General features: G+C 64.7%; 39 protein-coding genes. 23 read left to right on the forward strand and 16 right to left on the reverse strand.

All coding sequences use genetic code 11. The features are described from left to right. From EOA23_RS05520 to add, 5 genes are all read right to left on the reverse strand, one after another. Positions 1 to 557: ABC transporter permease (locus EOA23_RS05520; RefSeq protein WP_145966402.1), on the reverse strand; the 557-nt coding region annotated here is incomplete at its 3' end. Positions 558 to 570: 13 nt separating this feature from the next. Next, entirely contained in the window at positions 571 to 1629 is a 1059-nt protein-coding gene (locus EOA23_RS05525) for an ABC transporter permease (RefSeq protein WP_127303190.1), read from the reverse strand. Beyond that, positions 1629 to 3203, reverse strand: coding sequence for an ABC transporter ATP-binding protein (locus EOA23_RS05530; protein WP_127303165.1), 1575 nt, complete (start codon positions 3201 to 3203; stop codon positions 1629 to 1631). Before EOA23_RS05530 ends, EOA23_RS05525 begins: the two co-directional genes overlap by 1 nt. Before the next feature lie 37 nt (positions 3204 to 3240). Continuing rightward, positions 3241 to 4365, reverse strand: a complete 1125-nt coding sequence (locus EOA23_RS05535; protein ID WP_127303166.1) for a BMP family ABC transporter substrate-binding protein — start codon at positions 4363 to 4365, stop codon at positions 3241 to 3243. 28 nt (positions 4366 to 4393) lie between these two features. Further along, entirely contained in the window at positions 4394 to 5425 is a 1032-nt protein-coding gene (add, locus tag EOA23_RS05540; protein ID WP_127303167.1) for an adenosine deaminase, read from the reverse strand. 289 nt (positions 5426 to 5714) lie between these two features. On the opposite strand from add, the gene EOA23_RS05545 reads away from it, so the two are divergent. The 13 genes from EOA23_RS05545 to EOA23_RS05605 all read left to right on the forward strand — a co-directional run bounded on the left by EOA23_RS05545 (position 5715) and on the right by EOA23_RS05605 (position 20346). Beyond that, a complete protein-coding gene (locus tag EOA23_RS05545; protein ID WP_189341510.1) occupies positions 5715 to 5993 on the forward strand; it encodes a hypothetical protein in 279 nt (92 codons plus the stop codon). Next, positions 5990 to 6700 carry a Rieske (2Fe-2S) protein gene (locus tag EOA23_RS05550; RefSeq protein WP_127303168.1) on the forward strand — a complete coding sequence of 237 codons (711 nt, stop codon included), beginning with the start codon at positions 5990 to 5992 and terminating at the stop codon, positions 6698 to 6700. The genes EOA23_RS05545 and EOA23_RS05550 overlap by 4 nt, the downstream gene beginning before the upstream one ends. Next, on the forward strand, positions 6700 to 7332 hold the full coding sequence (locus EOA23_RS05555) for a glutathione S-transferase family protein (RefSeq protein ID WP_127303169.1): 633 nt from the start codon (positions 6700 to 6702) through the stop codon (positions 7330 to 7332). Before EOA23_RS05550 ends, EOA23_RS05555 begins: the two co-directional genes overlap by 1 nt. Positions 7333 to 7365: 33 nt before the next feature. Beyond that, entirely contained in the window at positions 7366 to 9168 is a 1803-nt protein-coding gene (locus EOA23_RS05560; protein ID WP_127303170.1) for an adenine deaminase C-terminal domain-containing protein, read from the forward strand. Further along, positions 9169 to 10095 carry a LysR family transcriptional regulator gene (locus tag EOA23_RS05565; protein WP_126062438.1) on the forward strand — a complete coding sequence of 309 codons (927 nt, stop codon included), beginning with the start codon at positions 9169 to 9171 and terminating at the stop codon, positions 10093 to 10095. Positions 10096 to 10201: 106 nt separating this feature from the next. Beyond that, entirely contained in the window at positions 10202 to 10702 is a 501-nt protein-coding gene (locus EOA23_RS05570) for a thiamine pyrophosphate-binding protein (RefSeq protein WP_127303171.1), read from the forward strand. Further along, positions 10699 to 11307, forward strand: coding sequence for a thiamine pyrophosphate-dependent enzyme (locus EOA23_RS05575; protein ID WP_127303172.1), 609 nt, complete (start codon positions 10699 to 10701; stop codon positions 11305 to 11307). The genes EOA23_RS05570 and EOA23_RS05575 overlap by 4 nt, the downstream gene beginning before the upstream one ends. A 9-nt stretch (positions 11308 to 11316) precedes the next feature. Further along, positions 11317 to 12882, forward strand: a complete 1566-nt coding sequence (locus tag EOA23_RS05580; protein ID WP_127303173.1) for a GMC family oxidoreductase N-terminal domain-containing protein — start codon at positions 11317 to 11319, stop codon at positions 12880 to 12882. 48 nt (positions 12883 to 12930) lie between these two features. Next, positions 12931 to 14304, forward strand: coding sequence for an amidohydrolase (locus tag EOA23_RS05585; RefSeq protein WP_126062442.1), 1374 nt, complete (start codon positions 12931 to 12933; stop codon positions 14302 to 14304). 13 nt (positions 14305 to 14317) lie between these two features. Next, positions 14318 to 15181, forward strand: coding sequence for an aromatic ring-hydroxylating dioxygenase subunit alpha (locus EOA23_RS05590; RefSeq protein WP_127303174.1), 864 nt, complete (start codon positions 14318 to 14320; stop codon positions 15179 to 15181). 2 nt (positions 15182 to 15183) lie between these two features. Next, positions 15184 to 18324 carry a molybdopterin cofactor-binding domain-containing protein gene (locus tag EOA23_RS05595; protein ID WP_127303175.1) on the forward strand — a complete coding sequence of 1047 codons (3141 nt, stop codon included), beginning with the start codon at positions 15184 to 15186 and terminating at the stop codon, positions 18322 to 18324. Next, the gene (locus EOA23_RS05600; protein ID WP_189341511.1) at positions 18321 to 18824 is read left to right on the forward strand and encodes a (2Fe-2S)-binding protein; all 504 of its coding nucleotides are present in this window, start codon (positions 18321 to 18323) and stop codon (positions 18822 to 18824) included. Before EOA23_RS05595 ends, EOA23_RS05600 begins: the two co-directional genes overlap by 4 nt. Positions 18825 to 18840: 16 nt before the next feature. Beyond that, on the forward strand, positions 18841 to 20346 hold the full coding sequence (locus EOA23_RS05605; protein ID WP_127303176.1) for an aldehyde dehydrogenase family protein: 1506 nt from the start codon (positions 18841 to 18843) through the stop codon (positions 20344 to 20346). Between the two features lie 401 nt (positions 20347 to 20747). Here the strand turns inward: EOA23_RS05605 and EOA23_RS05615 are convergent, their stop codons facing one another. The 4 genes from EOA23_RS05615 to EOA23_RS05635 all read right to left on the reverse strand — a co-directional run bounded on the left by EOA23_RS05615 (position 20748) and on the right by EOA23_RS05635 (position 25018). Continuing rightward, positions 20748 to 21950: an MFS transporter gene (locus EOA23_RS05615; protein ID WP_210212471.1), complete on the reverse strand. Its 1203-nt coding sequence runs from the start codon at positions 21948 to 21950 to the stop codon at positions 20748 to 20750. A gap of 226 nt (positions 21951 to 22176) precedes the next feature. After that, a complete protein-coding gene (locus tag EOA23_RS05625; RefSeq protein ID WP_127303177.1) occupies positions 22177 to 22605 on the reverse strand; it encodes a DoxX family protein in 429 nt (142 codons plus the stop codon). A gap of 161 nt (positions 22606 to 22766) precedes the next feature. Continuing rightward, on the reverse strand, positions 22767 to 24644 hold the full coding sequence (locus EOA23_RS05630; protein ID WP_189341512.1) for an amidohydrolase: 1878 nt from the start codon (positions 24642 to 24644) through the stop codon (positions 22767 to 22769). Positions 24645 to 24742: 98 nt separating this feature from the next. Continuing rightward, the gene (locus EOA23_RS05635) at positions 24743 to 25018 is read right to left on the reverse strand and encodes a XapX domain-containing protein (RefSeq protein WP_126062449.1); all 276 of its coding nucleotides are present in this window, start codon (positions 25016 to 25018) and stop codon (positions 24743 to 24745) included. A gap of 211 nt (positions 25019 to 25229) precedes the next feature. Here EOA23_RS05635 and EOA23_RS05640 point away from each other — a divergent pair, with 211 nt between their 5' ends. Next, positions 25230 to 26786 carry a VOC family protein gene (locus EOA23_RS05640; protein ID WP_127303179.1) on the forward strand — a complete coding sequence of 519 codons (1557 nt, stop codon included), beginning with the start codon at positions 25230 to 25232 and terminating at the stop codon, positions 26784 to 26786. 11 nt (positions 26787 to 26797) lie between these two features. Here EOA23_RS05640 and EOA23_RS05645 read toward each other — a convergent pair whose 3' ends face one another. The 3 genes from EOA23_RS05645 to EOA23_RS05655 all read right to left on the reverse strand — a co-directional run bounded on the left by EOA23_RS05645 (position 26798) and on the right by EOA23_RS05655 (position 29320). Continuing rightward, entirely contained in the window at positions 26798 to 27313 is a 516-nt protein-coding gene (locus EOA23_RS05645; RefSeq protein ID WP_127303180.1) for a DNA starvation/stationary phase protection protein, read from the reverse strand. A 200-nt stretch (positions 27314 to 27513) separates the two neighbouring features. Continuing rightward, positions 27514 to 28230 carry a YoaK family protein gene (locus EOA23_RS05650; protein ID WP_126062451.1) on the reverse strand — a complete coding sequence of 239 codons (717 nt, stop codon included), beginning with the start codon at positions 28228 to 28230 and terminating at the stop codon, positions 27514 to 27516. Between the two features lie 112 nt (positions 28231 to 28342). Then, the gene (locus EOA23_RS05655; RefSeq protein ID WP_127303181.1) at positions 28343 to 29320 is read right to left on the reverse strand and encodes an alpha/beta hydrolase; all 978 of its coding nucleotides are present in this window, start codon (positions 29318 to 29320) and stop codon (positions 28343 to 28345) included. A 68-nt stretch (positions 29321 to 29388) separates the two neighbouring features. Between EOA23_RS05655 and EOA23_RS05660 the strand changes: the two genes are divergently transcribed. Further along, positions 29389 to 29703, forward strand: a complete 315-nt coding sequence (locus tag EOA23_RS05660) for a hypothetical protein (protein ID WP_127303182.1) — start codon at positions 29389 to 29391, stop codon at positions 29701 to 29703. Between the two features lie 209 nt (positions 29704 to 29912). Here the strand turns inward: EOA23_RS05660 and EOA23_RS05665 are convergent, their stop codons facing one another. Then, the gene (locus EOA23_RS05665) at positions 29913 to 30971 is read right to left on the reverse strand and encodes an AraC family transcriptional regulator (protein ID WP_245474003.1); all 1059 of its coding nucleotides are present in this window, start codon (positions 30969 to 30971) and stop codon (positions 29913 to 29915) included. Positions 30972 to 31045: 74 nt separating this feature from the next. Between EOA23_RS05665 and EOA23_RS05670 the strand changes: the two genes are divergently transcribed. Continuing rightward, positions 31046 to 31954 (forward strand): AraC family transcriptional regulator, encoded by a 909-nt coding sequence (locus tag EOA23_RS05670; protein ID WP_245474004.1) that lies wholly within the window; start codon positions 31046 to 31048, stop codon positions 31952 to 31954. A 15-nt stretch (positions 31955 to 31969) separates the two neighbouring features. Here the strand turns inward: EOA23_RS05670 and EOA23_RS05675 are convergent, their stop codons facing one another. Next, entirely contained in the window at positions 31970 to 32875 is a 906-nt protein-coding gene (locus EOA23_RS05675; RefSeq protein WP_127303184.1) for an AraC family transcriptional regulator, read from the reverse strand. Positions 32876 to 33025: 150 nt separating this feature from the next. Continuing rightward, entirely contained in the window at positions 33026 to 33928 is a 903-nt protein-coding gene (locus tag EOA23_RS05680) for an AraC family transcriptional regulator (RefSeq protein WP_127303185.1), read from the reverse strand. A 317-nt stretch (positions 33929 to 34245) separates the two neighbouring features. Between EOA23_RS05680 and EOA23_RS36865 the strand changes: the two genes are divergently transcribed. The 4 genes from EOA23_RS36865 to EOA23_RS36055 all read left to right on the forward strand — a co-directional run bounded on the left by EOA23_RS36865 (position 34246) and on the right by EOA23_RS36055 (position 37527). Then, complete coding sequence (locus EOA23_RS36865; protein ID WP_281058742.1) at positions 34246 to 34380, forward strand: hypothetical protein; 135 nt, start codon at positions 34246 to 34248, stop codon at positions 34378 to 34380. A gap of 467 nt (positions 34381 to 34847) precedes the next feature. Beyond that, the gene (locus EOA23_RS05685) at positions 34848 to 36569 is read left to right on the forward strand and encodes an acetolactate synthase catalytic subunit (RefSeq protein WP_127303186.1); all 1722 of its coding nucleotides are present in this window, start codon (positions 34848 to 34850) and stop codon (positions 36567 to 36569) included. Positions 36570 to 36637: 68 nt separating this feature from the next. After that, positions 36638 to 36979: an alpha/beta hydrolase gene (locus tag EOA23_RS36050; protein ID WP_210212472.1), complete on the forward strand. Its 342-nt coding sequence runs from the start codon at positions 36638 to 36640 to the stop codon at positions 36977 to 36979. 20 nt (positions 36980 to 36999) lie between these two features. Next, a complete protein-coding gene (locus tag EOA23_RS36055; protein WP_210212473.1) occupies positions 37000 to 37527 on the forward strand; it encodes an alpha/beta hydrolase in 528 nt (175 codons plus the stop codon). A gap of 415 nt (positions 37528 to 37942) precedes the next feature. Here EOA23_RS36055 and EOA23_RS05695 read toward each other — a convergent pair whose 3' ends face one another. Then, positions 37943 to 38803: a LysR family transcriptional regulator gene (locus EOA23_RS05695; protein ID WP_127303187.1), complete on the reverse strand. Its 861-nt coding sequence runs from the start codon at positions 38801 to 38803 to the stop codon at positions 37943 to 37945. Positions 38804 to 38941: 138 nt separating this feature from the next. On the opposite strand from EOA23_RS05695, the gene EOA23_RS05700 reads away from it, so the two are divergent. The 3 genes from EOA23_RS05700 to EOA23_RS05710 all read left to right on the forward strand — a co-directional run. After that, on the forward strand, positions 38942 to 39694 hold the full coding sequence (locus EOA23_RS05700) for an alpha/beta hydrolase (protein ID WP_127303188.1): 753 nt from the start codon (positions 38942 to 38944) through the stop codon (positions 39692 to 39694). A 185-nt stretch (positions 39695 to 39879) separates the two neighbouring features. After that, positions 39880 to 40704, forward strand: coding sequence for an oxidoreductase (locus EOA23_RS05705; RefSeq protein WP_127303189.1), 825 nt, complete (start codon positions 39880 to 39882; stop codon positions 40702 to 40704). Positions 40705 to 40754: 50 nt separating this feature from the next. Continuing rightward, positions 40755 to 41118, forward strand: a 364-nt coding sequence (locus tag EOA23_RS05710) for an alpha/beta fold hydrolase (protein ID WP_127303195.1), incomplete at its 3' end; no start/stop codon positions are given.

Below are 41118 nucleotides of genomic sequence, written 5' to 3' on the forward strand. Positions count from 1 at the left end.
ACGTGACCGCGGGTGCGGCGCTGTGCGGCGGCCGGGTTCTCGCCGACGGCGCGCATGTTGAGCCCGTGCCGTGTGTGGAACAGCAGGTAGTGCAGGCCCAGCGGCAGGACGATGTAGATGAGGTAGAGCAGCACGTTCTGCGAGAAGAGCGCCGGCCCGAGGATCGGGATGTCGCTCAGCAGCGGCACCTCGACACGCTCGAAGACCGCGGCCGATGGCGTGCCGGAGTAGCTGCGGCCGATGGTGTTGGCGAGCCCGGTGCCGATCAGCGTCAGCGCCAGGCCGCAGAGAACCTGGTTCGCCCGGATGGTCACCGTAGCGAAAGCGAAGACCATGCCGAACAGTGCTCCGACCACGAGCGCCGCGGCAAAGCCGAGCGCCGGCGAGGGAACGGCCGCGACGGTCGCTACGCCGGTGATCGCGCCCATCGCCATCAGCCCTTCGGCGCCGAGATTGACGACGCCGACGCGCTCGGCGAGCACCTCGCCCATGGCCGCGAGCGCCAGCACGCCGCCGGCGAGAAAGGTTGTGGCGAGAATTCCGGTCAAGAGGTCCAATGTCGGTCTCGCTCTATGCTCTCGTCGATCCGGCGCGGAGGATGCGGTAATGCGCGAGCTCGTCGCCGATCGCCGTCAGGAACAAGATCGCCCCGGTCATCGCCAGCACCGCGGAGGTGGTGATGCCTTGAGTCTGCAGGATGATGCCGGAGTTGAGGATGAAGGCCATGAGTATGCCGGTGAAGATGACGCCGACGCAGGAGTTGCGGGCGAGCACCGCGACCATGATGCCGAGATAACCGAAGTTGTTGGAAATTCCGCCCTGCAGGCGGTGCACCGTGCCGGCGAGCTCGAAGGCGCCGGCGACGCCGGCGATCAGGCCCGACAGCAGCATCACGGTGATGATGTGGCGCCGCACCGCGATGCCGGCATAGGCCGCGGCCGAAGGGTTCGAGCCGGACAGCCGCACCTCGTATCCCCAGCGGGAGAAGGCGAGGATCGCGGCGGCGGCCAGCGCCATCAGGATGGCGATCGGCAGGCCCCAGTGAATCAGCCCCCAGAATTCGGGCATCTCGACCGTGATCCGCGCGGTCGAGGAGTTGGACATGCCAACGCGATCGCGCCACGGGCCGGTGGAGACGTAGTAGACGAGCAGCGCCGCCACGAAGTTGAGCAGCAGCGTCGTGATCAGCTCGTTCACGCCGACGAAGGCGCGCGCCAGTGTGGGGACCAGGATCCAAACGACGCCGCCGAGCGCGCCAGCGGCAATGATCAGCGGCAGGATGAGCCAGGCAGGGCCGGGCACGAACAGTCCGACCGCGGTGGCTGCGAAGGCGCCGACGAGGAACTGTCCTTCGGCGCCGATGTTCCAGGCACCGATCTGCTGGCCGACCGCCACCGACAGGCCGGTGAGGATCAGCGGGATCACGAGCAGCCCGAAATCCTCCATCCCGAAGGTGGAGCTGAAGGTGGCGCTGACGAGCTGCGCGCCCAGCGCGAGCGGGTCTTCGCCTGCCACCAGCAGCGCGATGGATGCGGCCAGCACCACGATGGCAATGGCCAGCGCGCGCATGGCGAGCGCGATGCCAGGCTGGACGGATGGCAGCCGCTGGAGGCGCCGGCCCTGCAACATCACGCCGCCTCCTTCCGCACGGTGCGTCCGCCCATCAGCAGGCCGATCTGCTCGACGTCGATCTTGTCGTTGTCGAGCGCGCCCATGAGCCGGCCTTCATAGAGCACGGCGATGCGGTCGGAGAGGTTGAGGAGCTCTTCCAGATCCTCCGAGATAAGCACGATGCCGGCGCCTGCGTCGCGCAACTCGACGATGTAGCGCAGCATCGTGTTGATGGCGCCGACGTCGAGCCCGCGGCTGGGATAGGCGGCGACCAGCACCTTGCGGGCGATGCGCATCTCGCGGCGCGCCACCAGACGCTGCTGATTGCCGCCCGACAGGTTGCGGACCGGCATGGCGAAGTCCGGCACGGCGACGTCCGCTGCCTTGGCGATCTCGCGCGCAAGCAAGGTCGCGGCGCCCGAGCGATAGAGGCCGCCGGAGCCGATGGGCGGCTTCTTGTATTCGCGCATCACGGCGTTGATGGCGACGCTCATCGCCGGGGCCAGCCCGCTGCGCAGCCGGTCCTCCGGGATGTGGCCGATGCCGAGTTCGCTGAACGCAGCAGCATCCCCCGCCTCGAGCGGCGCGCCGTCCACGACGATGCGTCCCGACGCGATGCGCCGCAGCCCAGTGAGCACATGGCTGAGCTCGCGTTGCCCGTTGCCGGCCACGCCGGCGATGCCGACGATCTCTCCCGCATGGATGTCGAGGGTGATGTCGTTCAGCGCGGGTTTTCCGCCGTCGTCGAGCGCCGAGACGCTTTCAAGCCTCAGGATCGGCTCCGCCGACCGGGGCGCTGCGCCGGGCGGCCGCTGCCGCATGTCGGCGAGCACGATGTCGCGACCGACCATGAGCCGCGCCAGCATCCGTGGGTTGCACTCGGATGTGTCGTGCGTCGCGATCCTGCGGCCGCCGCGCAGGATGGTGATGCGGTCGGAGATTTCCAGCACCTCGTCCAGCTTGTGGCTGATGAAGATGACCGCGTTGCCGCGCGAGGTGAATTCGCGCAGCGCCTTGAAGAGCTCGCGCGCCTCGGCCGGAGTCAGCACCGCCGTCGGTTCGTCGAGGATGAGGATGCGGGCCTCGCGGGCGAGCACGCGCAGGATCTCGACGCGCTGTTGCTCGCCGGTCGAAAGCTCGTTGATGCGCGCGTCCGCACGCACATTGAGGTTGAAGCGTTCGGCCAGCGCCTTCGTCCGCGCCTCCAGCTTACGAGCGGAGGCAAGCCGGGGCGTCTCGCTCCAGCCGAGGTGGATGTTCTCGGCCACGGTGAAGGCCTGCACCAGCTTGAAATGCTGGTGCACCATGCCGATGCCCGCCGCGATTGCGTCAAGCGGCGTGGCGAACTCCTTGGCGTAGCCGTCGATGGTGATCTCGCCTGCATCGGGCTGGTAGATGCCGGTGAGAATGTTCATCAGCGTCGACTTGCCGGCGCCATTCTCGCCGAGCAGCGCGTGGATCTCTCCCGGAAGCACATCGAGATCGACGTCCTGGTTGGCGACGACGCCCGGGAAATATTTGGCGATACCCTTCAGCTGCACCAGCGGCGCCGTTCCCGGCGCCGCGATGTAGCGGTCCTGCGTGGCGTTCATGCCGGCCTGCTGCAATGCGCTGCGTTATGGCAGGTCATCAGGCGCTGAGGCCCGAGACGCCCTCGATCGACCAATCCCAGTAGTAGAGATCGAGGTCGGTCATGGTCTTGCCGGCCTCGACGCGGACCTTGCCGGTCGAGTCCTTGATCTCGCCGGTAAAGGGCGACCAGCCGTTGATGATCTTCTGCCGGACCTCATCGGCCGCCTTGGCGACATCGGCTGGGACCTTCTCGCCCCATGCGTCGCGGTCGATGCCCTTGCCCATCGCAAACAGGTTCTCGCTCGAGGTCCACTGGCCAGCCAGGCGCTTCTTCACCTGGTCGACGTAGAAGTCCTTGAAGTCGATGATGATGGACGAGACGTAGGCGTTCGGACCGTAGCGGCGGATGTCGGTGTTCCACATCGCTGCCCAGACGCCGCGCTTCTCGGCGACCTGCAGATAGGCGGCCTCGTCCATGATGCCGAACAGGAAGTCGCAGCCGTTGTCGATGAGCGCGGTGCCGGCCTGCGCGGCGGCCTGCGGGTCGAACCAGGAGTTGATGACGACCGCCTGCAGCGTGGCATTCGGATTGACCGAACGCGCGCCCATCAAAAAGGCGTTGGTGCCGCTGAACACCGACGGAACAGGGAAGGAGGCGACATAGCCGAGCTTGCCGGACTTGCTGAGATGGCCGGCGGCAACACCCACCACATAGGTCGGGTACCAATGGTTGAGATAGTACCAGCCGAGATTGTCCATCGTGGTGCGGCCGTCGCACTCCATGAAGCCGACGTCGGGCGCCCGCTTCACAACCTCGTGCAGGAAGTCGCCGGTGCTGGATGTGTCGAAGATGAGGTTGGCGCCTTCGCTCACGAACTGTCGGTAGATACGGGTGGCATCCGCCGAATACGGCACGTTCTCCACCTCGAGCACCTTCTTCAGCTTGGGGAACGCCTTCTGCACGGCCAGCACGCCCTGGTGGTGCGCCCAGGTCCAGCCTTCGTCGGTGACCGGACCGACATGGCCGAAGCCGATTACGGCATTTTCCTCGGCCACGGCCGGCAGCGGCGCCGCGGCGCGCGCGGCGCCGATCAGGCCCGTCCTGGGCAGCAGGAGCGAGGCGCCGACGGCGGCGCCCATGTTGAGGAATCCACGGCGGGAAAGCTTCTCGATACTGATCATGTTCTATCCTTTGCGCGATACACGGCGGTCAGTTTGGGAGGAGTTCGGTCTTCAGCAGGCCATCGATTTCCGCCGACCATTCGGACATCCATGCCTGCTTGGTTTCGTTGTCGAGCCATGCGGCCTCGAGGCCGGCGAGCGCGATCTTCTTCAGCGCTTCCGGCGAGAGCGCGAAATTGTCCATAACCAGCGCGTATTCGCGGTCGAGCGTGGTGGCGAACATCGGCGGATCGTCAGAATGGATGGTGACGTTGAGGCCAGCCTCGATCATGCGTCGAATCGCGTGGCCAGGAGCCGCAAGGTCGCGCCAGACCGTGGTTGCCAACGTCGTGCTGGGGCAGCAGGTGAAGACGATGCCGGCTTCCTTGCAGCGCTCGACCAGCGCGGGATCGTCGACCACATGGTAGCCGTGGTCGATGCGGCGCACGCCGAGCAGGTCGATGCTGTCGGCAACGTTCTCGGCCGGGCCGGACTCGCCCGCATGGGCGGTGACATTCAGCCCCTCTGAGCGCGCGCGCTCATACATCTTCGCGTAGGGGGCCGCCGGAAACGGCGCCTCGTTGTAGTCAAGGCCGATGCCGATCACGTCGGGCACGCGCTCGGCCAGCACCATATCCAGGAACTGCTCGCCGCGTTCCGGTCCGAGTTCGCGGCTGTGCGCGGGAATGAGCTTGCAGACGATGCCATATTTTTCCTTGGCGCGCCGCATCCCGTCGAGGACGCCGCCGAGCATGGTGGAGTAGGAAACGCCGTGGGCGAGATGCGCATGCGGGCTGAAGAAGAGCTCGACGTAGCGCGCGCCGGCAACCGCGCAGCGCTCCAGCGCCTCGAAGGTGACCCTCGAGAAGTCCGCGGCGCTTTTGATCGAGGCGCAGACCAGGTCGTAGATTTTCAGGAAGTCGGGCAGGTTGTCGTAGCTGTACAGCTCGGCTGTCGGCTTGGGCAGCGCGACCGAATTCAAAGCGGCGAGATCGGCGAAGGTAGAGGCGGAAACGGCGCCCTCGAGGTGCAGATGCAACTCGACCTTGGGCAGCTGCTGAACGAAGCTCGCCAAAGACATCAGCCTTCCCCAATCCGAGGCACAATGTCGCTGACGGCGCCATCTGCCTCATTTCCCTTCCGGCTCTTTCAGGCCGTTGCGGGACACCCACTCAACACGAAGTTGTTCGACTTTTTCGTCGTTTTCCGTGCCTTCCATTCTCCCTTACGCAACAGATGTCAGGGAAATTTGGCTTGCACAAGCCCCAAAATGATGCCTAATTAGACAGAAAGCAATATTGCTCAAAAATTGTGCAAATGGCTGGGATTGTAGGCAGCGTGCGTGGTGCGATGAAGCAACGAGGGCTGGAATGAAGGCGGTCTCGACCGAAACCGCCCGGCTGTCCTTCATCGGACGGCTGGTGCCGCCCAGCTTCGCCGAGTTCTGCGACCGGCGGGCGGAGAAGCTCGACCTGAAGATGGCGATCAGGAGCGTCGCCGCCGACCGCTTCACCGTCGAAGTCTCGGGCCAGCCCGACCTCGTCGACGCGTTCGAGATGGCGTGCAGTCTCGGCCCGCTCGATTGCCTCGTGCTCGACTACGAGCGCACCAGAATCCACAGCATTGCCAATGGGGAACAAGAACGATGACCACCGCGGGTGTCTGGCATCCGGTCGCGCTGTCGGCCTCGATCGAGCCGGGGAGCTCGGCCGGCACGCATATCGACGGCAAGGAGTACGTCGTCTGGCGCGACAACAGCGGCGCACCGCATGTGTGGGAAGACCGCTGCCCGCATCGCGGCATGAAGCTCAGCTTCGGCTTCGTGCGCGGCGACCACATCGCTTGCCTCTATCACGGCTGGCAGTACGACACGGCCGGGCAGTGCCGCTACATCCCGGCTCATCCTGAGCTGGACGTGCCGGGGAGCATTAGGGTGCCGGTCTTCCAGACGGTCGAGGTGGCTGGCATGATCTGGGTGGCCACCGAGCCGACCGAGTCCGCGCCCCCTGCCCCGCAGGAGGCCGGCGAGACCGTCCCGGTGCGCAGTGTCTTTTTCGGCGCAGCCGTTCACGCGGTGCTGGCGGCGATCGAGACGACACCGTCGCGCCCTTTCAGCGACGAGGCTGCAGCCTCCGTCCTGCGCCAGATCGACGGCCGTCTCTACGCGCTGACGGTTGGCAACGATAGGCTTCTCCTCGGCCTGCATAGCCTTTCCGGAGAGCGCACGGCATTGCATGTCGTCATCGCCGGACCTGCCGCACGCTATGCCGGCAAGGGACAGGCACATTTCCTGGCCTGGACGGCCGAACTGCGCCACCGCATCGAGACGCATCCGGCAGCGGAGGTGGCCGCGTGATGGCCGGGATCGTCCTCTACAACTACGAGCTCGACGAGAACTGCTATAAGGTGCGGCTCGCGCTTTCGATGCTCGGCCTCAAATGGGAGCCGATCGCGGTCAACGCCTTCCCCGGCAACGAGCAGACGACGCTGCCCTTCCTGGCCATGAACCCGCTCGGCACACTGCCGATTCTGAAGGACGGCGACCTGACCCTGTTCGGCGCCGAAGCGATCCTCGCGCATCTCGCCCGCGCCAATGACACCACCGGCAAATGGCTGCCGGCGGCGGGCGCCGACTTCGCCGGCGTCATGCAGTGGCTCGTCTTCTCGGCCGGCGCGCTGGCGGTCGCGGGCGAGGCGCGCCGCAACTCCCTGTTCGACACGCCGGGCGACGGTGAGGCGCTGCGGGCATCGGCGGGCAAGCTGTTGCGCATCATGGACGACCACATGATCGCGCGTGGTTACGAAGGCATCGACTGGTTCGCGGCCGGCCATCCCACAATAGCCGACATCGCGCTTTTTCCTGCCTTCGCGCTCAGCCGCGATTTCGGGATAGACCACGATGAATATGCCGGGCTGCGGCGCTGGGGACGGCGCGTCCGTTCGCTCCCCGGTTTCGTGACCATGCCGGGTATCCCGGACTATTATTGAGGCGCAGGCGCCAAGGCAGAAGGCAGAAAAGTTATGAACACTCTCAGCCGCTTCTCGGTACAGCCGCTCTCGACCATGACGCGGAGGTTGGCCGACGTCGCCTTCGGCAGGCAGGAGCCCGACCTGGTCATTGCCGGGGCGCGCGTGCTGTCGACCTATTCCGAGCGCATCCTGGCGGACCGGGAAGTCTGGATCTCGGGCGGGCGCATCGCCGCGGTGAAGCCCGCCGGCACCTACATGGGAACCGCCGCCGGGGTCTACCAGGCCAAGGGCGGCATCGTCGCGCCGGGACTGGTCGATCCGCACATCCACATCGAATCGTCGATGGTCACGGCCTGCGCCTATGCGGAGGCCGCGCTGCTCAACGGCACCACGACCATCTTCTGCGACAGCCACGAGATCGGCAACGTGATGGACGTGGCCGGCGTCGAGGCAATGCTCGAAGACGCCCGCCAGGCGCCGCTCTCGATTTTCCTGACGGTGCCCAGCACAGTGCCGGCCACCTCGCCGCAGCTCGAAACGGCCGGCGGCGACCTGACGGCGGAAAAGATCGGCGCGCTGTTCGACAAATGGCCGGAAGCGGTGGCGCTCGGCGAAAAGATGGATTTCGTGCAGGTGGCGATGGGCGACGAGCGCAGCCATGCGATCCTCGCCGCGGCGCTCCAGCGCGGCCGCCCCGTCTCCGGCCACGTTTACGGCCGCGAATTCGTGGCGGCCTATGCCGCCTCCGGCGTGACCGACACGCACGAGGCGATCGACCGCGAGATCGCCGACGATATGCTGGAAGCCGGCATCTGGCTCTTCCTGCGCGGCGGCCCGCCGACGACGCCGTGGCACTCGCTCCCGCAGGCGATCAAGACGATCACCGAGCTCGGCGCCTCGCACAAGCGCGTCGCCGTGTGCACCGACGACCGCGACGCCGACGATCTGCTGCTCTTCGGCCTCGACTGGGTCACGCGCGAGGCGATGAAAGCCGGCATGAAACCGGAACAGGCCTGGGCGATGGGCTCGCTGCACGGCGCCACGCGCTTCGGCATGGAAGGCGAGATCGGGGGCTTGGGCGGCGGTCGGCGCGCCGACCTCGTGCTGCTCGACGATTCCTACAAGCCGGTGAACACCTGGTACGGCGGCGAACTGGTCGTCGAAGAGCGCAGGATCACGCCGGTCCTCGACCAAGCGCTGTCGCAGCGTTACCGCTATCCCGAGGCGGCCTACCACACGGTGAAGCTGCCGAAGGCGATCAAGCTCACCCCGGACCTTCCGACCGAAAAGGTCGTGGCGCACACCATACGGACCGAGCTGCCGGGCATCACGCTCGGCCACGAGCGGATCACGCTCGAGCCGGCAAACGACTGGCAGACGCATTTCGACCGGCACGGACTCTGCTTCGTGACCGTGGTGGAACGGCATGGCAAGTCCGCCGGCAATGTCGCGCACGGGCTGCTCAGCAACTTCGCGCTGAAGCGCGGCGCGGTCGCGTCCTCTGTCGGGCATGACAGCCACAACATCATCGTCGCGGGCGTCAACGAGGCCGACATGCAGGTCGCGCTGCGCGCGCTCGAGGAGAAGCAGGGCGGCGTCTGCGTGGTCCATGACGGCAAGGTGACCGCGATGGTCGACCTGCCGATCGCCGGACTTCTCTCGGACAAGCGCGTCACCGAGGTTGCGGAGGAGATGAAGGTGCTGAAGCGCGAATGGGAAGCCGCCGGCTGCTCCATCCCCTATATGGGCTTCAACCTCATCCCGCTCTCCGTGATCCCGGAGATACGCATCACCGACAAGGGCCTCGTGCTGGTGCCGGAGATGGAAATCGTGCCGGCCTTCGAGGCGGCCTGAGTGGATCCCTATCGCCTCGGCCTCGTCTCGCCGCGTATCCACTATTTCCAGCTGGTGGCGCGGCTGGGCTCGGTGCGGCAGACCGCGCAGGTGCTCAACGTCGCGCCGTCCTCCATCAGCCGCCTCATCAAGGCGCTGGAGGACGAGATCGGCACGCCGTTGTTCGAGCGGGTGCGGCAACGCCTGAAGCTGACCAGCGCGGGTGAGCTGCTGCTCTACCACGCCAAGGTGAGCACCTCCGAGCTTGGCCGCGCCTGGTCGGAGATCAACGACCTGCGCGGCCTCAACCGCGGCGGCGTCTCCGTGACCGTGGTCGAGAGCGTCGCGCGCGGCCTCATGCCGACCGCGCTGAAGGCGTTCTGGGAGCGTCACCCGCTGATCACGGTGGACGTGCGGGTCGCAGGGTCGCAGCAGGCGTGCGATGCCGTGGCGGAGGGCGACTGCCAGCTTGCGCTCGCCTTCGACGTGCAGGTGCCGCGCAGCGTGCGCAAGATCGCGGCAGCCATGCTGCCGCTCGGCGTGGTTGCGCATCCGGAGAGCCGCTTCGCCGGCCGCAAAGAGCTTAAGCTGTTCGACCTTTCCGGCGAGCGCGTGATCCTGTCGGACGGCAGCCTGGCGCTGGGGCTTTCGGTGGAAGAGGCTATCAGCCGCTCGATCATCGATCTGACACGGCGGTCTCGAACCAATTCGATCGGACTGATGATCGAGCTGGCCAAGCTCAATCTGGGCACAGTGCTACAGACGCGCATCGGCGTCGAGGCGGAGGTTGCCGACGGGACGCTGATCTTCGTCCCGCTGCATGATGCCAAGATACCGCCGCGCCGGCTGATGCTGCTCACCCGGCCGGAGCGCGAGATGTCGGACGCGGCCTCCGCCTTCGCCACGCAACTGGCGCAGACGGTAGAGCGGCTCGGAAACGATCGATGACCACCGCCGCCAGTTGTTGCGTTCTTCGCATCATGTCGCGGCTTCCTTTTGCACTATTCGGAACATCTCCTTTTCTGCGAACCTGCGCCGGCAGGAGAGAATTCGCATGAATAAAAGCGCGGTGGACGCCGTCATTCGCGGTCTGAAAAGAGCAGGAGTGTCGATCGTCTGCTACCTGCCGGATTCGCTGTTCAAGGAACTCTACCCTGCGCTCGACGCCGATCCCGACATCAGGACGATTCGCGTCACCAACGAGGGCGAGGGCGCGGCCATCTGCGGCGGCGTGTTCCTGTCGGGCAAGCGGGCCGCGCTGGTGATGGAGAACTCGGGCTTGCGTGCCTCGGTCGAGCCGCTGGCGCGCATGGGGCTGGGCGCCGGCATCCCGGTCGTGATGCTGATGAGCTACCGCGGCGAGCTCGGCGAGAACAACTGGTGGGCCATCCCCCACGGCATCACCATGGAGCCGGTGCTGGACGCGTTGCGCATCCCCTACCGCGTGGTGCGCGAGGAGGAAAAGATCGAACGGGCGATCGCAGACGCCTACTCCTGGTCCTACGCGTCCTACTACCATTCGGCGGTCGCGCTCGGCGGCGAGGTGGTGCGATGAAACGCTTCGACTGCATGAAGGCGCTCGCTGCCCGGCTGAAGGACGAGTTGGTGATCCTGTCGCTCGGCGGCAGCGTCGACGAATGGTACAACGCCGCGCCGCACATGCGCGAGGCGAGCCTCTTCCAGCAGCAGCTCGGCTGCGTGACCCCCCAGGCCTTCGGGCTGGCGGCCGGCCTGCCGCACCGCCGCATCGTCTCGCTCGACACCGACGGCGGCCTGCTCTTCAATCTCGGCATCCTCGCCACGCTCGGCAATGAGCAGCCGAAGAACCTGCTGGTCGTCGTCTGGGACAACGAGCAGTATTTGTCGATCGGAGGCCCGCCGACCCACACCGCCTTCGGCCGCGTGGACCTCGCCGCGATCGCTCGCGGCGCCGGGGTCGAGGACGCCTATCTGGTGCGCACGCTGGACGAGTTCGACGCCCACTGCAAGGCGGGGTTGGCTGCCGGGAAGCCGTACATCGTCGTCGCAAAGGTGTCCGGTACGGTGCAGCCCGACATCAAGCGCAAGCACAGCGACGGCCGCGAGGACAAATACATCTTCGTGCGCCATGTCGAGGCGACCGAAGGCATAACCATCATGGGTCCGAGCGAGCACAACTGAAGTCGGCCCATGATCGCCTCCGCCCCAGCCATTCCCCCCAGGCCGCTCAAACCTTCCTACGACATCATCGTGGTCGGCGCGGGCTCCGGCGGCGCAGCGGTGACGCGGCGGCTGGTGGACGCAGGCGCCGAGGTGCTGCTGATCGAGGCGGGGCCGGCCGGCATCGGCATCGCCGAGATCGACAATCCGGCGCAATGGGTGCCGCTCGGGCGCGGCGCCTATGACTGGGGCTACGACTACGCGCCCGCCCCGCCCGTCAACGGCCGCACCATCGGCATCCCGCGCGGCAAGGTGCTCGGCGGCTCCAGCGCCATCAACGCGATGATGTGGTATCGCGGCCATCCGCGCGACTACGATGCCTGGGAAAACGCCGGCGCGAAGGGCTGGAGCTTCGCTGACTGCCTGCCCTACTTCCGCCGCTGCGAGGACTGGCGGGACGGCGCCAGCGAATGGCGCGGCGCGGGCGGACCGCTGCGCATCGAGCGCGCGGCCGAAATGCATCCCGTGGCGCAGGCGCTCATCGACGGCGCGGCGGAGCTGGGCATCCCTGTCATCGACGATCCCAACGGTTCCGACAACGAGGGCGCCGCGCCCGCCAACTTCAACATCGCCGGCGGCCGGCGCTGGAGCGCCGTGCAGGGCTACCTGCTGCCGATCCTCGACCATCCGCGCCTCACCGTCCTGACCGAATCGCTGGCCGTCGGGCTGGCGGTGGAGAACAGCCGGTGCGCCGGCGTGCGCCATCTCGTCCGCGGCGCGGAGCGGGAGACCCGCGCGCGAGAACATGTCGTGCTGGCCCTGGGTGCCATCGACACCCCGCGCCTGCTGATGCTCGCCGGCATCGGCGACCCGGCCGAGCTCGACAGGCTCGGCATCCCGACCGTCCACGCGCTTCCCGGCGTCGGCCGCAATCTCCAGGATCATCCGCTGGCGCAAGCCTGCGTCTTCCGGGCGAAACGGCCGCTCGGGCCGGTGACCGGCAATGGCGGCGGATCGATGGTGAACTGGAAATCGCGGCCGGACCTGCCGCGGGCCGACCTCCACGCCTTCCCGGTGCAGGGCAACAGCGCCGAGCCGGCGATCCGCGCCCGCTACGAGATTTCGGGCGACGTCTTCTCCTTCGGCGCGGGCGTGATGCGCTCGAAGAGCGTCGGCCATCTGCGGCTGCTGGAAGCCCGGCCGGGCGGCGCGCTGGAGATCCAGCCCAACTTCCTCGCCGAGCCCGAGGATCTGGAGGCGATGGTCACGGCGGTCGAGGCCGTCATCGAGATGGCGGCCGCGCGCGCCAACGCGCATGTCTTCGCCGGCTTCGCCGCGCCCGACCGGCGACTCTCGCGAAAGGAGACGGTCGCCTTCGTCCGCGACGCCTGCTCGACCTTCTTCCATACCTGCGGCACCTGCCGCATGGGCGAGGACGAGGAGGCCGTGGTCGACAGCCGCCTCGCGGTGCGAGGCATCGGCGGACTCACCGTCGCCGACGCGTCGGTGATCCCGATCATACCGAGCTGCAACACCCATGCGCCGGCAACGATGATCGGGGAACGCGCGGCCGACTTCATCCTGCAGGCGGCCTGAAACTTGCCTGGCTGTGGGGACAAGGGACGAACGGATGAGGGGAACGTAGTGAGTGAAAGCATGATCCTTGCAGGCGACCATCTGCTCACCATGGACGCGACCAACAGCGTCATCGCCGACGGCGCCGTGCTGATCGAGGACGGCCGCATCGCCGCGGTCGGCAAGCTGCGGGAGATCGCGGCCGACAACCCGTCGGCGCCGGTGAAAAAAATCACCGACAGCGTGCTGATGCCGGGCATCGTCAACGCGCACGCGCATTCAGGTTTCCTGCGCGGCACCGCCGAGCACCTGCCGGTCTGGGATTGGCTGACGCTGCACATCAACCCGATGCACAGGGTGCTGCAGCCGCACGAGGCAGAAGCCGCGTCGTGGCTGTGCTACGCCGAATCCGTGCTCGGCGGCACGACCACGGTCGTCGATATGTGGCGCTTCATGGAGGGCAGCGCCAAGGCGGCGGAAGCGATCGGCAACCGGCTCGTCGCCGTGCCCTATGTCGGCGAGCATCCGGACTACAACTATTTCGACACGCTCGACATGAACGAGGCGATGATCGAGACGTGGCATCGAAAGGCCGGCGGCCGCGTCAACGTATGGGTCGGTCTCGAGCATCTCTTCTATGCCGACGAGGCAGGGCAGCGCCGCGCCGTGGAGCTGGCGAAGAAGCGCGGCACCGGTTTCCACACCCACTGCAGCGAAGCCCAGATCGAGCTCGCCGAATTCGAGAGACGCTACGGCAAGCGGCCGATGTACGTGCTCGACGATCTCGGCTTCTTCGAAACGCCGCTCGCCATGATCGCGCACGGCGTATGGCTTGATTCCGCCGAGATTGAATTCATCGCGAAGCGCCGCGTGTCGGTCGCGCACAACCCCGTTTCCAACATGAAGCTCGCCAGCGGCATCGCGCTGGTCGGCGAGATGCTGGCCGCCGGCGTTGCGGTCGGCATCGGCACGGACGGCGAGAAGGAGAACAACAATTTCGACATGTTCGAGGAGATGAAGGTCGCCTCCCTGCTCGGCAAGCTCAAGGACCTCGACGCCGCCGCCATGGACAGTTGGCAGGTGCTGCGCATGGCGACGATCACCGGGGCAAAGGCGATCGGGCTCGACGCCGAGATCGGCTCGATCGAGCCCGGCAAACGCGCCGACATCATCGCGGTCCGCACCGACACGCCGCGCATGACGCCCCTCTACGGCGAAGGCCCCTACTTCAACCTGCAGCACAATCTGGTCCATGCCGTGCGCGGCAGCGACGTGGCAATGACGATGATCGACGGCCAGATCGTCGTCGAGGATGGCGAGATCAAGACCGCCGATCTGGGTGAGATCATCGCCGAAGTCCGTAAGGTGGCGCCCGGCCTCTTTGCCCGGCGCGCGGCCTTCCTCGCCGAGAATGCCGGCGGCGTCCGGCAATGGACCGACTGAACGGAGCGGAGCCATGAAGACGACCGACAGGGCGGCGCTCGACGAATGGTACGCTGTGGCGACCGCCGCGGAACTCGGACAAGCTCCGGTCGTGACGCGCCTGCTCGGCCAGGACATCGAGCTCTGCCGCGACGAAGCAGGAGCGCCGGTCGTCCGGGAAATCTTGGACGACGGCGGAAGAAGCCGCGCCCTGCCCGCGCAGGAGCGCTACGGCTGCGTGTGGACGACGCTCGGCCGGCCCAACAAGGACATCTTCGACATCGCCGAAAGCCATGAGGCGGACCGCCGCTTCGTGCCCTGCGGCTGGGTCAGGATGCGCGCCTCCGGCCTGCGCGTCGTGGAGAATTTCCTCGACATGGCGCACTTCCCCTTCGTGCACACCGACATACTCGGCTCGGAGCCGCACACCGCGGTGCCGCGCTATCTGAGCGAAATCCGCCGCGACGTGGACGAGGTCTGGGCAACCAACTGCACCTTCTTCCAGCCGCGCATCGCGGCGACGGAAAGCTCAGGCGACTTCGTGCACCTCACCTACCGCGTGCCAAGCCCGTTCGCGGTGATGCTCTACCGCGTCTGCCCCAGCGCGCCGGACCGCCTCGATGCCATCGCCCTTTTCATCCAGCCGATCGAGGAGGATCTCTGCCGCGCGCAGCCTGTCATGTATCTCGTCGACGCGACCTCGACCGACACGGCGCTGCTCAATTTCGAGCAGGTGATTTTCCTGCAGGACCGGATCATCGTCGAGAACCAGCGTCCCCTCCTGCTGCCGCTCGAACCGCGCCTGGAGATCCCGACGCGGGCGGACGGCTCTTCGGTCGCCTATCGTCGCTGGCTCAAGGAGAAGGGCCTGCGATTCGGAACGACGGGAGCGCACTGACCGTGCAGGTGCTTCGCCCGACATCGATCGCCGATGCGCTGGCCATCGTGGCCGGCGGCGATGCGAGACTGGTCGCCGGCGGAACCGCGCTCCAATTGGACTGGGCGAAAGGCCTGCCGAAGCCGCGCAGCCTTGTCGACATCGGCCAGATCGGCGGATTGAAGGGGATTGTCCTTGCCGGCAACGGGTTCCGAATCGGCGCACTCACAACGCTGGGCGCTGTGGAGCGTGACGCGACCGTGCGCGAAGAGCTGCCATTGCTCGCCGCGGCACTCCGCGCGACCGCAGGCCCGGCGGTCCGCAATCTGGCGACGGTCGGCGGCAACGTTGCCGGCCGAGCCGGCTGCCTGCTCCCTGCCCTGCTCGCGCTCGACGCCCGTGTCGAAAGCTCCTCCGTGATGGGACGCCGGACCTTGCCGCTTGCCGAATGGCTGCGCGGGGAGCCCGGCGGCGAGATCATCGAAGCGATCACGGTCCCGGTTCCCGATGCACATGTCCGCTGGACGCATCGCAAAATCGGTCTTCGCGCCGCCTTCACGCCGAGCGTGATCGGCGCCGCCGGCATGATCGAGATCGTCGACGGCCGTGTCGCAGCCGCACGCCTGGCCGTCGGCGGAGGCGTCGTGACGCCGGCCCGGCTCGGCGGAGCCGAGGCCCTGCTCGTCGGCCAGCCGTTTCCCGGCGTCGACTGGAACGCATTGCGGGCGGCGATCGAGGGCGAGATCGTCGCGCCGGACGATGCTTTCCGTTCCGCCCGCTATCGCCGCAAGGTTGCTGCCAACGCCCTCGTGCATGGGCTGGGTGGCGGCAAAACTGACGCGCAACCCTCCAGGCCCTCCGCTCCGGCTGCCCGCCCCACCACGCCGCCGGCCGGCGAAATCCGGCTGACGCGATCGAATGCCGGCGAGCGCTGGCACATGCGCCCTGACGGACCGGCCAAGATCGAAGGCAGGCTGAAATACCTGACCGACCATCGCCAGCCGGACATGCTGGTGGGTCGGATCTTGCGCGCCGCCATTCCCCACGCGAGGATTCTCTCGATTGACACAAGCGCGGCTGAGGCCTTGCCCGGCGTCGCGGCAGTCGTCACGCATCGTGACATCGCCGGAAGCAACGCCTTCGGCATTGTCTTGCAGGACCAGGCGGCTCTCTGCTTCGACAAGGTCCGCTATGTCGGGGATGCCGTCGCAGCGGTGGCGGCGGTCGATGCCGAGACCGCCGAGCGCGCGCTCGGCCTCATCCAGGTGCGCTATGCGCCGCTACCCGTCGTCTCCGATCCGGAGCAGGCGCTTTCAGCTGACGCCGAGCCCGTGCACGCGGCGGGCAATTTGCAAACCTCCCTCGGCTTCGAACGCGGTGACATCGCCGAGGGCTTTGCCCGCGCCGCCCACGTCGTCGAGGCCGTCTACGAAACGCCGCGCCAGATGCACGGTTTCATGGAGACCGAAGGCGGCCATGCCTTCGTAGATACGGATGGAACGCTGAATGTCTGTGCCGGCGGCCAGTACGGCCTGCGCGACCGGCTGCAGCTTTCGCGCATCCTTGGCCTGCCGGAGGAGAAGATCCGGGTCGTGACCAGTCCGACGGGAGGCGCGTTCGGCGGCAAGGACGAGCTGACCGTGCAGCCGGCGCTCGCCCTGCTCGCCCTCAAGACCGGTCGGCCGGTGCGCCTGCAGCTCGACCGCGCCGAATCCGTCCTTGCCGGCGCCAAGCGCAACGCGATGACGATCCGCATGCGCACGGCCTGCGATGCGGACGGCTTGCTGCTGGCGCAGGAAGTGCAAGTGATCTCCGACGCCGGCGCCTACGCCTCGCTTGGGCCCGCGGTCCTGGAAACTGCGCTCGAACACGCCTGCGGGCCCTATATGGTTCGGAATGTTCGCACGTCAGGCAGGCTCGCCTATACCAACAACGGCGTGTGCGGCGCCTTCCGCGGCTTCGGCGCCAACCAAATGGCCTACGCCGTCGAATGCCAGATGGACCGGCTGGCAGCGGAATGCCGACTCGATGTCTTGGAAATCCGCCGCAGGAATATGCGCAAGCCTGGCACGCGCGGCTATCTCGGCCAGGTCGTCGCGCCGTCCGAGCGCCTCGAGGAAATGCTCCAGGCCGCTGCGGCCGACCCGATCTGGCAAAAGCCTCGCGGCCCGTCCGATGAGGGTTCCGAGATCGTCGGCATCGGCATGGCGATGAACTACCAAGGCAACGGGCTGGGCACGCTGCCGCCCGACCCGGCAGGCGGCGCGTTGCGGCTCGCCGCCGACGGCGCGATCGAGGCGCTCTACGGCTTGGACGAGATGGGCCAAGGCCTGCTGACCTCGATCAGGTCCGCCGTCGCCGCCGCGCTGGGTTGCGGCCGCGACGACGTCAGGCCGGTGACAGGCGATACGGGCCGGACCCCGGAATCCGGCTCGACCACGGCGTCGCGCGGCACCTTCGTGGTGTGGAAGGTCGCGGCGGAGACGGCTCCGGCGCTGGCCGAGCGCATCCTCGCTCGCGCGGCCGAACGCCTCGGCCGGGAGCCCGCGACCCTGGCGATCGCACCTGGCGGCATCGTCGAGCGCCATTCGAACAGCGGCGAGCTGCTGCTGAGCTTCGCCGCGCTGGCGGAAGGGCTCGATCCCGAGAAACTGCCTTTCGCGGCAACGAGTTTCGAGTTTCCCAAGTCTGACTATTTCGAGGGCAATGCCCGTATGATCTTCGCCTTCGGCGTGGCCCTGGCGCGGGTGGCCGTCAGCCGCATCACCGGGCAGGTGCGCGTGCTCGATCTCAGCCAGCATACAGCCGCCGGGCCGATCCTCGATCTCGCCGCCTATCTCGGCCAGATCGAAGGCGGCGGGCTGCAGGGCGTCGGCTTCACGCTGACGGAGCACGCCGCCATGCAGGACGGCCGCTACGTCACCGCCAACCTGGACACCTACATGATGCCCAGCATCGCCGACGCGCCCGAATCCGTCGCAACCTACGCGCTCGAGGACCTCGACCCCGGCGACCCGTTCGGGCCGCGCGGCGCCGGCGAGCTCGGCATCGGCGCGGTCACGCCGGCGATCGCCAATGCGGTTGCCGACGCGACCGGCGTCTGGCCGCACGCCGCGCCCTTCGATGCCGAAAGGCTGCTCGACGCGCTGGGAGCGGCGGCATGATCGAGACGATTGCGGTCGCCTTTCGCCTCAACGGCGCGGACACGGCGATGCAGGTTCCGCCGGACATGCGCCTCATCGACATGCTGCGAGAGCGGCTGGGCCTGACGGCGAACAAGAAGGCGTGCGGCATCGGGCGCTGCGGCGCCTGCGCCGTGCTGATGGACGGGCGGCCGGTGAATTCCTGCCTGCTGATGGCATGGCAGATCGACGGCGCGGATATCCTCACGCCTGAAGGTCTCGACGCCCTGCCCGAGGCGGCCATCATCCGCGGCGCGCTTGCCGAGGAGAACGCCTTCCAGTGCGGCTACTGCGCGCCGAGCTTCACGATCGCGCTCACGGCGCTGCTGCGTGAGCACCTCGACGCCGACGAGCCCGCCATCCGCGCGGCGCTCGAAGGCAACATCTGCCGGTGCACCGGCTATCACTCCATCATCCGTGGAGCGCTCGCCGCCGTCAGGACAATGGCGAACCGTAGCACTCCGCAACCGACACACGGCTGAGAACGGAATCCAGGCCATGACCATCGCCATCCGAAACAGCGATCCCAGGCACGAGGGCGTGAAGGCCTTTCTCGCGCGACCACGCCTGCAGCACCTGATCGGCGGCCGATGGTACGACGCTTCCGATGGCGCGACCATGCCGGCCACCGATCCCGCCAGCGGACGCCTGCTCGCCAAGCTTGCGCAGGGCACCGCGGAGGATGCCGACCGGGCCGTAGCGGCGGCTCGCTGCGCGTTCGAGAGCGATGCCTGGCGCGGCATGACGCCCTCCGCGCGCGGCAAGCTCTTGTGGCGGATCGGCGAGGCGATCGACCGCCAAGCGGACGAGCTTGCCGAGCTCGAGACCCTCGACCAGGGCAAATCGCTGAAGACCGCGCGCTTCGGCGAAATACCGGCAGCCGCCGAGCAGTTCCGCTACTTCGCCGGCTTCGCCACCAAGATCCTTGGCACGACCATTCCCACCTCCATCTCACACCAGCCGGTGGGCAAGAAGATCTTCGCCTATACGACGCGCGAGCCGATCGGGGTGGTGGCGGCCATCACGCCGTGGAACTCGCCGCTGTTGATGGCGGCGATGAAGCTCGCGCCCGCGCTCGCCACCGGCTGCACCGTGGTGTTGAAGCCGGCGGAGGAGACCTCGCTCACGGCGCTGAGGCTCGGCGAGCTCCTGATCGAGGCCGGCCTGCCGGCCGGCGTCGTCAATATCGTCACCGGCCCGGGCGAGACGGTCGGCGCCGCGCTTGCCGCGCATCCGGGTGTCGACAAGGTCGCCTTCACCGGCTCAACCGAGGTCGGCAAGCTGATCGTCACTGCCGCAAGCGGCAATCTGAAGAAGCTCACGCTCGAGCTCGGCGGCAAGTCGCCGGCCATCGTCATGCCCGATGCCGATATGGAGCTCGCGATCCCCGGCATCGCGCGCGGCATCTTCGCCAATGCCGGCCAGGTCTGCGTCGCCGGCTCACGCGTCTATGCCCATCGCTCGATCTGCGAAAAGCTGATCGAGGGGCTGGCAAGGGAGGCGGCGAAGCTGAGGCTCGGTCACGGGCTCGATCCCGATACCGATCTCGGGCCGCTGGTCAACGCGGTCCAGGCCGAACGCGTCGCGGCTTTTGTCGCGGAAGGCGAGCAAGCCGGCGCCGACATCGTTGTCGGCGGAAAGCGGACGGGCACCTTCTTCGAGCCTACCGTGGTCACAAGCGTCAGGCCGCAGATGCGCATGATGCGCGAGGAGATTTTCGGACCCGTCGTCGCCGTGACGCCGTTCGACGAGCTGGATGAGGCGGTCGCCTTTGCCAATGACTCGCCCTATGGCCTCGCGGCAAGCCTATGGACGCGCGATCTCTCCACCGCGCATCGTCTGTCGGCGCGCATCCGTTCCGGCACCGTATGGATCAACTGCCACTCCTACTTCTCGCCGGAGCTGCCCAAGGGTGGTCACAAGCAGTCTGGTTGGGGCTACGAGAACGGCGCGCCCGGCCTGGAGAACTATCTCGAGGCGAAGACGGTGTGCGCCCTGGTCTGACGCGGTGCTTTTGTGCTGAGCACCGGTTCAGACTCCCGGCCGGGAAAGACGTGGTCCTCGGCACTCTGTTCCTCGTCGCAGTGACCTTCGAGGTATTCGAGGGCTGGCAGCCGATGGGACGCACTGATGCTCCCTCCTTGCTGTCAGCTAGGCGCAGGCAACTGCCCTCGATGTCGACTCCGCCTCAACGCAGACCGATGACCTCGCTGCGCCGGTAGCCCGTCAAGGCCGGATCATTGTTGCGGTTTCATGGGCTCGTGCACGAAAGAGACAGCCAGGCCTCCTGGCCATCGAATGTCGGCGCGAGCGCGGCCCGCCGGCGAGCACGCTATCGATGCCGAGAACGGCTTCGAGACGCATGATCTGCTGCTCACTTCGCGCCGCGCTTGCGCCGGCGACGATCAGGAACCCCGTGCGTGACGCGGGCGGCGGTTGATATTCACAAGCTGCATCGCCGTTGCGAGGAGCGCGAATGTCAGGCCGAGCCCGACGACACCGGTCCAGCCGCCGAGTTGCCAGGCCGTCGTGCCGCCTGCGGAGCCGAGCGCACCGCCAAGGAACATCGCGCCGACGAGGACGGTGTTGAGCCTGGCTCGAGCTTCTGGACGCAGTTCGAAGACGATGTGCTGATTCGAGACCAGGGCCGACTGCATAGCGAAGTCGAGCAGCAGTACACCGACAATCAAGCCCGTGAGCGAGGTCCAGGCACCGAAGATGAACCAGGACAGCAATGTCACGACGGCGCCCGTCGCGACAATTGGCGCGGGGCCGCGGGCATCGGCGAAGCGACCGGCCAGCGGCGCGGCGAAGATGCCGACGGCCCCTAGGACGCCGAAAAGCCCGGCGACATCCGCTCCAAGGTGGAAAGGAGGCGCTTGAAGTCGAAAGGCGAGCACCGTCCAGAACACAATGAACGCCGCGAAGATAAGCGCCTGGGTGATGGCCGCGAGCCGCAAGGCTGGAAATTCCCGCCAAAGACCGAAGATCGAACGCAGCAGCTTCCCATAGCTGAGGTCGGATTCAGGCGGTGTCGCCGGCAGGATCAGCCACATCAGCCCACCTGCGGCGAGCGCCATCGGCGCACCCAGCCAGAACATCTCTCGCCAACCCGCCTGGGTCGCTACAAAACCGGCGAGCGTCCGGCTCAATAGAATGCCCGTCAGAATGCCCGCCAGGACCGTACCGACGGCAGCCCCTCTGCGCTCCGGTGGCGATAGATGCGCGGCCAATGGAACGATCTGCTGGGCGACCGTGGCCGAGAGCCCCACCACGAGAGACGCGAGGACGACGAGCAATGCGTTCGGGGCCATTGCGGCCAGCACGAGCGCTATGGCGAGAAAGCCGAACTGCAGAACGATCAATCGCCGCCGTTCAACGATGTCGCCGAGCGGGACGAGCAGAAAAAGTCCGCAGGCGTAGCCAAGCTGGGTTGCGGTCGGCACCAGTTCAGTCAGTCGGCCGGGCAGCGCTTCTTCGATAAGGCCGAGCATCGGCTGATTGTAATAGATGTTCGCCACTGCGATGCCCGCGGCGGTCGCCATGGCATAGATCGCCGATCCTCGCAGCATCGTCGGAACTGCGGCACCGATAACCTCCTGTCGCATTTGTCAGTCTCTCCTAAGCAGATCTGCGTTCAGCCCTGGGTGAAGTTCGCAAAGAGTTTGCGGTCGCTTGCACCATAGCGACCGCAACCGGAGCGCCTGAGAGATCCGTGACGAACCACGCGCAGGCGACCCTCGCGCATGAAGCTGCCGACGTTGCCGACAATCGTCGCCGCCCAGCGCGCCGCGAAGACCTTCTGCAGGGGTGCGGAACTCGAGGGCACATCGCTCAGCTAGCCGCTCCCTTCACCCGCACAAGGTCATCTAGCGCGACCAGGAGGAAGCCGCCGATCAGGCCGAGATGCTCGAAGAAGGCGTTCGTCGCCATCATCCGTTCCTGTCCCGGCGGCAACTCCCAGAAACGCAGGGCGATGAACGTAGCAACCAGGGTGAAGCCGGCAAGGAAGAGTGCGGCGAGCCACCGCCAGCGGCCGGTCAGGATCATCGCGGTCGTCACGAGTTCGAGGATGATCACCAAGACAGCGAAGACGGGCGCGGGCGACAGGCCGAAATGGCTCATCTCGCCGATGGCGCCTTTGAAATCGAGTATCTTGGTCACCGGTCCCTGAATGTAGGCTGCGCAGAGCAGAAGCAAAGCGAACCAACGTAGTGCTGGAGCCTGGCTTGCAGGCACGGTCGCGGAATCCGATATCGACATCGTTCATGGTCTCCCATTTCGTAAAAGGCCGATTGGCCCGCGCTGGCTCTCGCAACCACGCATCTTCTTGACCCCCGCGTTTGGCATTTTCAGGCGATGACCGCTGACGGCGAAGAGCACGACGAGCAGAAGGCGGTCCGCAGGAAGGCTGATGTCGCGCATCACACCGCCCAGCAGGCGCAGCCTAGGGCGCCCCAGAAGTTCTTGAGATCGGAGACCGGCAGCCTGCTCGACCAGGCCCGCGCATGGTCATGGCCATGGACGCCGCAGGAGTTGACGCAGCCGCAGTTGGTCATGGCTGCCCGCCGCAAGGAGTGCTTGCCGGCACCCTCCGGTTCGCCCCAGGCCGCATAGCCCTTGAAGGTCCTGACCGGCGACCAGTCGGGCATGGCCGAAGGGGGCGCGCTTTCGTCAAGGCTTGCGAAGTCCCCAGTGCCATAGACAATCTTGCCACCGACAACCGTCAGATCGGCGGTGATGTGCGAAATCTCGTCCTCCGGACACGAGAAGAAGTCGCGGTCGGGCACGATCAGGTCGGCGAATTGGCCGACGGCGATCTGGCCCTTCTTCCCCTCCTCGTTGGAAAACCAGGTCACCTTCTCCGTCATCATCCTGAGCGCGGTCTCGCGATCGAGGCAATTGCGCTGCGGGGTCATGCGGAGGCCGCCGACGGTGCGGCCAGTGACCAGCCAGGAGAGCGAGACCCAGGGATTGTAGGAGGCGACTCGGGTGGCGTCGGTGCCGGCCGAAGTCTTCACACCCTTACCCAGCATCCGTGCCACCGGCGGGGTCGCCTCGGCTGCGCGAGCGCCATAGCGCTCGACGAAATACTCGCCCTGATAGGCCATGCGATGCTGCACGGCGACGCCGCCGCCAAGCGCCGCTATGCGATCGATCGAGCGCTCCGAGATGGTCTCGGCGTGGTCGAAGAACCAATTCAGCCCCTTGAGGGGAATGTCCCGGTCGACCTTCTCGAAAACGTCGAGCGCGCGCGAGATCGTCTCGTCATAAGTCGCGTGCAGGCGCCAGGGCCAGCGATTCTCGGCCAAGATGCGCACGACGCCCTCGAGGTCGCCTTCCATCTCAGGCGGCATGTCGGGGCGCGGTTCACGGAAATCCTCGAAATCGGCGGCCGAAAAGACGAGCATCTCGCCGGCGCCGTTGTGGCGGAAATAGTCGTTGCCCTGCTTGTATTTGGAGGTTCTGCTCCAGTTGAGAAAGTCCTCCCTCTCCTGCTTCGGCTTCTGCGTGAACAGGTTGTAGGCGAGGCGGATGGTCAATTGACCGTCATCGGCGAGCTTCTGGATAACGGCGTAGTCGTCCGGATAGTTCTGGAAGCCGCCGCCGGCGTCAATCGCCCCCGTCACGCCGAGTCGGTTGAGTTCGCGCATGAAGTGGCGGGTCGAATTGACCTGGTAATCGAAGGGCAGCTTGGGCCCTTTGGCGAGCGTCGCATAGAGGATGCCGGCATTGGGCTTGGCAAGCAGCAGGCCGGTCGGATTACCGTTGGCGTCGCGGGTGATCTCACCGCCGGGCGGGTTGGGGGTATCCTTGCCGTAACCGACAGCACGCAGTGCCGCCCCGTTCAACAAGGCTCGGTCGTAGAGGTGCAGAATGAACACCGGGGTGTCGGGTGCTACCGAATTGAGTTCCTCGATCGTAGGCAGGCGCTTCTCGGCGAACTGATGTTCGGTGAAGCCGCCGACGACACGCACCCATTGCGGCGGCGGCGTCACCGCAACCTGGCGCTTGAGCATGCCCATGGCATCCGCCAGCGAACGCACGCCGTCCCAACGCAGTTCCATGTTGAAGTTCAATCCGCCGCGGATGATATGCAGATGGTTGTCGATCAGTCCCGGAAGCACCCGGCGTCCCTTGAGGTCGACTATTTCAGTATTGTGACCGGCATGGACCATCACGTCCGCCTCGCCACCAACCGCGAGGAACACGCCATCCTTGATTGCGACGGCACTTGCCGACGGCCTGCTTCGGTCGAGCGTGGTTATCTGGCCGCTGTGGAAGATGACGTCTGCTGTCAAAGGCTTGTCTCCGGGTTGTTGGGATTGGCCTTGGGCCAAGGCGGACAGCGCAAGGCCGGGAAGGACGAGCCCGCCAAGGACGGCGCGACGCGTCGGCACTACGCGCGCTCGCTTTTCTTCATCTCGTCCTGCCCCGGCTGGGCGCCGCGCGGCAGGTGACCGAAGACATGAGGCCTGACCTGATTCTCCCAGGACTGCAGGGCCGACTCCTTGGCCCACAGACCCCGCACCAGCGGCGGCAACTGCTCACCAATCAAGATGCCCAGAAGCCCCACGAGCGCCACGACCGGCGGCGCCGGTGAACGAACGTTGATAAGGCCGTAGATGACGCCGACGAGCAGGCCCGCGCCAAGGGATAGTAAGTAGACTTTCATCTGCGCACCCGGTGCCGTAATGGAGAGGCCGGTCCATCGCGTTGGAGGGCCTCTTTGTCGCCGAAGGGTGCGAAAAGTGGGCGCTTGCGTCTTGTAGAATTGAACTGTGCTTTGTCTGATTTCGGTGGCATTTCGGAACCGCTTTCAACCGCCACCGCTGGGGCGCGCTTTCCGCCGGCAACGCCGGTATCAACAATCCGAGGACGTCGACATGATCGCTCTTCAGTCAAGTGGCATTCATCATGTCACCTTGATCACCCGCAATGTGCAGGCGAATGTCGATTTCTATGTTGGCTTCCTTGGATTGCGGCTGGTCAAGCGCACCGGCGGCTATGAGGATGCCGAACAGCTGCATCTTTTTTACGGTGACAGGCTTGGCTCTCCTGGCTCGCTCGTCACCTTCCTTGTCTGGGAAGACGGCGCGCCAGGGCGCGTTGGCAATGGCCAGGTTCTTGAAATAGCCTTCGCGATTCCCCCAGCCAGCCTCGGCGAGTGGATGACGCGCGCGCTGCGATACGGCGTTGCGGTGGATGGGCCGACGCACGAGTTCGGCGAAGCCGTGTTGCGACTGAAGGATCCGGACGGCTTCATCGTCAAGCTGGTCGTCTCCGATATTCCAGCGTCGCATCCATGGGGCAACCTGGAAATCGCCCCGCGACGGTTGCGGGCGTTGACGATCCTGTCGGAGGTCCCGGAAGAGACCGCTGCTTTCATCGAGAGGTTCGGTTATCAGCGTGGTCCCAGCCGGGGCAATATCACGCGCCTTCTGTCTGCCACCGATGCCGTCGACATCCGCGATGGCTCTGGTTATGTGCCTGGCGTTCCCGGCACCGGTACAGCCGACCACGTCGCATTCCGTGCTCCGGACGCGGCGGCCATTAGCGCGTTGCGGACGCAACTGTCGAAGCTCAATTCATCGCCCACCAATGTCCACGATCGGCGCTATTTCACGTCGCTTTACGTGCGCGAACCGGGAGGCACATTGCTGGAAGTGGCAACGGACGGGCCGGGTTTCGCTGTCGACGAAGCACCGGAGCACCTGGGGACGACCCTGATGCTGCCGCCGACCGACAAAGACTGCGCCGACGATCTTCAGATCATGTTGCCGCAGTTCGCCATGCCTGGAGAGCCGCGTTTGCCGCGGCGCGACCTGCCATTTGTGCATCGCTTCTTCACACCCGAAGATCCGGACGGCAGCACAATCGTCGTGCTGCATGGAAGCGGCGGGACGGAAGCGGTTCTGATGCCGTTGGCGCATCGGGTGGCGCCGCGCGCCACACTGCTCGGCGTGCGTGGACGCAGCCACGAAGAGGGCAGCGCGCGCTGGTTCCGCCGGGTGACGGCCACAACCTTCGACCAGGCGGACATCAAGGCTGAGGCCGAGGCGTTCGCCGCTTTCGTGGGAGGCGCCATCACAGGTTACGGGCTCAAGCCCGCACGCATGACCTTCCTGGGTTTTTCCAACGGCGCGAACTTCGCGGCCGCGGTGATTGGTCTCCAACCGGGAGTCATCTCTCGAGCGATCCTGTTGCGGGCAATACCGGTTCTGGAGACTTTGCCCGCGGCCGACCTAACTGACGTTGACGTTCTGATGGTCCCCGGCTCGCGCGATCCGTTGGGCGACGGCTCTCGGCTGGCGAATTGGTTCGGAGCGTACGGCGCGACGCTGCGAGTGCACACCATCGAAGCAGCGCATGAGCTTGTGCCGGAGGACGCGGTAGTCGCGCGCGAATGGCACAGCAGGAACTATGGCGAGGATCATGGCTGACATCGACACTATCAGTTTGTAGTACGAAGGGTCTCGAACAGGAACCAGACCCGCTGCTCGGCTTCGTCGATCCAGTTCTCGAGCAGGCTCGCGCTCGCAACGTCGCCGTGCTCGTCGCAAAGATCGTGCATGGCGCGCATGCGGGCGACCAATGTGCCATTGTCCTCGCGCAGCTCCGCCAGCGCCTCGTGCGGCTGGACGAAGTCGGCATCGTTGTCCAGGAACCGCTGGCGGCGCGCGATATCACCGGTCGAGCGGATGGTGGTGCCACCGAGCTTGCGCACCCGCTCGGCCAGCGGATCGGTCACGGCCAGAATCTGATCGGCTTGGTCGTCGAGAAGCAGGTGGTAATCGCGGAAATGCGGTCCTGACATATGCCAGTGGAAGTTCTTGGTCTTGATGTAAAGCGCGAATATGTCGGCCAGCAGGACCGTGGCCGCGGTCGAGATCTCGTGTACCGCCTCGTTGGAAAGACCTGATCGGGTGTGCAATGCCGCGCTCATGCGCAATTTGGGGCTGTCTTCCATGGTTGAATACTCCTCGGTTGCATTGAGTTGGCGCCGCTCGAACCGACTGGGTTCAATGGTCGTTGTGTTGGCGAAGATCCTATCAAAGCCCTCGCGCGAAGCGTCGTCGTCAAGCTGACCTCCGGACGGACCGGGCGCTCCTCACTGGCTCGGGGGCGCTGCCCGTCCACGGCTCGTTCCGTCTTGTCAAATTCGTCTCGTCATTCGGTGTGGGCGCTGTCCAAAGGCGCCTCGATGCTTGCCTTTTCAGGTGGACGGACGGATGCGAAGAGACTTAAGGCGCCCAACGCGACTGGAACGGCAAAGCACCAGGTGCGCGACAGCAGGAACGCAACGGCCGCAGCAGCACAACCAAGCGCGAAGGCCAAGACGCTGGCGCTCATCCGCTTTAGCCTTTCCTTGACCGGCTTGAGGTCGCCCTGCGCCAGGCCGCCGATCAGATCTGCCAGGTCAAGCATGATCTGCGTCGTCGTGCCGGTCATGAGCGTCGTGGGCGGCATCTTGGATAAATGAACACGGTGAAAGGCGTTCTGGATCGCCATCGCCGCCACCAGGATCATGCCAGCGGCGAACGCCGCGAGGCTGCTGCCGTCGTCGAAGGGGCCGTGGACCTCGGCAAAGGTGGCGGCGATAGCGAAGAGAACGAGCTTCAACCACAGCAGAACGGTCATGACAGACTTCCGGCTGCGCTCGAGCCACTGGCTTAGGAGCCGCACCAGCATGATGACCATGCAGAAGACCGGCAGCGCCACCAGCTTGGAGAGCGCGCCACCGGTCCCGAGCGCGATCGATGCTCCAAGGGTCACGAAGTTGCCGGTGACATGGGCCGTGAACAGCCCGGCAAGCGCAACGAAGCCAACAGTGTCGACATATCCACCGTTGAAGCTCAGCAGGATGGGAAGGGGCAACCTCGGCAATGTTCATCTCCTCGAAGATCGGCGCCGGCCTACCGCCGGATCTCCATTGCCGGCAGGACGCGGCGTGGCGAAACGAATTCCGCCACGCCTCTGTGCGCGAACTGCCCTCAGGTCAGCCCTTGATGAAGGCCAGCAGGTCGGGGTTGATGACATCCGCGTGGACGGTCAGCATACCGTGCGGATACCCTTCGTAGATCTTGAGCGTGCCGTTCTTCAGAAGCTTCACGGAGAGCTTGGCCGAATCGTCGATCGGCACCACCTGGTCGTCGTCGCCGTGCATGACGAGCGTCGGGACCGTGATCCGCTTGAGGTCCTCGGTCTGATCCGTCTCCGAGAACGCCTTGATGCCGTCGTAATGGGCCTTGGCACTGCCCATCATGCCCTGAAGCCACCAGTTCTGGATAACGCCTGGGTAGACCTTCGCGTTCGGCCGGTTGAAGCCATAAAACGGGCCGGTGGGGAAATCCAGGAAGAACTGGGCCCGGTTGGAGGCGACGCCGGCGCGGACTCCGTCGAGGACCTCGAGAGCAAGCCCGCCCGGATTGGATTCCGTCTTCAGCATGAGCGGCGGAACGGCGCTGACGAGGACAGCCTTGGCGACGCGACCTTGCGGCTCGCCGAACTTGGCGACATAGCGAGCCACTTCACCACCGCCGGTGGAATGGCCGATGTGAACCGCATTCCTCAAGTCGAGAGACTCGACCACGGCCGAGGCGTCGGCGGCATAGTGGTCCATATCGTGGCCACCGGAGACCTGGGAGGAACGCCCATGGCCGCGACGGTCATGAGCGATCACGCGAAAACCATGGTTGACGAAGAACAGCATCTGGGCATCCCAGTCGTCCGACGACAGCGGCCAGCCATGGTGGAACATGATCGGCTGGGCGTCTTTGGGACCCCAGTCCTTGTAGAAGATATCGACGCCGTCCTTGGTCGTGACGAAGCTATGGGTCATGGCATGAGTTCCTTTGCTCTGGTTGGAGGACGATTTTTTCATCGCGAAGGCCGGCACGGCCAGCGCGAGCGAAACGGTCGCGCCCGCCACAAGGGCTTGGCGGCGCGAGAGATGGAGTGCATCGAGGTTTGTCATCTCAAATTCCTATTTGCCGAGCGGCTGGGTCGAAGCGGTATTCTCGCCGGTCCCGACGATCCTCTCAGATGAGTTCCGGACTGGCTTGTCCAACCCGATCGCGTTTTGAACAAAGGCAACTGGAATATCGGCCGCGCTGGGCCGAGGGCCGTGTGACGCGTGGCAGGTCGTTGATTGCGACCAGGGCGAAGCTTGCTGCGCAGACCGAAAGATGCGCGAAAAAGGCACCGTTCATCGCCGACTGCCCGCCCATTCCGGCTGGCATCGTCCAGAAGCGGAGCGCGATTAAGGTGGCGGGTACCGCTGAGGCGGCCGGCAAGATCGCCGCGGCCCTGCGAAATATTCGCGAAATGACGAGCGCCGGCATCGCGAATTCGAAATGATTGCGCTGACTGCGAAGGCGGCACCGGATGAAGTCATCATCTCTTTGATGCTGTCGCGGCATTGAGGAGCTTGATGAGCGACCGCCGGATGTTGGCGTGTCTGCTTAAGGCGCGTCGCGATCCTTCGGATTCGCTCCATGCGCTTCAGGGTCTTCGGTGTTACGCAGGTCTTTATCCCGAAACCGGTTCCCACTTTCGGGAGACATGCTTTAGTACCGCTGGTTTCGCCGCCACGCGCCCGGAGGCGTGCCCGTTTCGCGGGCGAAGATGCGGGTGAAATGGCTCTGATCGGTGAAACCGCAGCTCCGGGCGATCTCCACAAGCGACAGGTTCGAGTTGAGAAGCAGTCCGCGGGATTTTTCGACCCGTCTTTTCATCAACCACTGATGCGGGGTCTTGCCGGTGGTTTCGCGGAAGGCGCTTGTGAAGACCGCCGACGAGAGACCGCACGCTGAAGCCAGATTGTCGATCGAGATATTGCCGTTCAGTCGGCTGTCGATCATTTCGACGACCGTGGCAACGCGCCGCGAGGACAGCGCATATCGTCGACCGGTCGGCGCAGGCTCGCCGACGCCGTATCTCTGCAGGATATGGGTCCCGATGGCGACTGACATCTGATCGATGAACAAGGCACTTGGTTTGCTCGGTTGCGGGCTCGTCGAGAAGAGCGCGCCGAGCAGGCCTGCAAGAACGGGATCCGCGTCATGCACCCCACGCGAGAGGTCGACCCGGCTCGATTCGCCTTCCCGGTCCGCGATGCGCGCGAGCGCGGCGTTTGTCACTTCCAGCAGCACGAAGTCGAAAGACCCGCGCAGGTCGGCCTTGTAGTGCTCGGAGAAGTCGCGAATATAGACGCTGTTCTCACCGAAATCGTGATCGGTCGCGCTGTTTCCCTTGAAAACCGTGCGCCTGTGACCGCCCGTTCCCGAAAGCCCGATCAGGAAACCCCTGTTCGTCGCCGGCGTCTCCACCCGACCGATCTCAGCCGAGTCCGATGTCTTCCGGTAGAAGGTCATGAAGTCGCCGAGGATCTGGCGATCACTATGCAGCTTTGACAATGGGCAACCGAGACCGTCCAGCGCACCGCGCGCATGCCGCTCGTTTGGAGAGTGGTTGTGCGTTTCTGGCATTTCGAGCCACAGCTCCATCTTTCGGCCAACGCTCGAACGCGGCCTGGCCTCTTGCACCGTCGATCGCATGAATGTTTGCCGCTTCACGAATGCATCGAAATCGATCTCGGCAGATTCGAACCCTGTCGGAACGCGCAACGCCTGTATTGTCGAAAAGTCTCGTTGCTGGGATACTGTTGCCGTGCCCTATGCTCCAGCGCCAAGGAGCGAGCGTGTCGAAGGACCCTCCGCCGTCCAACCGCAACATGGACTATCTCCGCGTGAAGAGCGCGAAGACCATCGAGTCGTCTGTTCTCGACAAAGGAACCGTGACGGCGACTCGCTTGACGAGAGGCAGCCCCGGTCACGGTTATGTGCGGCAGGCGGTCATTGAAGATGCCTTCATGATCTCGGTTCAACTCCGCGATTACCGCGGCCAGTTGTGGATCGACGGAAGATGGATTGATTTTCCAATCGGCCGTGCGGGCAACTTCACACTCTATGACCACAAGCGTGAGACGGAGGCAGACCTGCAGACCGCCTTCGATTGTATCAACCTCTATATCCCACGCCCGGCGCTCGATGCCTTGCAGGAGGATTTAGGTTCGGGGCAGATCGAAACCCTCAACGTGGCGCCCGGCGCCGACACAGACGATCCGGTCGTCCGCGGCCTCGCGCATGCTTTGATCCCGGCCTTCGAGCAGCCGGCACAAACGAGCCGCCTGTTCCTCGACCACATGGGACTTGCTCTCACATCGCATATGGCGATCGAATACGGTGAGGCCGACGCTTCGAGGCTTCACCACAGCGGCGTGCTCGCCCCGTGGCAGCTACGTCGTGCCATGGAGGTCGTCGACGCCCACTCAAACGGCAATGTTACACTGGTGGAGCTTGCCGGTGCGTGCGGCCTCTCGGTCAGTTATTTCACACGATCCTTCAAGCGCACCACGGGCATGACGCCTCATCGCTGGCTGCAGAAGCGTAACATCGAGAAGGTCAAGGATCGAATGCGAAAGTCTGGCGCTTCTCTCGCAGAGATCTCGATCGCTTGTGGCTTCGCGGACCAGAGTCACATGACGCGTGTGTTCCGCCGGCTTATCGGCACGACGCCAGCCGGTTGGCGGAGGCAGATCGGCGGTTGACCGGCATCCGACGGTCTATTTCTTTTCGCCCGGATCCAGGTCGGCGAAGGTTCGACGGAAGCGTCCCGGCGAAACGCCAACGTGGTCAGAGAAGACACGCGTCAAGTGGCTCTGGTCCGCGAAGCCGCAGACGATCGCGATTTCGGCAATAGGCATATCGAGGCACAGCAAATCCTTGGCTCGGGCGATTCTATACTCGGTCAGCCAGCGATGCGGCGTCCGGCCGAAGCTCTGCTTGAAGGCCTTGATGAAATAGCTGCGTGAGAGCTCGCAAGCTGCCGCGAGCTCGGCGATAGAAAAGGAGGCGTTAACATGGCCGACCAGAAATTCGGTGGACCTTTTCTCCTGCCAGGGCGCCAGGACACCTTTGTTGCGGGATGGAAAATAAACGCCGCCGTAGCTCTGGATCAGATGCGCCAGCATCGCCAGATTGATTTGCTCGAGGAAGAGCGGATGCGCCTCCTGCGGGTGTTCAAGCGAAGGAATCAGCGCACGTGCGAGCCCCAGCATGACGTCGTCGTTGGTCCCAGGTGGACAGGACAAGGTCCGGTACTCGGGCCGCCCGGCGTCTTCCGCGAAAGAATGCAGTGAAGAGAAGGGAACCCGGAAGCGAACTTTGTCGAAGGGCGAAAGATACTGACACTGCCACTGGTAGCGCAGGTCGTTGATCATGAGGTCGCCGCTCCGGCGTCCGCCATCAAAAAGAAGTTTGCCGTCGCGCCAGACCTTTTGCCGCTCAAGGTCTCTCAGTTGCACAGTTACGTTGAATGCCTCGCCGCTGGAAACGGGCTCCATCCTGTCGAGATTGCCGGCATCATCGAAGGTGCGTGCGATCTCGACGTCGCCGACTGTCAGCGACGGCACCGTCGGTGCTGCCAAAGGCTGTCCGTCAGCAAGCTTCTCTGGGGAAGCCGATGACATCAGACCAAGTCCTCGAAAGCCCCGGGCGGTGCAATTCTATCGTCCGCAGCTTTTGGCGTCACGAACAGATGCCGTGAAGACCGACCGAGAAATGACCTCATCGCAATGTCCTTCCAACAAGCCGGGCCAGGGCGCAAGCCCCCTTCCGGATCAGTGATACAAGCCCCTTCGCCAATCGCCCGGCGTCATCCCCGTCTGTTTGAGAAACGTATCGTTGAATTGCAATTCGTCGGCAAAGCCGCATCGCGCGGCGATCTCGGCCGTCGTAAGCCGTCGGTCGCGGAGATAGTCCTTGGCCTGATCCACTCGGAGCAGGGCCAGCCATTGCTCGGGCGCGATGCCGACCGTGGCGCTGAAAGCTTCGACGAAGTCGGAAGCCAGCATCCCGACCTTCGCTGCGACCTCCGCAATCGTTACGCACTTCCTCAAATGGTCGGTCATGAACTCCTTGGCATCCTTCTCCTGCCAAACCGTGAGCGGCGCCTCGTCACTGTCCAGCACCTTTCTCTCGTAATGCTGCATGAGGTGGATGCAGACGGCGATGGCGATCGGACGCAGCATGTCGTCGACCGAGTTGCCCTGCCGTTCGAACAGCGGCAGCAAGGCGCAGCCGATGTTCCAAATGATTCGCTCCCCTGAACCCCGGAGGCAGCGCAGGGGTGCGACTTCCGGGGCATGGGGAATGCTGGCGACCTCACTGAAGAGCCCGTACGGCAGGTGAAAGGCGAGTGCGTCGAGGCCGCTATGGAGCCGGATTGAAGCGCCCTCATGCAAGTCGACGAGGCACACGGAAGCTTTCCTGTAGCGTCGCACCACAGTCTCCATGCCGCCGGCCATGATATCGCAATGCTCGGCATCGCGCATGTAAAGCAACATGAAATACGCGGGCTGGGCCGGGAGATGGATCGCCAGAGGATTGTCGGCGCCCACCGGACAGCAGAGATGCGTCACTGAGAAGCACTCGTTGCGAAGCGGCCGTATGGACATGAACGGAGCGGTCGAAACTCCGAAATGGCGGCCAACTTGAGCATCCATCGACGCATCCTGATGCACATCTTTCTCCTCACCTGCGATTGCGCGCTTCCTGGCTCCATGGACGCTGTCTCATCGGCACGGTGGCGCTGCCTCCCACGGAAGCCAACGCCCGGCCGGTCCAAGATCCACAAGTAAGCTGACCTATCGGCTCAGCCAGCATGCAAACACCCCATTTTACGCGGCACGACAGGTCAATCTTGTACGAGATGCTCCCGCTTTGTCGAATCGCCATGCGCCGGTCATGTAAGCATCGACCGGCGGCCTGACAGCGGCCGAATCCTGATGACAGGGGATCGAAGAAAGTCAGCGAGGTTTTTGCTGATCGAGTCGATGAAATGAAGAAGGTTTGGGCTGGCATGCCCAAGAACTACCAAGACAATATGACGAGGGAATGCCAGGACGCGGCGATGAGCAAGCCTTACGCCGTGTTCTGCGAGAAGCTCAGGGCGCTGGGCGGCGCCAACAAATAATTCATGCCAGGGGCGGGGAGTAACTCTCTTCCCGTCCCTGATTGCCGCTGAAAGATGAGGGGCGGCGTTCACCACCGAAAACCGCTATCTCTGCGGATGGCCTCGCCAACCCGGAATCCGCGCACGCAATGAGGCTGGTGCGGCGGAATCCCAGCGCAGGCGGAAATTATTGTCCGACATAATGCAATCCTGAAGTCTCGACGTTTTCAAAAACTCGTCATGCCGTCGGAACACATTGGCGCATGATTTGTTTCACAGGTGTTGGTTCGGCACGGACCCGCGCCTGTTCGATTGTGTCATGTCGGACACCGATGAAAGGCAGTGAGGCACCCGCCGTTTCACCTTGAGGCAATCCCGACGGTCGGCCGAATTCCAACCGACGGCGGACAACGCAAAGACCGTCGGGGTTGTCAGAGGCTTTCTCAGGGCCGACGACATCGGCACGCTCACCGGAAGGAGTTGACGGCATGTCTAACGCGCATCGCACGATCGTCGATGTCGTCGCCGACGGGTTGGTTCGGCATGGCGTGGGGTTCATCCTGAGCCAGAGTGTGCCGACCGCGCTGGTTCTTGCCTGCGAGGATCGTGGAATCCGCAATATCACCTATCGCCAGGAAAACATGGGTGGGGCCATCGCTGATGGCTTTGCACGCATTTCCGGACGTGTGCCGGTGTTCATCTGCCAGAACGGCCCCGCTGCAGCATTGGCGGTCGCGCCGCTCGCCGAGGCGACAAAAGCTGGCAGCCCGATCGTCGCAATCATGCAGGAGGTGGATCGCTCTCACATCGGCAGGAATGCCTTCCAGGAATATGACCACAAGGCGCTATTCGCCCCGGTAACCAAGTGGTTCCATCTTCTCGAAAGCGCCGACGGCGTCGAAGATCATCTCGATCGAGCGTTCATCGCTGCTGCCAGTGGCAAGCCGGGCCCGGCCGTGTTGATGCTGCCAGTTGATTTGCACAAGACTGAAGCCAGAAAGCCGGGGCACCGTGAAATGCAGCTCGGCACATGGCCGGTCGACCGGCCACGCCCCGATGATACAGCGATCCGCACAGCGGCGCGGCTCGTCGACCGCGCACGCCTGCCGGTCGTCATCGCGGGCGGCGGGGTGCATGGCTCGGGCGCATGCGAGGCGTTGCTGCGCTTCGCCGAAAAGGCCGCTGCGCCGGTCGCGACAACCAATATGGGCAAAGGCGCCATTTCCGAGACGCATCCGCTCGCCATGGGTGCGATAGGAAATCTCACCGGTCCTGGCGGGCTCGGCCACCACACCAAGCGCATCGTCCAGGATGCCGATCTGGTTCTGCTCGTCGGCAACCGGAGCAACGAGGACGGAACCGACCGATGGTCGCTGATCCCAGACACGACAGGCGTGATCCATATCGACATCGACCCGCAAGAGATTGGCCGCAACTACGAAGCGACGCGCCTCCTCGGCGACGCTCGCGCCACGCTCGATGCGCTCACAGGCGCGCTGGGCAGCCACAACCGGGATCGGCGCGCGATCGAACGCCGTATCGCCGATGCCTGGGCGATGTTCGAGCGGGAACGCGCGCCTCTGATATCCGACGCCGAGCCAATCCGCGCCGAGCGCGTTCTCGCGGCGATCCAAAAGCGCTTGTCTCCGGAAACCGTCGTCGCAGCGGATGCCAGCTATTCGTCGAACTGGATTGCAGGCCAGCTTCGCACCGGCCATGCCACAACACGCATCATCTCGCCACGGGGTCTGGCCGGCCTCGGATGGGGCTTCCCGCTCGCGCTCGGTGCCAAGCTGGCGCGCCCCGATGCAGAGGTGATCGTTGTGGTTGGTGATGGCGGTTTTGCGCATGCCTGGGCGGAGCTGGAAACCGCGGTGCGGGCCGGCATCAAGGTAACGGTGGTCGTGCTCAACAATCGCGTGCTTGGCTATCAGAAGGATGCCGAGACGGCGAAGTTCGGCCGCTACACCAGCTCCGGACACCTTGGCCAGGTCGACCATGCGGCAATCGCGCGCGCCTGCGGCGGCCATGGCGAGACTGTGGAGCGCGCACGCGACCTCGACACCGCTTTCGATCGAGCGGCAAAGTCCTCCACGGTGGCGCTGATCGACGTGCTGACCGATCCCGGCGGCCATCCGCCGATATCGATTTATGACGGGACGCTCGACCATCTTGAGAATGGGCGGGTTATCCAAGAGCCGGTGCCTTAGACGAGATGGACGTGTCGCTTACGATGAGATGGCTCAGGCCCGTCAAGCACCCCGAAGGAGCGTAAACCATGCCCCAACAGGCCCTCCGCACCTGCCGCACGAGCGTACTGGAAATCGCCTATGAGGTCACGGGACCGACCGACGGCCGGCCGCTCGTTCTTGTCCATGGCTGGCCGGACGACGCGCGCTGCTGGGACAAGGTGATCGAGAGACTGGGCGGCGCGAATTTCCGAATTTATCGGCCTTACTTGCGCGGCTCCGGCCCAACGCGGTTCTTGCGCGACACCACGATGCGCAGCGGGGCGATCGCCGCCCTCACGCTCAATCTCGCGCACTTACTCGACGTCCTCGACCTCAACCGCGTCGTGGTCGGAGGTTATGATTGGGGTGCGCGTGCGGCCTATGTGTAGCGGCGCTGTTTTCGCAACGGATGGTCGGCGCTGTCGCTGCAGCGGCGGGCTATGCCACCGCGATTCCGGCGAGCCAGATGCCCTACGAGTTGGCGCGCGCTTACTGGTACGAGTGGTACGTCAACACGGCGCATGGCGAGAAGGCGTACCGCGAGGATCGCAAGCGGCTCTGCCAGTATCTGTGGGAAAGCTGGTCACCGCCATGGCCAAACCGAGACGCTGAATTCGAAGAGACAACCGCTTCCCTCGACAATGCCGACTGGCCCGAAGTCAGCATTCACGCGTATCGGCAGCGGTGGCACGATGCCAAAGGAGCCCCAGAGCACGAGGAGATAGAGCGCCATCTGGCGGAGCCGCCCGTGATCAGCGTGCCGACGATCATGCTGCAGGGCGCAGATGATCGGGATAACCTGCCATTCACCTCGGAGCACAAGGAACGCTACTTCAGCGGCGGCTATGAACGGCGACTTCTTCCTGGCATTGGTCACTTTGTGCCACGCGAGGCGCCGCAAGCGTTCGCTGATGCAATCCTAGAAGTCTCGAGATAATCCGACGGCCCTGTGCCGTCGATTGACCGGCACCCATCGTATGTATCGAGGTCTATCGCAAACCCGCAATATCTATGGCGCAAGGATAGAAGCCTTCGCATACGAGGTTCTTGCTCATCGCCCATCCATTCGATGCATTCAGGCAGATTCCGGCGCTGCCGCAACCGGGCGACTACGACCTCACCAACCCAAACATGGAATTCACCCATGGCGGTTCGCATTCAATCAGGTCCGTGGCCTGCCGGAGAAGCTCCGTGCGGGAAGGGACGGTATCCTACTCCACCGGCTCTCCGACTACCTCAATCGCACGCCGGGATCGATTGCCCGTTCGACCGCTCCGAGGAGCGACAGACCGAGACGACTACAGCGATCTTGGTGTTTCTCCGGGAACCTTGAGTCATTTCCGCGCCGCACATCATGCGGTCGCGTTCACGAGATGGTCCGATACGGTCGAGATGAACGCGCGAAGACGCTGAAGACGCCGTAGGTCCCGGTGGTATCCCATCCAAATGTCTCGCGCTGGCGGCGACGTTGGGAGTTCCAGTCTGCGGATACCCGGGATCTGATTGCCGACTACGCGGGGCAGGACAGCGATGCCGACGCCTTGCCTGCACATACGCCCCTGGACGTTGCGGTTGTTCGACCGCAGGACCGGTCTCGCGTTGGGGAAACTCTCGATGAGCCACGCGATGTCAGGGAAATGGCCCGTGGATGTGTCATGGGTGATCAGCCGGAAACCGGTCCCATCGCCATATTTGGGATCAGGCGCCTCCTCGGCAATGTAGACGCCGTATTCGAGCCTGAAGAGCCGCCGCTGAACGACATCGGCAGCGTCGAACGGAACGATACGAAAAGCGACGTCAGCCTCCCGTTGGGCAAGGCTGACCCGGCGCGTGCCGGTCAGGATCTCGACGTCGACATTGGGATAGGCTTTGGAAAAATCCGCCAGGATAGGAGGCAGGACATAGGCGCCGAACCAGTCCGCTGACGAAATTCGCAGACTGCCTTTGAGATTCTGCTCCTGCCCCGCAAGCCGGCGTTCCATGGCCAGCGCGCCTTCTTCCATCTGCTCGGCCAGCGCGACGATTCCGTGGCCCTCTTCCGTCAGAACCAGACCGTCCGCTGTGCGCTGGAAGAGCGTGTGGCCGATCGCCTGCTCAAGTGCGCGGAGGCGCCTGCCGACGGTCGGATGGCTTGTCTGAAGAGAACGCGCCGCGCCGCCGAGCGTGCCGGATCGCGCAATAGCAAGAAAGATTCTGACGTCACTCCATTCCATGCAACCACCCACACAAAACTGAACGCCGAGAATACATTTATGTCAGTTAAAGAACAAATCTAAGCACCTAGATTCCCCCCATCGGTCGACCGGACCGTCTCTCGTGTATCACCCCATGTCATTCGGAAGGATCGGCAAATGTCTCTCAAGTCTCTCTATCTCGGTGCTGCGGCTCTTGCAGTGGTGTTCGGCGCGCCCTCCGCTTTCGCGCAGCCGGTCCAAAATGTGATTTTGGTTCATGGTGCGTTGGTCGATGGCAGCGGCTGGAGGGGCGTTTATGAACGCCTGGTCGCCAAGCACTTGAAAGTCACGGTCGTTCAGGAACCGAACACTTCGCTGGCGGATGACGTTCAGGCGGTTCACCGCGCTATCGAGCAGCAAGATGGGCCGGTCGTCCTCGTCGGCCACAGCTATGGTGGTCAGATCATCACCGAAGCCGGCGTCGACCCGAAGGTTTCGGCACTTGTCTATGTCGCGGCCATCGTCCCGGATGTTGGCGAGGGCGTAGGAGATGTGTTTGAGAAGTGGCCGAGTCCGACCGCGGACGCGTTCAAGCCGACTTCGGACGGCTTCCTGCTGTTCGATCCCGCGAAGTTCCGGGCGGGATTCGCCGCTGACCTGTCCAAGGCCGAGACGGATTTCATGACTAACTCGCAGGTGCCGGTTTCGGCGAAGATCCTCGGAACCAAGACACAGCACGCGGCCTGGAAGACCAAGCCGAGCTACGGCATCGTGGCCGAGCTAGACATGGCTATCAGCGCCGAGGCGGAGCGGTCTATGTACAAGCGGGCAAGTGCGAAGGTCACCGAGGTGCCCGGTGCCAGCCATGCGGTTTATATCTCGCATCCGCGCGAAGTCGCCGATGTCATCGCCGAAGCGGCGAGCAAATGAAGCCGGCGCCCTGATGTCCAGGCTCAGGGCTGCGGAAGTTCCGTGACCCATGCGCCGACGCCACCCCTGTGGCTTCGGCATCGCGACCGGCCAACGCATCGGCACGTGTGGTCGATCATGGCCGACATGACGGCTCGCGGCGGCGACAGCGTGGCGTCGTCTGAAAACAACTCGGAGAAGATGTAATGAAAACTTGGCTCATCACAGGCTGCTCAAGCGGCTTCGGCCAGCGGCTCGCGCTCGCCGCAGCACAGCGCGGCGACCGGGTCATCGCGACGGCCCGCAATGTCAAGACGATCGAGGCAATGGCCGACCCTTTCGGCGGCCGCATGATCACCTTGCCACTCGACGTGACCGATGCGGCGGCAGCCAAGGCAGCGGTCGCAAAGGCGGCCGAGACCTTTGGCGGGTTTGACGTGCTCGTGAACAATGCCGGCTACGCGCTGTTCGGCGCGATCGAGGAAGGCACGCCCGAGGAATATCGGCCGATGTTCGAGGTAAACGTCTTCGGTCTGATCGAAACCACCAGAGCAGCCCTGCCCGTCCTGCGACGTTCGGGCGGAACGATCGTCAATATGTCGTCCGGCGCGGGCATCGAGGGCCGTGGCGGCGGAGGCTATTACCACGCCGCCAAATTCGCCGTGGAAGGGATATCCGAAGCGCTCGCCGGCGAGCTGAAGCCGTTCGGCATCCGCGTGCTGATCGTCGAGCCTGGGCCGTTTCGCACCGATTTCCTTGGCCGTTCGATCACGATGGCGGCCAACGAGATGCCGCAATACGCCGCGAGCTCGCGCAAGCACTATCGCGAAACCAACAACGGCAATCAGGCCGGCGATCCCGACAAGGCGATCGCGGTCATCCTGCAGGCAGTCGATGCCGATGATGCCCCGCTTCATCTGCCACTCGGCCCAGTCGCGCATTCGATCGCCGAGCGAAAGCTGGCTGCCTTCCACAGCGATATCGACGCCTGGCGCGACTTCACGATCGCCACCGATTTCGACCAGCCTTAAGCGCCGGCCGCGAGCTCTCTTTGAACCTCAACATCGATTGGAAAGCGATCATGATCGCAACTCTGAAAGGGTTTACCCAGCAGCTGGTGCCGGTGAATGGCATCAAGATCAACGCCGTCACGGGAGGCTCGGGCCCGCCGATCCTTCTGCTTCACGGCTGGCCGGAAACATGGTGGGAATGGCACCATGTGATGCCGCTGCTCGCCGAGCATTTCAGCGTGGTGGCCATGGATCTGCGCGGCGCGGGCTTTTCCGACTGCCCGCTTGACGGCTATGACAAGGCCACGATGGCGCGCGACGCGCACGAGGTCATGGTTGCCCTTGGGCATGAACGCTACGCCATGTGCGGCCATGACATTGGCGGAATGGTGGCGTTGCCGCAGGCCGCCATCTATCGGGAGGCTGTTACCCACC

Origin of the sequence: Mesorhizobium sp. M2A.F.Ca.ET.042.01.1.1 (genome assembly GCF_003997405.1) — a bacterium.
In the GTDB taxonomy this organism is placed as follows: Bacteria; Pseudomonadota; Alphaproteobacteria; order Rhizobiales; family Rhizobiaceae; genus Mesorhizobium.

Bases quoted from the DNA above. Each gene is read 5' to 3' on its own strand.
- EOA23_RS05525 (WP_127303190.1), bottom strand. From the start codon at position 1,629: ATGTTGCAGGGCCGGCGCCTCCAGCGGCTGCCATCCGTCCAGCCTGGC.
- EOA23_RS05530 (WP_127303165.1), bottom strand. From the start codon at position 3,203: ATGAACGCCACGCAGGACCGCTACATCGCGGCGCCGGGAACGGCGCCG.
- EOA23_RS05535 (WP_127303166.1), bottom strand. From the start codon at position 4,365: ATGATCAGTATCGAGAAGCTTTCCCGCCGTGGATTCCTCAACATGGGC.
- add (WP_127303167.1), bottom strand. From the start codon at position 5,425: ATGTCTTTGGCGAGCTTCGTTCAGCAGCTGCCCAAGGTCGAGTTGCAT.
- EOA23_RS05545 (WP_189341510.1), top strand. From the start codon at position 5,715: ATGAAGGCGGTCTCGACCGAAACCGCCCGGCTGTCCTTCATCGGACGG.
- EOA23_RS05550 (WP_127303168.1), top strand. From the start codon at position 5,990: ATGACCACCGCGGGTGTCTGGCATCCGGTCGCGCTGTCGGCCTCGATC.
- EOA23_RS05555 (WP_127303169.1), top strand. From the start codon at position 6,700: ATGGCCGGGATCGTCCTCTACAACTACGAGCTCGACGAGAACTGCTAT.
- EOA23_RS05560 (WP_127303170.1), top strand. From the start codon at position 7,366: ATGAACACTCTCAGCCGCTTCTCGGTACAGCCGCTCTCGACCATGACG.
- EOA23_RS05570 (WP_127303171.1), top strand. From the start codon at position 10,202: ATGAATAAAAGCGCGGTGGACGCCGTCATTCGCGGTCTGAAAAGAGCA.
- EOA23_RS05575 (WP_127303172.1), top strand. From the start codon at position 10,699: ATGAAACGCTTCGACTGCATGAAGGCGCTCGCTGCCCGGCTGAAGGAC.
- EOA23_RS05580 (WP_127303173.1), top strand. From the start codon at position 11,317: ATGATCGCCTCCGCCCCAGCCATTCCCCCCAGGCCGCTCAAACCTTCC.
- EOA23_RS05590 (WP_127303174.1), top strand. From the start codon at position 14,318: ATGAAGACGACCGACAGGGCGGCGCTCGACGAATGGTACGCTGTGGCG.
- EOA23_RS05600 (WP_189341511.1), top strand. From the start codon at position 18,321: ATGATCGAGACGATTGCGGTCGCCTTTCGCCTCAACGGCGCGGACACG.
- EOA23_RS05605 (WP_127303176.1), top strand. From the start codon at position 18,841: ATGACCATCGCCATCCGAAACAGCGATCCCAGGCACGAGGGCGTGAAG.
- EOA23_RS05615 (WP_210212471.1), bottom strand. From the start codon at position 21,950: ATGCGACAGGAGGTTATCGGTGCCGCAGTTCCGACGATGCTGCGAGGA.
- EOA23_RS05625 (WP_127303177.1), bottom strand. From the start codon at position 22,605: ATGTCGATATCGGATTCCGCGACCGTGCCTGCAAGCCAGGCTCCAGCA.
- EOA23_RS05635 (WP_126062449.1), bottom strand. From the start codon at position 25,018: ATGAAAGTCTACTTACTATCCCTTGGCGCGGGCCTGCTCGTCGGCGTC.
- EOA23_RS05640 (WP_127303179.1), top strand. From the start codon at position 25,230: ATGATCGCTCTTCAGTCAAGTGGCATTCATCATGTCACCTTGATCACC.
- EOA23_RS05645 (WP_127303180.1), bottom strand. From the start codon at position 27,313: ATGGAAGACAGCCCCAAATTGCGCATGAGCGCGGCATTGCACACCCGA.
- EOA23_RS05655 (WP_127303181.1), bottom strand. From the start codon at position 29,320: ATGACAAACCTCGATGCACTCCATCTCTCGCGCCGCCAAGCCCTTGTG.
- EOA23_RS05660 (WP_127303182.1), top strand. From the start codon at position 29,389: ATGAGTTCCGGACTGGCTTGTCCAACCCGATCGCGTTTTGAACAAAGG.
- EOA23_RS05675 (WP_127303184.1), bottom strand. From the start codon at position 32,875: ATGTCATCGGCTTCCCCAGAGAAGCTTGCTGACGGACAGCCTTTGGCA.
- EOA23_RS36865 (WP_281058742.1), top strand. From the start codon at position 34,246: ATGAAGAAGGTTTGGGCTGGCATGCCCAAGAACTACCAAGACAATATG.
- EOA23_RS05685 (WP_127303186.1), top strand. From the start codon at position 34,848: ATGTCTAACGCGCATCGCACGATCGTCGATGTCGTCGCCGACGGGTTG.
- EOA23_RS36050 (WP_210212472.1), top strand. From the start codon at position 36,638: ATGCCCCAACAGGCCCTCCGCACCTGCCGCACGAGCGTACTGGAAATC.
- EOA23_RS36055 (WP_210212473.1), top strand. From the start codon at position 37,000: ATGGTCGGCGCTGTCGCTGCAGCGGCGGGCTATGCCACCGCGATTCCG.
- EOA23_RS05695 (WP_127303187.1), bottom strand. From the start codon at position 38,803: ATGGAATGGAGTGACGTCAGAATCTTTCTTGCTATTGCGCGATCCGGC.
- EOA23_RS05700 (WP_127303188.1), top strand. From the start codon at position 38,942: ATGTCTCTCAAGTCTCTCTATCTCGGTGCTGCGGCTCTTGCAGTGGTG.
- EOA23_RS05705 (WP_127303189.1), top strand. From the start codon at position 39,880: ATGAAAACTTGGCTCATCACAGGCTGCTCAAGCGGCTTCGGCCAGCGG.